At 72.5% G+C, this 54,662-nt stretch carries 58 protein-coding genes (1 of these 58 running past the window's edge); 41 read left to right on the forward strand and 17 right to left on the reverse strand.

All coding sequences use genetic code 11. The features are described 5' to 3' along the window. Nucleotides 1-583 precede the first annotated feature (583 nt). On the forward strand, nt 584-3,304 hold the full coding sequence (locus ACZ6R9_RS30050; protein ID WP_465541829.1) for an alpha/beta fold hydrolase: 2,721 nt from the start codon (nt 584-586) through the stop codon (nt 3,302-3,304). Then, the gene (locus tag ACZ6R9_RS30055; protein WP_465541640.1) at nt 3,301-4,173 is read left to right on the forward strand and encodes an ABC transporter permease; all 873 of its coding nucleotides are present in this window, start codon (nt 3,301-3,303) and stop codon (nt 4,171-4,173) included. Before ACZ6R9_RS30050 ends, ACZ6R9_RS30055 begins: the two co-directional genes overlap by 4 nt. Before the next feature lie 7 nt (nt 4,174-4,180). Here the strand turns inward: ACZ6R9_RS30055 and ACZ6R9_RS30060 are convergent, their stop codons facing one another. From ACZ6R9_RS30060 to ACZ6R9_RS30070, 3 genes are all read right to left on the reverse strand, one after another. Next, entirely contained in the window at nt 4,181-4,576 is a 396-nt protein-coding gene (locus ACZ6R9_RS30060) for a DUF6924 domain-containing protein (RefSeq protein ID WP_465541642.1), read from the reverse strand. Then, nucleotides 4,573-5,127: a hypothetical protein gene (locus ACZ6R9_RS30065; protein ID WP_380486443.1), complete on the reverse strand. Its 555-nt coding sequence runs from the start codon at nt 5,125-5,127 to the stop codon at nt 4,573-4,575. The genes ACZ6R9_RS30060 and ACZ6R9_RS30065 overlap by 4 nt, the downstream gene beginning before the upstream one ends. A 67-nt stretch (nt 5,128-5,194) precedes the next feature. Then, nucleotides 5,195-6,988, reverse strand: a complete 1,794-nt coding sequence (locus ACZ6R9_RS30070) for a serine/threonine-protein kinase (protein WP_465541645.1) — start codon at nt 6,986-6,988, stop codon at nt 5,195-5,197. 201 nt (nt 6,989-7,189) lie between these two features. Between ACZ6R9_RS30070 and ACZ6R9_RS30075 the strand changes: the two genes are divergently transcribed. Continuing rightward, on the forward strand, nt 7,190-8,071 hold the full coding sequence (locus tag ACZ6R9_RS30075) for an MBL fold metallo-hydrolase (RefSeq protein ID WP_465541647.1): 882 nt from the start codon (nt 7,190-7,192) through the stop codon (nt 8,069-8,071). 12 nt (nt 8,072-8,083) lie between these two features. Here the strand turns inward: ACZ6R9_RS30075 and ACZ6R9_RS30080 are convergent, their stop codons facing one another. Then, nucleotides 8,084-9,046 carry a serine protein kinase RIO gene (locus ACZ6R9_RS30080; RefSeq protein ID WP_465541649.1) on the reverse strand — a complete coding sequence of 321 codons (963 nt, stop codon included), beginning with the start codon at nt 9,044-9,046 and terminating at the stop codon, nt 8,084-8,086. Nucleotides 9,047-9,383: 337 nt separating this feature from the next. Here ACZ6R9_RS30080 and ACZ6R9_RS30085 point away from each other — a divergent pair, with 337 nt between their 5' ends. Both ACZ6R9_RS30085 and ACZ6R9_RS30090 read left to right on the forward strand, forming a co-directional pair. Then, on the forward strand, nt 9,384-9,746 hold the full coding sequence (locus ACZ6R9_RS30085; RefSeq protein WP_465541651.1) for a PadR family transcriptional regulator: 363 nt from the start codon (nt 9,384-9,386) through the stop codon (nt 9,744-9,746). Beyond that, on the forward strand, nt 9,743-10,693 hold the full coding sequence (locus tag ACZ6R9_RS30090) for a hypothetical protein (protein WP_465541653.1): 951 nt from the start codon (nt 9,743-9,745) through the stop codon (nt 10,691-10,693). The genes ACZ6R9_RS30085 and ACZ6R9_RS30090 overlap by 4 nt, the downstream gene beginning before the upstream one ends. Here the strand turns inward: ACZ6R9_RS30090 and ACZ6R9_RS30095 are convergent. After that, complete coding sequence (locus tag ACZ6R9_RS30095; protein WP_465541655.1) at nt 10,623-10,991, reverse strand: DUF397 domain-containing protein; 369 nt, start codon at nt 10,989-10,991, stop codon at nt 10,623-10,625. The genes ACZ6R9_RS30090 and ACZ6R9_RS30095 overlap by 71 nt on opposite strands. Nucleotides 10,992-11,472: 481 nt before the next feature. Here ACZ6R9_RS30095 and ACZ6R9_RS30100 point away from each other — a divergent pair, with 481 nt between their 5' ends. The 4 genes from ACZ6R9_RS30100 to ACZ6R9_RS30115 all read left to right on the forward strand — a co-directional run bounded on the left by ACZ6R9_RS30100 (nt 11,473) and on the right by ACZ6R9_RS30115 (nt 15,384). Further along, nucleotides 11,473-11,892, forward strand: coding sequence for a helix-turn-helix domain-containing protein (locus ACZ6R9_RS30100; RefSeq protein ID WP_465541657.1), 420 nt, complete (start codon nt 11,473-11,475; stop codon nt 11,890-11,892). Between the two features lie 32 nt (nt 11,893-11,924). Further along, nucleotides 11,925-12,251 carry a DUF4180 domain-containing protein gene (locus ACZ6R9_RS30105; RefSeq protein WP_465541831.1) on the forward strand — a complete coding sequence of 109 codons (327 nt, stop codon included), beginning with the start codon at nt 11,925-11,927 and terminating at the stop codon, nt 12,249-12,251. A gap of 245 nt (nt 12,252-12,496) precedes the next feature. Then, entirely contained in the window at nt 12,497-14,689 is a 2,193-nt protein-coding gene (locus ACZ6R9_RS30110; RefSeq protein ID WP_465541833.1) for a M9 family metallopeptidase, read from the forward strand. Continuing rightward, a complete protein-coding gene (locus ACZ6R9_RS30115) occupies nt 14,686-15,384 on the forward strand; it encodes a dienelactone hydrolase family protein (protein ID WP_465541835.1) in 699 nt (232 codons plus the stop codon). Before ACZ6R9_RS30110 ends, ACZ6R9_RS30115 begins: the two co-directional genes overlap by 4 nt. Nucleotides 15,385-15,530: 146 nt before the next feature. Here ACZ6R9_RS30115 and ACZ6R9_RS30120 read toward each other — a convergent pair whose 3' ends face one another. Continuing rightward, the gene (locus ACZ6R9_RS30120; protein ID WP_465541659.1) at nt 15,531-16,244 is read right to left on the reverse strand and encodes a hypothetical protein; all 714 of its coding nucleotides are present in this window, start codon (nt 16,242-16,244) and stop codon (nt 15,531-15,533) included. Between the two features lie 163 nt (nt 16,245-16,407). Here ACZ6R9_RS30120 and dnaE point away from each other — a divergent pair, with 163 nt between their 5' ends. Continuing rightward, nucleotides 16,408-19,941, forward strand: coding sequence for a DNA polymerase III subunit alpha (gene dnaE / locus ACZ6R9_RS30125; protein WP_380486457.1), 3,534 nt, complete (start codon nt 16,408-16,410; stop codon nt 19,939-19,941). 66 nt (nt 19,942-20,007) lie between these two features. Here dnaE and ACZ6R9_RS30130 read toward each other — a convergent pair whose 3' ends face one another. The 3 genes from ACZ6R9_RS30130 to ACZ6R9_RS30140 form a co-directional block, all read right to left on the reverse strand. Beyond that, on the reverse strand, nt 20,008-20,670 hold the full coding sequence (locus ACZ6R9_RS30130; RefSeq protein ID WP_465541660.1) for an RDD family protein: 663 nt from the start codon (nt 20,668-20,670) through the stop codon (nt 20,008-20,010). Nucleotides 20,671-20,760: 90 nt separating this feature from the next. Then, nucleotides 20,761-21,210, reverse strand: coding sequence for a type II toxin-antitoxin system PemK/MazF family toxin (locus ACZ6R9_RS30135; protein WP_380486460.1), 450 nt, complete (start codon nt 21,208-21,210; stop codon nt 20,761-20,763). Nucleotides 21,211-21,219: 9 nt separating this feature from the next. Beyond that, a complete protein-coding gene (locus ACZ6R9_RS30140) occupies nt 21,220-21,675 on the reverse strand; it encodes a MarR family winged helix-turn-helix transcriptional regulator (protein WP_465541663.1) in 456 nt (151 codons plus the stop codon). Nucleotides 21,676-21,735: 60 nt separating this feature from the next. Here ACZ6R9_RS30140 and ACZ6R9_RS30145 point away from each other — a divergent pair, with 60 nt between their 5' ends. Then, nucleotides 21,736-22,587 (forward strand): alpha/beta fold hydrolase, encoded by an 852-nt coding sequence (locus ACZ6R9_RS30145; RefSeq protein WP_465541665.1) that lies wholly within the window; start codon nt 21,736-21,738, stop codon nt 22,585-22,587. Between the two features lie 7 nt (nt 22,588-22,594). On the opposite strand, the gene ACZ6R9_RS30150 is transcribed toward ACZ6R9_RS30145, so the two are convergent. Continuing rightward, nucleotides 22,595-23,479 (reverse strand): LysR family transcriptional regulator, encoded by an 885-nt coding sequence (locus ACZ6R9_RS30150; protein ID WP_380486466.1) that lies wholly within the window; start codon nt 23,477-23,479, stop codon nt 22,595-22,597. 29 nt (nt 23,480-23,508) lie between these two features. Here ACZ6R9_RS30150 and ACZ6R9_RS30155 point away from each other — a divergent pair, with 29 nt between their 5' ends. Both ACZ6R9_RS30155 and ACZ6R9_RS30160 read left to right on the forward strand, forming a co-directional pair. Next, nucleotides 23,509-24,378 carry a dihydrodipicolinate synthase family protein gene (locus ACZ6R9_RS30155; protein WP_465541667.1) on the forward strand — a complete coding sequence of 290 codons (870 nt, stop codon included), beginning with the start codon at nt 23,509-23,511 and terminating at the stop codon, nt 24,376-24,378. Between the two features lie 146 nt (nt 24,379-24,524). Next, on the forward strand, nt 24,525-25,553 hold the full coding sequence (locus ACZ6R9_RS30160; RefSeq protein WP_465541669.1) for an aspartate-semialdehyde dehydrogenase: 1,029 nt from the start codon (nt 24,525-24,527) through the stop codon (nt 25,551-25,553). Between the two features lie 75 nt (nt 25,554-25,628). Here the strand turns inward: ACZ6R9_RS30160 and ACZ6R9_RS30165 are convergent, their stop codons facing one another. After that, nucleotides 25,629-26,420 (reverse strand): hypothetical protein, encoded by a 792-nt coding sequence (locus tag ACZ6R9_RS30165; protein WP_465541671.1) that lies wholly within the window; start codon nt 26,418-26,420, stop codon nt 25,629-25,631. A 144-nt stretch (nt 26,421-26,564) separates the two neighbouring features. Here ACZ6R9_RS30165 and ACZ6R9_RS30170 point away from each other — a divergent pair, with 144 nt between their 5' ends. The 4 genes from ACZ6R9_RS30170 (at nt 26,565) to ACZ6R9_RS30185 (ending at nt 30,303) form a co-directional block, all read left to right on the forward strand. After that, on the forward strand, nt 26,565-27,740 hold the full coding sequence (locus ACZ6R9_RS30170; RefSeq protein ID WP_380486473.1) for an NYN domain-containing protein: 1,176 nt from the start codon (nt 26,565-26,567) through the stop codon (nt 27,738-27,740). A 63-nt stretch (nt 27,741-27,803) separates the two neighbouring features. Next, on the forward strand, nt 27,804-28,769 hold the full coding sequence (locus tag ACZ6R9_RS30175; RefSeq protein WP_465541674.1) for an ABC transporter ATP-binding protein: 966 nt from the start codon (nt 27,804-27,806) through the stop codon (nt 28,767-28,769). Next, complete coding sequence (locus ACZ6R9_RS30180) at nt 28,766-29,566, forward strand: ABC transporter permease (RefSeq protein ID WP_380486477.1); 801 nt, start codon at nt 28,766-28,768, stop codon at nt 29,564-29,566. Before ACZ6R9_RS30175 ends, ACZ6R9_RS30180 begins: the two co-directional genes overlap by 4 nt. 116 nt (nt 29,567-29,682) lie before the next feature. Then, a complete protein-coding gene (locus ACZ6R9_RS30185) occupies nt 29,683-30,303 on the forward strand; it encodes a hypothetical protein (RefSeq protein WP_380486479.1) in 621 nt (206 codons plus the stop codon). Between the two features lie 165 nt (nt 30,304-30,468). Here ACZ6R9_RS30185 and ybaK read toward each other — a convergent pair whose 3' ends face one another. Genes ybaK through ACZ6R9_RS30200 form a run of 3 tightly spaced genes read right to left on the reverse strand, consistent with a single transcriptional unit; the run spans nt 30,469 to nt 33,408 of the window. Further along, nucleotides 30,469-30,960: a Cys-tRNA(Pro) deacylase gene (gene ybaK, locus ACZ6R9_RS30190; protein WP_380486481.1), complete on the reverse strand. Its 492-nt coding sequence runs from the start codon at nt 30,958-30,960 to the stop codon at nt 30,469-30,471. A gap of 14 nt (nt 30,961-30,974) precedes the next feature. Then, the gene (locus ACZ6R9_RS30195) at nt 30,975-31,703 is read right to left on the reverse strand and encodes an LON peptidase substrate-binding domain-containing protein (protein ID WP_465541677.1); all 729 of its coding nucleotides are present in this window, start codon (nt 31,701-31,703) and stop codon (nt 30,975-30,977) included. A 49-nt stretch (nt 31,704-31,752) separates the two neighbouring features. Then, on the reverse strand, nt 31,753-33,408 hold the full coding sequence (locus tag ACZ6R9_RS30200) for an oxidoreductase (protein WP_465541679.1): 1,656 nt from the start codon (nt 33,406-33,408) through the stop codon (nt 31,753-31,755). 94 nt (nt 33,409-33,502) lie between these two features. Between ACZ6R9_RS30200 and hisD the strand changes: the two genes are divergently transcribed. The 8 genes from hisD to hisF are packed head-to-tail and all read left to right on the forward strand — an operon-like array spanning nt 33,503 to nt 39,334. Further along, a complete protein-coding gene (hisD, locus tag ACZ6R9_RS30205; protein ID WP_380486485.1) occupies nt 33,503-34,837 on the forward strand; it encodes a histidinol dehydrogenase in 1,335 nt (444 codons plus the stop codon). After that, nucleotides 34,834-35,985 (forward strand): histidinol-phosphate transaminase, encoded by a 1,152-nt coding sequence (locus ACZ6R9_RS30210; RefSeq protein WP_465541681.1) that lies wholly within the window; start codon nt 34,834-34,836, stop codon nt 35,983-35,985. The genes hisD and ACZ6R9_RS30210 overlap by 4 nt, the downstream gene beginning before the upstream one ends. Before the next feature lie 7 nt (nt 35,986-35,992). Beyond that, entirely contained in the window at nt 35,993-36,586 is a 594-nt protein-coding gene (hisB, locus tag ACZ6R9_RS30215) for an imidazoleglycerol-phosphate dehydratase HisB (protein WP_380486489.1), read from the forward strand. Further along, nucleotides 36,586-36,729, forward strand: coding sequence for a hypothetical protein (locus ACZ6R9_RS30220; protein ID WP_380486491.1), 144 nt, complete (start codon nt 36,586-36,588; stop codon nt 36,727-36,729). The genes hisB and ACZ6R9_RS30220 overlap by 1 nt, the downstream gene beginning before the upstream one ends. A 13-nt stretch (nt 36,730-36,742) precedes the next feature. Continuing rightward, nucleotides 36,743-37,378, forward strand: coding sequence for an imidazole glycerol phosphate synthase subunit HisH (hisH, locus tag ACZ6R9_RS30225; protein WP_380486493.1), 636 nt, complete (start codon nt 36,743-36,745; stop codon nt 37,376-37,378). Between the two features lie 29 nt (nt 37,379-37,407). Beyond that, on the forward strand, nt 37,408-38,136 hold the full coding sequence (gene priA / locus ACZ6R9_RS30230) for a bifunctional 1-(5-phosphoribosyl)-5-((5-phosphoribosylamino)methylideneamino)imidazole-4-carboxamide isomerase/phosphoribosylanthranilate isomerase PriA (protein ID WP_035861549.1): 729 nt from the start codon (nt 37,408-37,410) through the stop codon (nt 38,134-38,136). Beyond that, entirely contained in the window at nt 38,133-38,567 is a 435-nt protein-coding gene (locus ACZ6R9_RS30235) for a RidA family protein (protein WP_380486495.1), read from the forward strand. Before priA ends, ACZ6R9_RS30235 begins: the two co-directional genes overlap by 4 nt. Continuing rightward, nucleotides 38,564-39,334, forward strand: a complete 771-nt coding sequence (hisF, locus tag ACZ6R9_RS30240; protein WP_465541685.1) for an imidazole glycerol phosphate synthase subunit HisF — start codon at nt 38,564-38,566, stop codon at nt 39,332-39,334. The genes ACZ6R9_RS30235 and hisF overlap by 4 nt, the downstream gene beginning before the upstream one ends. Before the next feature lie 50 nt (nt 39,335-39,384). On the opposite strand, the gene ACZ6R9_RS30245 is transcribed toward hisF, so the two are convergent. Beyond that, nucleotides 39,385-40,023 (reverse strand): TIGR03085 family metal-binding protein, encoded by a 639-nt coding sequence (locus ACZ6R9_RS30245; RefSeq protein ID WP_465541687.1) that lies wholly within the window; start codon nt 40,021-40,023, stop codon nt 39,385-39,387. 29 nt (nt 40,024-40,052) lie between these two features. Beyond that, nucleotides 40,053-40,523, reverse strand: coding sequence for a septum formation family protein (locus ACZ6R9_RS30250; protein WP_380486500.1), 471 nt, complete (start codon nt 40,521-40,523; stop codon nt 40,053-40,055). 143 nt (nt 40,524-40,666) lie between these two features. Here ACZ6R9_RS30250 and ACZ6R9_RS30255 point away from each other — a divergent pair, with 143 nt between their 5' ends. Together ACZ6R9_RS30255 and ACZ6R9_RS30260 are read left to right on the forward strand one after the other, a co-directional pair. Further along, nucleotides 40,667-40,981, forward strand: a complete 315-nt coding sequence (locus ACZ6R9_RS30255) for a hypothetical protein (RefSeq protein WP_380486502.1) — start codon at nt 40,667-40,669, stop codon at nt 40,979-40,981. A 110-nt stretch (nt 40,982-41,091) separates the two neighbouring features. Then, the gene (locus ACZ6R9_RS30260; RefSeq protein ID WP_465541690.1) at nt 41,092-42,666 is read left to right on the forward strand and encodes a WXG100 family type VII secretion target; all 1,575 of its coding nucleotides are present in this window, start codon (nt 41,092-41,094) and stop codon (nt 42,664-42,666) included. A 51-nt stretch (nt 42,667-42,717) separates the two neighbouring features. Here the strand turns inward: ACZ6R9_RS30260 and ACZ6R9_RS30265 are convergent, their stop codons facing one another. After that, the gene (locus tag ACZ6R9_RS30265) at nt 42,718-43,416 is read right to left on the reverse strand and encodes a hypothetical protein (RefSeq protein WP_380486506.1); all 699 of its coding nucleotides are present in this window, start codon (nt 43,414-43,416) and stop codon (nt 42,718-42,720) included. Between the two features lie 123 nt (nt 43,417-43,539). Here ACZ6R9_RS30265 and hisI point away from each other — a divergent pair, with 123 nt between their 5' ends. From hisI to ACZ6R9_RS30335, 14 genes are all read left to right on the forward strand, one after another. Beyond that, complete coding sequence (gene hisI / locus ACZ6R9_RS30270) at nt 43,540-43,914, forward strand: phosphoribosyl-AMP cyclohydrolase (RefSeq protein WP_465541692.1); 375 nt, start codon at nt 43,540-43,542, stop codon at nt 43,912-43,914. Nucleotides 43,915-43,956: 42 nt separating this feature from the next. Beyond that, complete coding sequence (locus ACZ6R9_RS30275; protein WP_465541694.1) at nt 43,957-45,459, forward strand: anthranilate synthase component I; 1,503 nt, start codon at nt 43,957-43,959, stop codon at nt 45,457-45,459. Nucleotides 45,460-46,278: 819 nt separating this feature from the next. Beyond that, nucleotides 46,279-46,887 carry a TIGR02234 family membrane protein gene (locus ACZ6R9_RS30280; protein WP_465541696.1) on the forward strand — a complete coding sequence of 203 codons (609 nt, stop codon included), beginning with the start codon at nt 46,279-46,281 and terminating at the stop codon, nt 46,885-46,887. Between the two features lie 131 nt (nt 46,888-47,018). Continuing rightward, nucleotides 47,019-47,267 (forward strand): HGxxPAAW family protein, encoded by a 249-nt coding sequence (locus ACZ6R9_RS30285; RefSeq protein ID WP_380486514.1) that lies wholly within the window; start codon nt 47,019-47,021, stop codon nt 47,265-47,267. Nucleotides 47,268-47,359: 92 nt separating this feature from the next. After that, the gene (locus ACZ6R9_RS30290) at nt 47,360-47,794 is read left to right on the forward strand and encodes a DUF2752 domain-containing protein (RefSeq protein ID WP_465541698.1); all 435 of its coding nucleotides are present in this window, start codon (nt 47,360-47,362) and stop codon (nt 47,792-47,794) included. A 140-nt stretch (nt 47,795-47,934) separates the two neighbouring features. Next, the gene (gene trpC, locus ACZ6R9_RS30295) at nt 47,935-48,747 is read left to right on the forward strand and encodes an indole-3-glycerol phosphate synthase TrpC (RefSeq protein ID WP_465541700.1); all 813 of its coding nucleotides are present in this window, start codon (nt 47,935-47,937) and stop codon (nt 48,745-48,747) included. 9 nt (nt 48,748-48,756) lie between these two features. Further along, nucleotides 48,757-48,906 carry a tryptophan biosynthesis modulator TrpM gene (gene trpM / locus ACZ6R9_RS30300; RefSeq protein WP_167349402.1) on the forward strand — a complete coding sequence of 50 codons (150 nt, stop codon included), beginning with the start codon at nt 48,757-48,759 and terminating at the stop codon, nt 48,904-48,906. A gap of 55 nt (nt 48,907-48,961) precedes the next feature. After that, the gene (gene trpB / locus ACZ6R9_RS30305) at nt 48,962-50,194 is read left to right on the forward strand and encodes a tryptophan synthase subunit beta (protein ID WP_380486520.1); all 1,233 of its coding nucleotides are present in this window, start codon (nt 48,962-48,964) and stop codon (nt 50,192-50,194) included. Between the two features lie 2 nt (nt 50,195-50,196). Then, the gene (trpA, locus tag ACZ6R9_RS30310) at nt 50,197-51,006 is read left to right on the forward strand and encodes a tryptophan synthase subunit alpha (protein ID WP_465541703.1); all 810 of its coding nucleotides are present in this window, start codon (nt 50,197-50,199) and stop codon (nt 51,004-51,006) included. Nucleotides 51,007-51,183: 177 nt separating this feature from the next. Further along, the gene (locus tag ACZ6R9_RS30315; protein ID WP_380486524.1) at nt 51,184-51,345 is read left to right on the forward strand and encodes a hypothetical protein; all 162 of its coding nucleotides are present in this window, start codon (nt 51,184-51,186) and stop codon (nt 51,343-51,345) included. Between the two features lie 129 nt (nt 51,346-51,474). Next, complete coding sequence (locus ACZ6R9_RS30320; RefSeq protein WP_380486526.1) at nt 51,475-51,987, forward strand: MauE/DoxX family redox-associated membrane protein; 513 nt, start codon at nt 51,475-51,477, stop codon at nt 51,985-51,987. A 48-nt stretch (nt 51,988-52,035) separates the two neighbouring features. Further along, entirely contained in the window at nt 52,036-52,908 is an 873-nt protein-coding gene (locus ACZ6R9_RS30325) for a DsbA family protein (protein ID WP_465541706.1), read from the forward strand. A gap of 90 nt (nt 52,909-52,998) precedes the next feature. Continuing rightward, nucleotides 52,999-54,039: a prolipoprotein diacylglyceryl transferase gene (gene lgt, locus ACZ6R9_RS30330; RefSeq protein ID WP_465541708.1), complete on the forward strand. Its 1,041-nt coding sequence runs from the start codon at nt 52,999-53,001 to the stop codon at nt 54,037-54,039. Between the two features lie 185 nt (nt 54,040-54,224). Then, nucleotides 54,225-54,662, forward strand: the 5' portion of a protein-coding gene (locus ACZ6R9_RS30335; protein WP_380486531.1) for a VIT1/CCC1 transporter family protein. 303 nt of this gene lie beyond the right edge of the window; the window shows 438 of its 741 coding nt (coding positions 1-438); its start codon is at nt 54,225-54,227; the stop codon falls past the right edge of the window.

The following is a 54,662-nucleotide window of genomic DNA, read 5'->3' on the forward strand; positions in this document are numbered from 1 at the left end:
GGGGGGGGGGGGGGGGGGGGGGTGGGGGGGGGGGGGGGGGGGGGGGGGGGGGGGGTGGGGGTCTTTTGCCCGCCCACCCACCCGTGGCCCACCTGCAGGGAATGTGAGGAGGGGGGGGCGGGGGCCGAAGGGGAGGGAGGGCTGTGAGGAGGGCTGGGGGAAGGGGAGACGGGGAGGCAGGTGGGGGGAGGGGGCGGCGGGGGAGGCGAGGGGTCAGGTGGGGGAGGGGACGGCGGGGGCCGCGAGGAGGCAGGTGGGGGGAAGGGGACGGCGGGGGCAGACGGGGGGAGGGGAGACGAGGAGGCAGGTAAGGGGAGGGGACGGCAGGGGCCGCGAGGAGGCAGGTGGGGGGACGGGGCGGCGGGGGAGGCGAGGGGGCAGGCGGGGGAAGGGGAGGGTGGGGCCGCGAGGAGGGGAGGAGGAGGGAGGGGGCGAGGGGGAGGTGAGGAGGCAGGTGGGGGAAGGGGAGGGCAGGTGCGAGGAGGGCAGGTGGGGGGAGGGGCGGCGGGGGAGGCGAGGTGGGGGTGTGTGGGGGTGTGGGTTGACGTGGGGCCTACTGGGGGCGTGGTTAGGATCTGCGGTTATGGGGTTCGCTGAGGCGTGGCGTGGGTGGGTGGTGCGTCGGCGGGTGGTGGTGGCCGGGGGCGCGGTGGTGGGGTTGTTGGTGGGGGGTGGGGCGGTGGTCGCGGCGGTGGGGGAGCCGGGTGCGGTGCATCGGGAGGATCGGTTTTTGGAGGGGGCGGACGGGGTTCGGATTGATACCTCGTTCTTTTCGGCGGGTGGGGCGGGGCGGCGGCCGGCCGTTCTGTTGGCGCATGGGTTCGGGGGGTCGAAGGAGGGGGAGCGGCAGCGGGCCGAGGAGTTGGCTCGGGCCGGGTATGCGGTGCTGACGTGGTCGGCGCGCGGGTTTGGGCAGTCGTCCGGGCAGATCGGGCTGAATGAGCCGGAGCGTGAGGTCGCGGATGTGTCGCGGCTGGTGGACTGGTTGGCGCAGCGGCCCGAGGTGCAGTTGGACGGGGAGGGCGATCCGCGGGTCGGGGTGACGGGGGCGTCGTACGGTGGGGCGGTGTCGCTGTTGGCGGCCGGGTACGACAAGCGGATTGATGCGATTGCGCCGCAGATCACCTGGTGGAATCTGGCGGATGCGTTGTTTCCGCAGGCGGCGCAGGGGAGTTCGGCCGCCGACGGGGTGTTCAAGAAGTTGTGGGCGGGGATCTTCTTCACCACGGGTTCGGCGTCCGGGCTGGGTGAGGGCGGGCCGAAGCAGCAGGTGCAGGGGCCGGTGGGGTGTGGGCGGTTCCGGGACGAGCTGTGTGCGATGTACAACCGGGTGGCGGCGGCCGGGCGGCCGGATGCGGACGCGGTGCGGGTGTTGGAGCGGTCGAGCCCGTCGTCGGTGGCAGAGCGGATCAAGGTGCCGACGCTGGTGATCCAGGGCCAGCAGGACTCGTTGTTCCCGCTGGACCAGGGGGACCGGATCGCGAAGGCGGTGGCCGCGAACGGTGCGCCGGTGGCGGTGGACTGGTTCGGTGCGGGCCATGACGGCGGGCAGGAGAGCAGTACCCGCTCGGACGCCCGGGTGACGGCCTGGTTCGATCATTATCTGAAGGGTGCCGGCGGTTCCACCGGGCCCGCGTTCCGGGTGACGCGTACCGGTGGCGTCGATTCGACGGGTTTCCAGGCGGTGCTGCGCGGCGCGGATGCCGATGTCTACCCCGGGTTGGGTGGGACGGCGCAGCGCAGTGTGGAGTTGACGGGCCGTGAGCAGCGGGTGGCGAACCCGCCCGGTGGTGCGCCGCCGAATATTTCGACGCTGCCGGGGATCGGGGCGCTGTCCCAGTTGTCCTCGGTGGGGGCAGGCCTGTCGATCGACTTCCCCGGCCAGTTCGCGTCGTTCGATTCCGCGCCGCTGGGCAGTGCGCTGCACCTGACGGGTGCGCCGACGGTGGCGGTGCGGGTGGCGGCGGATGTGCCGGAGGCGGTGCTGTTCGCGAAGGTGTACGACGTCGCGCCGGACGGGAAGCAGGTGCTGCCGCAGCAGTTGGCCGCGCCGTTGCGGGTGACCGGGGCGGACGCGGCGGGCGGGCGGACGGTGCAGGTGGCGCTGCCGGCCGTGGACCACGAGTTCCCGGCCGGGCATCGGCTGCGGCTGGTGCTGGCGTCCACCGACCTGGCGTACGCCTCACCGGCGCAGGCCGCGACGTACACGCTGTCCGTGGCCGGGCCGCTGAGTGTGCCGACGGTGGAGCAGTTGCGCACCGAGGCCGCGCCGGTGCCGAACCGGACCTGGGTGCTGCCACTGGTGGCGCTGGCGATCGGTGCGCTGCTGGTGTTCGCGCGGCGGCGGCGGGTGGCGACTCCTGCGCCGGATCCGGAGCTGGCCGGGGTGCCGTTGCAGATCACCGGGCTGTCGAAGAAGTACAAGGGGTCGGTGGACCGTTACGCGGTACGGGAGTTGTCGTTCCGGGTGGAGGCCGGGCAGGTGCTCGGTCTGCTCGGTCCCAACGGCGCGGGCAAGACCACCACGCTGCGGATGCTGATGGGTCTGATCCGCCCCGACGAGGGCGAGATCCGGGTGTTCGGGCACGCGATCCGGCCGGGTGCGCCGGTGCTGTCCCGGGTCGGGGCGTTCGTCGAGGGCGCGGGCTTCCTGCCGCACCTGAGCGGGCGGGCCAACCTGGAGTCGTACTGGGCGGCCACCGGGCGGCCGGTCGAGGACGCGCACTTCGCGGAGGCGTTGGAGATCGCCGGTCTCGGCGAGGCGCTGGAGCGTGCGGTGCGGACGTACTCGCAGGGCATGCGACAGCGGCTGGCGATCGCGCAGGCCATGCTGGGCCTGCCCGATCTGCTGATCCTGGACGAGCCGACCAACGGGCTCGACCCGCCGCAGATCCGTGAGATGCGGGAGGTGATGGTCCGTTATGCCGCCGCCGGGCGGACCGTCATCGTCTCCAGCCACCTGCTCGCCGAGGTCGAGCAGTCCTGCACCCACCTGGTGGTGATGGAGCGCGGCCGGCTGGTGGTGGCCGGGCCGACTGTGGAGATCACCGGTGCGGGTGAGCAGTTGCTGGTGAGTGTCGAGGAGGGGTACGGGGAGGCGGCGGCGGTCGCGGAGAAGCTGGCCGCGTTGGGCGGGGTGGAGTCGGTGCAGGCGGTGGACGGCGGGTTGTTGGTTCGGCTGGACGGGCTGCCGGTGAGTCGGTTGACCGCCGAACTGGTGCGTCTGGGCGTACCGGTGGCGGGCATCGGCCCGCAGCGACGGCTGGAGGACGCCTTCCTGTCCCTGATCGGAGGAGCGGCATGAGCGCGGTGAGCGCGGTGAGCGCGGTGGCGGACACGGCGGCTCCCGGGTACCGGCCCGGGCGGACCTTGCCGCTGCGGGTCGAGGCGATGCGGCAGTTGCGGCGGCGTCGGACCCTGGTGGTCGGTGGGGTGCTGGCGGTGCTGCCGTTGATCGTTCTGGCGGCTTTTCAGATCGGTGGGACGCCCGGGCGGGAGAATCGCACCACGTTCATCGAGCTGGCCACCGCGTCCGGGGTGAACTTCGCGACCACGCTGCTGTTCATGGGCACCGGGTTCCTGCTGGTGATTCCGGTGGCACTGTTCTGCGGTGACACCGTTGCGTCCGAGGCGAGTTGGTCCTCGCTGCGGTACCTGCTGGCGGCCCCGGTGCCGCGGGCCCGGTTGCTGGCGCGGAAGTTCACTGTGGCGATGGGGTTCTCGGCCGCGGCGGTCGTGCTGCTGCCCGCCGTCGGGCTGGTGGTCGGTACGGCCGCGTACGGGTGGGGCGACCTGAAGCTTCCCACCGGGGCGACGCTCTCCGCGACCGAGGCGCTGCCGCGCCTGGCGCTCGCCGTGCTGTACGTCTTCCTCGCCGAGATCGTGGTCGGCGCGCTGGCGTTCTGGCTCTCCACCGCGACGGACGCTCCGCTGGGGGCGGTGGGCGGCGCGGTGTTCGCGTCGATCATCACGGGTGTGCTGGACGCCGTCACCGCGCTCGGTTCGCTGCGCGAGTGGTTCCCCGCGCACTGGCAGTACGCGTGGGCGGACGCGTTGCAGCCACAGCTGGAGTGGGGCGGGATGGTGCAGGGGGTGGTGCTGTCGCTGTCGTACTCGGTGGTGCTGTTGGCGCTGGCGTTCCGTGGGTTCGCGACGAAGGACGTGGTGTCGTGAGGGTCGGTCAGAAGCCGCGGTGGACGCCGTCGGGGTCGGTGGAGCGGAGGTAGTCGGCGAAGTCCAGGTTGGCGATGGAGAGGTTGTTCTCGACGCTCCACAGTCTGGTGGCCACCACCCGGACGGTCGGGGTCGCCGGGTCGCGCAAGTGGGCGACCAGGAGGGGGAGTTCGGGGTCCGTGAGGGCTCGGCGGTCGGCGAGGACGAGCAGCGGGTGGTGGTAGCCCGACGGCAGGTGGGCCGTCAGGCCGGCGAGGTGGAGGCCGGCGAAGGCGGGGTCGTCGACCGGGACGACGACGGGGAGGAAGCCCTCCTCGGTAGGGGTGGCCAACACCTCGCACAGGCGCTGCCAGGCCGCTGGGTCGGCGAAGTCGGTGCGCACCACCAGGGCGCCGGCGGTCATCGGGCACCGTCACGGAGCAGCAGGAGGTCGAGGGACTGGGCGTGGGCGTGCGAGGCCCAGGTGGGGAGGTGTTCGGTGAGGAACCAGGCGGCGTCTTCGAGGTCGTCGTCCTCCAGGTTGGCGGTGGGGTGGTCGGGGAGGGCCTTGGGGTCAAGGGCGGCGAGGTCGGTCAGGACGGCGGGGAGGGCGGCGTGCGGGGTGAGGGTGGGGTAGGGCCAGGGCCGGTCGTCGGTGGCGCCGTCCGGCCAGGGCCAGCGTCGGGACCAGAGGCCGGTGAGGGCGGGCAGGCGCAGGGCGCGGAAGACGTCGGCGAGTTCGTCCCAGTGGCGGCCCGCGAGGACGGCCTCGCCCAGGGGGGTGCCGAGGGTGCCCGCGAGAGTCGGCAGCAGGGCGGTGTAGCGGGAGTCCGCGTCGGCGCGCAGGCGGCCGGAGAGCAGCTCGGTGAGGGCCGCGCAGCGCGGGACGCCCGGCAGCCCCGGCCCGCCCGAGCCGGGCAGGCGCAGCAGCAGCGCGGCGTCCACCGCGAAGGCGGTGACGTACTGTTCGGCCATGTCCGGCACTCTTCCCCAGGGGTGTGACAACTCCGGTGCGGTGTACGGGAGTCGGGTCGGGATCGGCTCAGGAGAAGCGGAAGAGCTGGGACTTGTCGTTGGACAAGCAGGTGGTGATGGTCAGGGTGCTGTCGGTGCCGCTGTCGGTGAGGCAGCTCTGGATGCCAAAGCCGAACTTGAGTTGGAAGCTGTTGGAACCGGCCACGACGAGGGACCAGTTGGTCATCGGGGAGGAACCGCCGCTGATCAGTTTGGCGTTGTTCGGGCTGTCCGTGTAGACGCCGCCGAGGCTGACGCCGCTGCCGCTCTTGCAGGCGGTGAAGGTGGTCTGGCCGGAGCCGTCGGTGCTCTTGATCCAGCCGTAGGAGGTGTTCTTGCCCGACACCACGGGGATGCCCGCGGTCAGCGCGTCCGAGCCGAGGCCGGCGGCCTGGCCGGTGCCGACGTTGACCAGTCGGCCCCAGCCGCTGCCGCCGCAGCCGGAGGCCGGGCCGCCGCCGGTGGTGGGGGGTTTGGAGGTGTTCGGGGCGGGCTGGGCCGGGGTGGAACCGCCGCCGTTGTTCGAGCCGCCGCCCGAGCCGCCGCCCGAGCCACCGGTGTTCGAGCCGCCGTTGTTGGTGCCTCCGGAGCCGCCCGTGCTGCCGCCGGTGTTGTTCGAGGAACCGCCGTTGGTGGAGCCGCCGTTGCCCTGGTCGGGTGCGCCGCCGGGCTGCGGGGGGTTGCCGTTCGGGTCGGTGGACGGTGGGGCGGAGGACTGGGGCTGCTGCGGTTCCGGGCTGTTCCGGGCGGGGTCGGAGGGTGATCCGATGGGGCTGGAAGTTCCTTGGTTGCCGGGTGAGTTGGCGCCGTTGGTGGACTCCGGGCGGTGCTGCCAGGGCAGCAGTTCGAGCTGCTGGGCCGTCACCCCGCCGCCGGTGACCAGTACCAGCGGCAGGAACAGGGTGACGAGCCGCCGGCGACCGGGGCGTTCTGCCCGCTTGCGGGCGGTGGCGGCGGGCGGGGGTTCGAGGGCCACGACGGCGCCCAGTCCGGCCTGGGTGGACATTGCCTGCCGGGCGGCGAGGGCCATTGCCGCGGCGTCCGGGTAACGTTCGCCGGGTTCTTTGGCGAGGGCCTTCGCGACCACCGCGCGCACCGGCGCGGGCACCGTCCCGGGCAGTTCCGGTGCCGGTTCGCGGACGTGCTTGAGCACCACCTCCAGCGGGGTCTCGCCGGTGAACGGCGGCTTCCCGGCCAGGAGTTCGTACAGGACCACGCCGACCGAGTACAGGTCGGAGGCGGCCGAGGCGTCCTTGCCCTCGGCGCGTTCCGGGGCCATGTACAGGGCGGTGCCGACTACCGCGTGGGCGGTGGTGATCCGGGTGTCGGCCAGGGTGCGGGCGATGCCGAAGTCGGTGACGGTGATCCGGCCGTCCTGGTCGATCATCAGGTTGGACGGCTTGATGTCGCGGTGCACGATGCCCTGTTGATGCGCGGCGTGCAGGGCGTCCAGCATCTGTGCGGCGATGTCGAGCGCCCGGTCCGGCGGGAAGCTGCCGCGTCCCTTGGCCTTGTCCAGCGGCCGGCCGGACAGCAGTTCCATCACGATGTACGCGATCTTCGCGGACGGGTCGGAGGCGTCCTCGCCGTAGTCATGGATGTGCACCACGCCGCGGTGGCTCATCGCCGCCAGCACGGTCGCTTCGCGGCGGAACCGGGCCGCGAAGACCTCGTCCTCCATCAGCGCCGGAAGCACGATCTTCACCGCGACCTGACGGCCCAGCACGTGGTCGTCCGCCCGCCAGACCTCGCCCATGGCGCCGCTGCCGAGCCGCTCGGTGAGGGCGTAGCGGCCCCCGAGTACCGTCCCCCGACCCCACATGTCCCGTTTCCCCCGAGCATGGTGTACGACCTGTCAACAAGAGAGTCTGGCCTGCCGGGCCACCCGATGGGAAGTCGGCCGGGCCCCCTCTTCGCGCGGCGACTCTACACGCCGCCCGGGCACGTCCGTTCGAGTGGAACGTTGGTACTGACGTACGGTCAAGTGACGGGCCGTGCAGGACAGATCCGAAGGAGCGCCACCGTGACCGGCAACTCGATCGACTTCACCACCGGGCGACCCGGGACGCGGCCGCTGGACGTCAGCTGGAACCACGGCTCGCCGTCGGCCAAGCACAACACCGACCCCGACCTGCAGGTGTACGCGTACGACGAGCACACCGTGATCCTGCGGCAGAACATGGCCGTCAACTACGAGGCGCCGTTCCTGTACCTGCTGTTCGGCAACGAGCGGGCCGTGCTGATCGACACCGGGGCCACCGCCGAAGCCGAGTACCTGCCGCTGCGGCGGACGGTGGACGAGCTGATCGACGGCTGGCTGGCGCGCAACCCCCGGGAGGACTACCGGCTGCTGGTGGTGCACACCCATGCGCACGGCGACCACGTCGCCGGGGACGGGCAGTTCGCGGACCGGCCCGGGACGGAGCTGGTGCCGGCCGGAAAGGACAGCGCCTGGCCGTGGTTCGGCTTCGACGCCGACCCGGAGGCCGTCGCCCGGATCGACCTCGGCGGGCGGGTGCTGGAGTGCCTGGCCACCCCCGGGCACCACGCCGCCTCGGTCACCTACTACGACCCGTGGAGCGGCTTCCTGCTCACCGGCGACACCGTCTACCCCGGCCGCCTCTACATCGAGGACTGGGCCGCGTTCACCCACAGCATCGATCGGATGATCGACCTGGCTGAACGGCGGCCCGTCACCCACGTGCTCGGCTGCCACATCGAGATGTCGATCCGGCCCGGCGTCGACTACCCCATCCGGTACACCCACCAGCCGTACGAGGCGCCGCTGGAACTCACCGTGGCGCACCTGTACGAGATCCGCGGGGCACTCGGCGCGACGGCCGCGCACGGCGGAGAACCGCGGCGCATCGCACTGCCGCGGTTCATCCTCTGGCCGAGTGAGTAGCCGGCCGGGCGGTCAGCGACGCAGGCGGGCGTCCTCGGCGAGGGACTGCACCAGGGCCTCCACCCGCTCGGGTGGCAGGCCCCGGGAGACGAACCAGGCGCCGACATTGCGGACGTCCCGCTCCAGGAAGGACAGGCCGCGCGGGTTCGCCACCACGTCCACGATCTGCGGGACGTCGATGATCACCAGGCGGCCCTGGTGCACCAGGATGTTGTACGCCGAGAGGTCGCCGTGCGCGTAGCCGTCGTACGCCAGCAGTGAGAGGCTGCGGCCCAGCTGCTCCCAGAGGTCGTCGATGTCGGCCTCCTCGGCGCGCAGTTGGGCCAGCCGCGGGGCGGCCGTGCCCGCCTCGTCGCCGACGAACTCCATCAGGATCTCGGTGCCGGTGATCTGCACCGGGTACGGCACGGCGACCCCCGCCGACCACAGGCGGCACAGCGCCGAGAACTCGGCCGCCGCCCACTGGCCGGCGATCGCCTCCTTGCCGAACGCGGTGCGCTTGGCCATCGCCCGGCTGACCCGGGACTCCTTGTGCTGGCGGCCCTCCAGGTAGCCCGAATCCCGGTGGAACATGCGGTGCTGGGCATCGCGGTAGCGCTTGGCCGCCATCAGGGTGCGGCGCTCGGCGCCGGGGACGGCGCGCTCCAGCAGGAAGACGTCGGCCTCCTTGCCGGTCTTCACGATTCCCAACTCGGTGTCTACGGCCGCGAGTTCGGTGATCACCCAGTCGGGGCGCGGCTGCGGGCCCTTCTCGGTCGGGGTGGACTGGTCCCAGGTGGACCAGCGGTCGCCGACGGCGGGGCCGTCAGGGGTGGTCGGGGCCTCGTGGTCCTCCTCGAAGTCGAACTCCTCGGAGGGGAAGTACAGGTACTCGGGCTCGGCGTCGTCGAAGCGGTCGGCCTTGCGGCCACGACGGGAAGCGCCCTTGGGGCGGATACGGGAGAAGGAATCGCTGTCGGCAAAGCGCTCGCGCACTGCGGTGGCTCCTGAGGAGTGGCCCACCGGGGCGCGGTATGACGCGCAGTCAGCCGGTGGGGAGAAGACGGGGGGAAGAGGCGTATGGCGCGCAGGCGAAAGCGCGCCGCGTCACGGCGGCAACCATCCTGGCCACACCTCCTCACTCGTCTCGCCACCCGCGCATGGGTGCTTGCGGGCGGACTTGGACCACCTTAGCCAGCGGGCCGGTGGATGCAAACGGTTTTTTCGCGGAGTGGGGAGGGTGAGGTTCGGGGCGGTGGCGGGCGGGGGTGGCCTTGGTGGCTGTGACAGCTAAATGATCGACATATCTCAATGGTTGACCTATCGTCTTCGCATGACCGATCGTCAACTGCCCGAGCCCACACGGCTCGTGCTCACCGCGCTCGCCGACGCGCCCCGGCACGGATACGCGATCCTCCAGGAAGTCCTGGCGATCACCGACGGGCGGACCAGGATGCTCACCGGCACCCTCTACACGGCGCTGGACCGGCTGCTGCAGCAAGGGCTCATCCAGGTCGAGGCCGAGGAGGTCGTGAACGGGCGGCTGCGGCGCAGCTTCGCCCTGACCGACCAGGGCCGGCACACCCTGACCGAGGAGACACGGCGGCTGCGCGCCGGGGCCGACGAGGCCGAACGTCGGCTTGCCCTCGGCGGATTGCGGCTGAGCGGGTTGCGGCTGAGCGGGGGGACGGCATGACCCGTCCGTTCATCGGGTTGCTGCGCCGTCTGTACCCCACCGGATACCGGGCCGTGCACGGCGAGGAGATCGTCGCCGTCTTCGCCGAATCCGTTCGGCATGCCGACCGCCGTACCGCCGTGCGCGAGTGGGCCGTCCTGGCCGCGCACGCGCTGCGGCTGCGCGCCCGGCTCAGCTCCCGCGACCCGGCGGGCCGGGTGCTCGCCGGTGCCGCGCCGTTCCTGGTGGCCGGTGGGGCCGCACTGGGCGCGGTCCAGCTGCTGACCATGCTGCTCACGCGCGGCACGTACGACATGCCGGCGGCGCTGGACGTCGCTCACGCCGCACCCTGGGTCCTCGCCCTGCTGTGTGCCCTGCTCGGGCGTTGGGCCCCGGCCCGGGTCCTCGTCCTGCTCGCCGTCGCCGCCGCGCAGCTCGGTGCGGACGCGGAGTCCATCGGGGCCACCAGCCTGCTCGGAGTCTGGGCCTTCGTGGGCGCGTTGGTGCTCCTCGCCCCGCCCGACGCGGTCGAGCTCTCCCGGCGCGACCGCACCCGGCTCGTGGCCGCCGCGACGGCCGTCGCCCTGCCGATGATCGGTATCGCCGCCCTGTGGCTCGGCGTTTGGGCCGAGGACTACGCCGCTGTCCTGTTCCCGCCGATCGCGCAGACCCCGATCGACACGTCCCTCGCCTGGCCGGCGGTCGTCATGGCCGTCGCGTACCTGCTGCACCTCGCCGACCCCGGCACCGACCGACTGCGGGCCGTCGGCGTGGCGCTGGCCGCCCTGCCCTGGGCCGCGATGGTGGCCCCGCCGCTCTACCGCAACGCGCCCGCCGAGCCGCGCGACCTGCTGCGCGACGCTGTCGTCGTTCTCGGGTTCCTGGCCGCGGCCACAATCATCGGCCTGCGGCGCCGCAACCGCCTTGCCGGCGCGGGCCGAGGGGGAGCGGCCGGCCCGCGGCTCTGAACGGCAGTCGAGAGGCCCCGTCGATCCCTGGGCAGCAGGGGCGGCGGGGCCTCGCGTGCGTCGTGGGCGGGCACGCGTTGCGGAAGCGGCCTGCCGTCACGGCGTCGATGAAGGCGGCGAAGCTCGCCGGGCCGAACGGCAGGTGGGAGCCCTCGGGGTGCTTTGGGTCGCGGACGGGCACGATGCCTTCGGTGGCGGCCAGGTGCCGTGCAGCCGGGCGGGTGAGTGCCGATGACGTGGTGACGACGGCCGCCGCGATGCGGGACGGGCCCGCTGCCCGTGGGGTGCGCCGAGTCAAGGGCGGCCGAGTTGCCTGCGGCGATGGAGGGGCAACTGGCGTGGCATGCAGCGGGACTCCGAACGGTGAACACGGGGCGGCGAATCCGGGGAGCCGTTTCGGGTGGCGGTGCGGCAGGAGTGGGCCGAAGAGGCCGGCGGGTGGCCGGAGTTCGGGGTCGTGTCGGCTCTTGTCGCCCGTGACGCCGGACGGGGCCGCCGCTGTGGCGGCACGGTGTGCCCTTCGAGCAGGCCCGGCCCCGGGTGAGGTGCGGGTTGGGGGCGGTGGCAGGGCGTCCGGGCCGGCGCGTTTGTGCAGGCGGCGGCGGAGGCGCAGCGCGTGGTTGGTGCGTTCCCGGGGGCGCGATCGGCCCGGGCGATTTGAGTGTGCCCGAGGCCGGCGGGGGCAAGTGGCGGGCCCGGTGAGGTGGGGCGATAGAGAGATAGTGCCGTATCCTTCCCTACTGCTTGGGTGATAGGGAATGATGGGGAAGGATGCGGCAGTGCAGGAGTTCTACTCCGTCGAGGATGTGGCCGAGCTGCTGGGGCTGCATGTGAAGACCGTCCGGGGTTATGTGCGGGACGGGAAGTTGAAGGCGGTGCGGATCGGGAAGCAGTACCGGATCGCGCGGGCGGAGGTGGAGGCGTTCACGGGGGGTGCCGAGGCGGCGGGGCCGCCCTCGCGGGTGGAGGTTTCGGCGGTGGTGCAGGTGGAGGGGGTGGGGTGGGGGGAGGCGGATCGGTTGGTGACGGCGGTGCTTGCGGCGGCGTCGGCCTGGTCGTCGGGGGAGGAACGGCCGTTGTGGGTGCAGGCGGTGCGGGACGAGGCGCGGAGCGGGTTGCGGTTCGTGGTGCTGGGGCCGCCGCGGCGGGTGGGGGATGTGCTCGGGTTGATCGAGGAGTTGACGGGAGAAGTGCGGTGACGGTGGTTCAGGAGCTGGGCGGGGTCCAGGTGATGGTGTGCGCGGCGGAGGGGGAGGCGGTCGCGGGGGAGCAGGACGCGGTGGACCTGCTGGGGAACGCGTACTACCAGGGGGCGTCCTGGGTGGCGGTGCCGGTGGAGCGGTTCGGGGAGGAGTTCTTCCGGCTGCGCAGTGGGGTCGCGGGCGGGGTGGTGCAGAAGTTCGCCCAGTACCGGATGGGTCTCGCGGTGGTGGGGGATGTCGCGCCGCATGTGGCGCGGTCGGACGCGCTGCGGGATTTCGTGCGGGAGAGCAATCGCGGGTTGCAGCTGTGGTTCGTCGCGGACTTGGCGGAGCTGGCGGGCCGGTTGGCCGGCTAGGCGTCAACTCCGGGGTTATGCGGGCCAGTTGATCCGGGACTGAGGGGTTCCCGCGTGAGGTGACATGTGCAATTGTACATGTCACCCCCTGCTGTTGAGCCGGTCTCGACGGCGTTTTCCCCCCATCCGCCGCGCCCCAACACGCGGCGTCATATCGGCCCGGAGGCCCCCACGTGCGAACCTTCCGGATACCGTTCGCGTCCCCCGCGCGAACGTGGAGTCTGCTGCTGTCCTTCTGCCTGACCCTGGGCTTCCTTGCCGCCTTCGTGCCGGGCGCCAGGGCGGCCACCCCCACCGCTCCCACCGGTGAGCGGCCCGCGAAGGCGTCGAAGTCGGCGCCGCGCAGCACCGAGGCGGCCGAGCGCCGCAAGGACTCCGACCGTGACGTGCGGTCGGACGCCAGCAAGCGGCCGCCGCTCGCCGTCAACGGCGAGCCGGAGCAGGCCAAGTCGCTCGCGGCGGCGGCCAGTTGCAACGTCTCCGACTTCACCGGGAAGACCGGCGGCGCGCTGGTCGCCCAGATCAAGTCCGCCACCGTGGACTGCGTCAACTCGCTGTTCCTGCTCAAGGGCAACGACGCGAAGCTGGCGTTCAACGAGGCGCAGATGGTGAGCGCGGCCAACGCGCTGCGCGAGGTCTCCGCCAACTACCCGGGTGACGACTCCACTTCGGCCACCCAGATCGTGCTGTACCTGCGGGCCGGGTACTACGTGCAGTGGTACAACCCGGACGTGGTCGGCCCGTACGGCGCCAACCTGAAGTCCGCGATCGAGGGCGGCCTGGACGCCTTCTTCGCCGCCCCGCACTCGCAGGACGTGACCGACGCCAACGGCACCACGCTGCGCGAGGCCGTCACCCTGATCGACAGCGCGGCCGAGAACGCCCGCTACCTGTCGGTGGTGAAGCGGCTGCTGAACGGCTACAACAGCAGCTACGACTCGTCCTGGTACATGGTCGACGCCGTCAACAACGTGTACACGGTGCTCTGGCGCGGCCACCAGAACAGCGACTTCCTGCCCGCCGTCCAGGCCGACCCGAGCGTGCTGGACACCCTCCAGTCGTTCGCCACCCGCAACAACGCCCTGCTCGGCGGGACCAACGACTTCCTGGTCTCCAACGCGGGCCGCGAACTCGGCCGGTTCCTCCAGTACCCGGCGATGCAGGCGAAGGTCCGGCCGCTGGTGAAGAGCCTGCTGGACCAGAGCGCGATCACCGGGCGGACCGCCTCGCTGTGGGTGGGCCTGGCCGAGATGACCGACAGCTACGACAAGGCGAACTGCGCCTACTACGGCACCTGTGACCTGCCGAACCGGGTGAAGGCGGCCGTGCTGACGGTCAACTACACGTGCAGCCCCAGCATCCGGATCGTCGCCCAGGCGCTGACGGCCGACCAGCTGAACACCGCCTGCACCAGCCTGAAGGGCCAGGACGCGTACTTCCACGGCGTGGTCCGGGACAACGGCGCGGTGGCAAACGACAACAACTCCACCATCGAGGTGGTGGTGTTCCACTCCAGCAGCGACTACCGGATGTACGCCGGCATCATCTTCGACATCTCCACCGACAACGGCGGCATGTACCTGGAGGGCGACCCGGCCGTGGCCGGCAACCAGCCGCGCTTCATCGCCCACGAGGCCGAGTGGGTCCGCCCCGCCTTCCAGATCTGGAACCTCAACCACGAGTACACCCACTACCTCGACGGCCGGTTCGACATGTACGGCGACTACAAGGCCGGCCAGACCACGCCGACCGTGTGGTGGGTCGAGGGCCTCGCCGAGTACATCTCCTACGCCTACCGGGGCGTCGAGTACACCGGCGCGATCACCCAGGCCGGGCAGCACACCTACGCGCTGTCCACCCTGTTCGACACCACCTACGACAACGCCGACCAGACCAGGGTCTACAACTGGGGCTACCTGGCGGTCCGTTACATGCTCCAGTCGCACCGCAGCGACATGGACGCGGTGCTCGCCAAGTACCGCGCCGGCGACTGGAACGGCGCCCGGACGATCCTGAAGTCCACCATCGGCACCCGGTACGACGCCGACTTCAACAGCTGGCTGACGGCCTGCAACGCCGGGAACTGCGGCCCCACCGTGCCGACCACCCCCGAGTGCACCGGCTCCGACACCCGGCAGCTCGACAAGAACTGCCGCCGCTCGAACGTCGCCGCCACCGTCAACAACTACGCGTACTTCTACCTGTGGGTGCCGGCCGGCACCACCAGCCTGACCGTCACCGTCTCCGGCGGCACCGGCAACGCCGACCTGTACTACAACGGCAGCAACTGGGCCACCACCGGCTCGTACAACGCCAAGTCCACCGGCAGCGGCAACAGCGAGACGCTGACCATCGCCAACCCGCCCGCCGGGTACAACTACGTCAGCCTGTACGCCCAGCAGGGCTTCAGCGGGGCGTCCGTCAGCACCTCGTACTGACCCGCCCGCCCGAGCGGCCCGGCCCACCCACTGGTGGGCCGGGCCCCGGTGCGTTCCCGGATGGGAGATCATGGAGGGTCCAGCACCCCGCACCGAGGAGCCCACCCGTGGCCGAGATCGTCCTGTTCCACTCCGCGTACGGCCTGCGCCCCGCCGTGCACCGGGCCGCCGACCGGCTGCGCGAGGCCGGGCACACCGTGCACACCCCCGACCTGTACCAGGGCCGCACCTTCGACGAGGTGGAGGAGGCCATGGCGTACCGCGACGAGGTCGGCAACGACGAGCTGCTGCGCCGCGCCGTGACCGCCGTCGCCCCGCTGCTGCCCGCGAAGCACGGCCTGGTGTACGCCGGCTTCTCGCTCGGCGGGTCGCTGGCGCAGAACCTGGCCCTGGCCGACGAGCAGGCCCGCGGGCTGCTGCTCCTGCACGGCACCTCCGACCTGCGGGAGGACGCCGCCACCGGCATCGCCGTGCAGCTGCACGTGGCCGAGCCGGACGCGTACGAGTCCGAGGACTGGCTGAACACCTGGTACCTGCAGATGACCCGGGCCGGCGCCGACGTCGAGGTGCACCGCTACCGGGGCGCCGGGCACCTGTACACCGACGCCGACCTGCCGGACTACGACGCCGAGGCGGACGAGCGGACCTGGGCGGCCGCGCTGGCGTTCCTGGCGGAGCTGGACGAGCAGGAGTAGGAGCGGGGCGTCAGGACGCGAACGCCACCGTCCGGCAGCGCCCGCGGGCAGTCCAGCAGATCAGGTGCGGACCCGGCCGCCGGAGAGCCCCGCCGCCCACGCAGCTCGGGCCGACGGCGGGCACTCCGACAACGCGCCCGGACCGCTCAGGCGGGCGGCTGCGCGGGCGGAGCGGGCGGCTGGGTCGGCGGCTGGGCGGGCGGCGGCGGGGGAAAGGCGTACGCGGCGCCGGGGGCGCCCGGGGGCGGCTGCGGGGGCCGGTACCCCGTGGGAGCGGCGGGCGGCGGGGGAGCACCCCAGGTGCCCGGGGCCGGGTCGGTGGCAGCGGGCGCCGGGACGGGCGGGGCCGGGTACGGCGGGGTCGGGTAAGGGGGCAGGGCCGGAGCCGACTGCTCACGGCCGGCGGCCGCGATCAGCACGACGGCCAGGGCGAGCAGGACGTCCGCCACATAGGTGGCGGTGAGCAGCATCGGGACGGCGTCCTGGTGCAGGACGCCCTCGCCGTTGTTGACGAACGCCGCGATCAGCGTGGTCGCCGAGCCGTAGGCGTTGACCGCGAGGACGGCGACCGCGCCCGCCCGGGCCCACGGGCGGCGGTTGAACGCGCCGAAGGCCAGCACCAGTGAGGTGAGCACCAGCGCCGTGTCGTAGCCGGTGAAGGCGGCCGGGGCGGGCACGTAGTAGCGGGGGTCGACCGGCACCCCGAGGGCGATCGGCAGATAGTTCAGGCCGCTGTGACTGAGGTCGTAGCCGAGGATCGCGAGCTCCACGGCGATCTGCACCAGCAGCAGGACGCCGACTCCGGGCAGTCCCCGGCCCCCCGGCCGGGGTGTCGGCAGCGGTGGTTGGACGAAGGCCATGGCGGGTCCCCTCCCGTAACCGTGTGGTGGTCGGAGGTTAGCGCTTCCACGTCCGGAGGGGGACTAGACTCGGGGACGCGATCCCGGAAGCCGTGGTCCGAGCCCAGGTGGTGGCTCGGGCCTTACGTGTTTCAGCCCCCCTCAGGACCCCGGAGGCCCCGCCTTGAGCGACCAGCCGTACGCGCACCTGCACGTCCACACCGAGTACTCGATGCTGGACGGCGCCGCCCGGCTGAAGCAGCTCTTCAAGGAGGTCGAGCGGCTGGGCCAGACCCACGTCGCGATGACCGACCACGGAAACATGTACGGCGCCGCCGAGTTCCACAAGCAGGCCACCGCCGCCGGCATCACCCCGGTGATCGGCATCGAGGCGTACGTCGCGCCGGAGTCCCGCTCCAACACCAAGCGCATCCTGTGGGGCCAGCCGCACCAGAAGAAGGACGACGTCTCGGCGTCCGGTGCCTACACCCACAAGACCATCTGGGCCCGCAACAAGGAGGGCCTGCACAACCTCTTCAAGCTGACCTCCCGCTCCTACGCGGAGGGCTGGCTGGTCAAGTGGCCCCGGATGGACCAGGAGATCATCGCCGAGCACGCGGCCGGCCTGATGGCCACCACCGGCTGCCCGTCCGGCGTGGTGCAGACCCGGCTGCGGCTCGGCCAGTTCGACGAGGCGCTCAAGTCGGCCGCCGAGTACCAGGAAATCTTCGGCAAGGAGAACTACTTCCTGGAGCTGATGGACCACGGCCTCGACATCGAGAAGCGGGTCCGCGACGGCCTCCTGGAGATCTCCAGGAAGCTGAACATCCCGCCGGTGGTCACCAACGACTCGCACTACACCACCGAGGCCGACGCGGGCGCCCACGACCTGCTGCTGTGCGTGCAGACCGGCAAGAACCTCTCCGACCCGGACCGCTTCCGCTTCGACGGCACCGGCTACTACATCAAGTCCGCCGCCGAGATGTACGCCCTCGACTCCTCCGACATCTGGCAGGAGGGCTGCCGCAACAGCCAGCTGCTGGTGGCCTCCCGGGTCGACACCGAGGGCATGTTCAAGTTCAAGAACCTGATGCCGCGGTTCCCGATCCCGGAGGGCTTCGAGTCCGAGGCGGACTTCTTCAAGTCCAAGGTCTGGGAGGGCATGGACTGGCGCTTCCCGGGCGGCTACGACGAGGAGCACAAGAAGCTCGCCGAGTACGAGATGGACACCATCATCCAGATGGGGTTCCCGGCGTACTTCCTCGTGGTCGCCGACTTCATCATGTGGGCCAAGAGCCAGGGCATCGCGGTGGGTCCGGGCCGTGGTTCGGCGGCGGGTTCGCTGGTCGCCTACGCGATGGGCATCACCGACCTCGACCCGATCCCGCACGGCCTGATCTTCGAGCGCTTCCTCAACCCCGAGCGCATCTCCATGCCCGACGTGGACATCGACTTCGACGAGCGCCGGCGTGGCGACGTGATCCGCTACGTGACGGAGAAGTGGGGCTCCGACAAGGTCGCCATGATCGTCACGTACGGCACCATCAAGGCGAAGGCCGCCATCAAGGACTCCTCGCGCGTCCTCGGCTACCCGTACGCGATGGGCGACCGGATCACCAAGGCGATGCCGCCGGACGTCATGGGCAAGGGCATCCCGCTCTCCGGCATCACCGACAGCTCGCACCCCCGCTACGGCGAGGCCGGCGAGATCCGCGGCCTGTACGAGAGCGACCCGGACGTCAAGAAGGTCATCGACACCGCGCGCGGCATCGAGGGCCTGATCCGCCAGCCCGGCGTGCACGCCGCCGGCGTCATCATGTCCGCCGAGCCGCTGACCGACCACATCCCGGTCTGGACCCGGCACACCGACGGCGTCACCATCACGCAGTTCGACTACCCCACCTGCGAGGGCCTCGGCCTTCTCAAGATGGACTTCCTCGGCCTGCGCAACCTGACGATCATGGACGACGCCGTCAAGGCGATCGAGAAGAACAAGGGCATCAAGATCGAGCTGCTCGACCTGCCGCTCGACGACAAGCCCACCTACGAACTGCTCGCCCGCGGCGACACCCTCGGCGTCTTCCAGCTCGACGGCGGCCCGATGCGCTCGCTGCTGCGCCTGATGAAGCCCGACAACTTCGAAGACATCTCCGCCGTCCTTGCGCTGTACCGCCCGGGTCCGATGGGCGTCAACTCGCACACCAACTACGCGCTGCGCAAGAACGGCCAGCAGGAGATCACCCCGATCCACCCGGAGCTGGAGAAGCCCCTGGAGGAGATCCTCAAGCCGACCTACGGCCTGATCGTCTACCAGGAGCAGGTGCAGAAGGCCGCGCAGATCCTGGCCGGCTACTCGCTCGGCCAGGCCGACCTGCTGCGCCGCGCGATGGGCAAGAAGAAGAAGGAGATCCTGGAGGCCGAGTTCGTGCCCTTCCAGAAGGGCTGCCGCGAACACGGCTACTCGGACGCCGCGATCCAGGCCGTGTGGGACGTCCTGGTCCCGTTCTCCGGCTACGCCTTCAACAAAGCCCACACCGCCGGCTACGGACTGGTCTCCTACTGGACCGCCTACCTCAAGGCCAACTACCCGGCCGAGTACATGTCCGGCCTGCTCACCTCGGTCAAGGACGACAAGGACAAGTCCGCGGTCTACCTCAACGAGTGCCGCAAGATGGGCATCCAGGTGCTCCCGCCGGACGTCAACGAGTCCGACGCCGACTTCACCCCGCACGGCAGCGACACCGTCCGGTTCGGCCTGACCGCCATCCGCAACGTCGGCGGCCCGGTGGTGGAGTCGATGATCCGCACCCGGAAGGCCAAGGGGAAGTACACCTCCTTCCCGGACTTCCTGGACAAGGTCGAGGCGGTGGTCTGCAACAAGCGCACCGTGGAATCGCTGATCAAGGCCGGCTCCTTCGACTCGCTCGGGCACACCCGCAAGGGCCTGACCGCCCAGTTCGAGCCGATGATCGACAACGTGGTCTCGATCAAGCGCAAGGAGGCCGAGGGCCAGTTCGACCTGTTCGGCGGCGACAGCGTCTCCGACGAGCCGAGCTTCGGCCTGGACGTGGTGTTCTCCGAGGAGGAGTGGGAGAAGTCCTTCCTGCTCACCCAGGAGCGCGAGATGCTCGGCCTGTACGTCTCCTCGCACCCGCTGCACGGCATCGAGCACGTGCTCGCCGACAAGGCCGACTGCGCGGTCGCCGACCTCGCCGAACGACCCGACGGCACCATCGTCACCATCGGCGGCATCATCTCCGGCCTCCAGCGCAAGATGACCAAGCAGGGCAACGCCTGGGCGATCGCCACCGTCGAGGACCTGGCCGGCTCCATCGACTGCATGTTCTTCCCCGCCAGCTACCAGCTGGTCTCCTCCCAACTCGTCGAGGACGCCGTGGTGTTCGTCCGCGGCAAGCTCGACAAGCGGGAGGACGTGCCCAGGCTGATGGGCATGGAACTCTCCGTGCCCGACCTGTCCAACGTCGGCGCCCAGCTGCCGATCGTGATCACCGTGCCGGAGAACAAGCTCACCCCGCCGATCGTGGCCCGGCTCGGCGAGGTGCTGGGCAGCCACCGCGGCTCCACCGAGGTCCACGTCCACCTGCGCGGCCGGACCAGGACCGTGGTGCTGCGCCTCGACCGGCACCGGGTGAAGTCCGACCCGGCGCTGTTCGGCGACCTCAAGCAGCTGCTCGGGCCGAGCTGCCTGGCCAGCTGACGCGTCCCGTCACAACGGAAGGCCCCCCGCGTTCGTGCGGGGGGCCTTCCGGCGTGTGGCGGAGGATCAACCCTCCTTGACCACCACGGTCTTGGCGGCCTTGTCGTGGAAGGTCTGCTGGAACGGCTTGTCCCACAGCTGCGAGAGGCCGTTGACCAGGCCGAGCAGCCCGCCGATGAACGGGACGATGAACGGACCGCCCCAGACGCCGGCCCGGGTCCACAGCTCGTTGTCGGTCGGACGGCCGCCGTGGGCGAAGTTGACCACCCGGAGCTTCATGACCTTCTTGCCGACGGTCTGGCCGTGCTGGCTGAGCATCAACGCCGCGTCGTAGGCGGCGTAGGCCAGGGCGATCACCAAGGAGGCGAGGACGAAGGGCATGATCGAGACGACGATGTAGACCGGGATCAGCAGGATCGCCCAGTCGATCAGGCGGGCCACGAAACGGTCGGCGAACGTCGCCAGCGTCCGGACGCCCGGGGTCGGCGGCATGCCGGGCGGCGGGGTCTGGCCGAGCCAGGCCGGCCACTGGGCCTGCGGGGCGCCGTACCCCGGCTGCTGGCCGTAGCCGGGCTGGGCGCCGTACCCGGGCTGCTCGCCGTAGCCCGGCGGCGGGGGAGGCGGCGGCGGGGTGCCGTAGCCGCCGGTCGCCGGAGGCGGCTGCTGGCCGTACGGGTTCTGGCCGTACGGGTCCTGCGGCCCGTAGCCAGGAGGAGTGTTGCTGCTCATGCGTCCGACTCCAGGTCAACTGTTGGGAGTTGCTGGAGCCGTTGTACCCGGTTGAGGGCAAGCTGTGTATGACGATCGGACAATCGTTACTCAGTGCCAGCCGTAACGATGCCTCAACGAGTCGACCACCAGCTGGAAACGGGCCCGGTCAAGGGCGCAGGCCTCGCGCCGCATCCCCCCGTCGTGCACCCGGAACACCCGGTCCAGGGCCACCCAGGAGTCCCGGCCGCTGCGGTCCCACGGGCCGGCGCCGAGCGGCACCCAGTCCGGGTCCTGGTCGTGACCCTTGCTGGACAGCATCACCGTCAGCAGCGTGCCGGCCCGCTCCCGGGCCACCACCAGCACCGGCCGGTCCTTGCCGCGCCCGTCGTTCTCCTCGAACGGCACCCAGGTCCAGACGATCTCGCCCGGATCCGGGTCCCCGTCGGGGTCGGGCGCGTACGCGGTGTGCACCGACCCGATCCGCTCGGCCGCGATCTCCACCGTCGCCTCGGCCCCGAACCGGCCGGGCTGCTCCGTCTGCTCGTTCACCTCATGCATGGCGGAAGGCTATCGACCGCCCGGGGCGTCCGGCAGGTGGGCGTCGTAGAGGCGTTGCAGCAGCCGGTTCAGCCGGGCCCGGTCGGCGGCGGGCAGGGCGGCCAGGAAGCGGTCCTGCTCGGCGGCGGCCGCGGCGGCGAGGCCGTCCACCAGCGCGCGCCCCTCGGCGGTCAGCGCGACCACCCGGCGGCGGCCGTCGGTGTCGTGCGGCCGGCGCTCCAGGAGGCGGCGGTCGGTCAGGCCGTCGAGCACCGACACCAGGTTGCGGGCGTCCACCGCCACCAGCCCGGCCAGCCGGCCCTGGCCGACCGGGCCGTGCTGCCCGAGCGCGACCAGGACGCCGTACTGGGCCTGGGTCAGCCGGTGCTCGCCGAGAAAGGCCGTCCAGGAGCGGGTGGTGAGCGAGCCGAGCCGGGCCAGCAGGAAGCCGGTGCCGCGCTCGTAGCCCGGGCGGTCGTCGTTCATGCGGCCCAGCCTAGACGACCGGGGATCGACATGATCCATGTCTTTTGATAGACATGTTGCATGTCGATCGAACTGAGGCGCCGTCAGCTGCCCGTTGGTGAACTCTCCCTGCACGTCGTGGAATCCGGCGACCCCGAAGGGAAGCCCTTCCTGCTGCTGCACGGCTGGCCCGAGTCCTCCCGAACCTGGCAGGGCGTGATGGCCGCGGCCGGTGAGGAGGCCCGCCTGCTGGCCGTGGACCTGCCCGGCATCGGCCGCTCCACCGGCGGCGTCGGCGGCTCCAAGCGGCGGATCGCCGCCGCCGTGCACTCCCTGATCGGCCAACTCGGCCTCACCGGCACCACCTTGGTCGGCCACGACGCCGGCGGCATGGCCGCCTACGCCTACCTGCGGACCTTCGACGCCGTGGACCGGGTGGTGGTGATGAACACCGTGCTGCCCGGCGTCGCCCCCTGGGAGCAGGTGCTGCGCAACCCGCACATCTGGCACTTCGGCCTGCACGCCGTCCCCGGCCTGCCCGAGACGCTGGTGGACGGCCGGCAGGAGGCCTACTTCGCGTACTTCTACCGGGTGCTGTCCGCCGACCCCGAGCGGATCACTCCCGCGTCGCGCGCCGAACAGGCCGCCGCCTACTGCGAACCCGACCGGCTCACCGCCGGGTTCGACCTCTACCGGGCGCTCGCCCAGGACGCCCGCGACAACGCCGAGTCCGCCGCCGCCGGGCCGGTCGACACCCCGCTGCTCTACCTGCGCGGCACCCGCGAACCCGTGGACCTCGACGCCTACGCCGCAGGCCTGCGGGAGGCCGGGGTGCGGGCGCTCAGCACCGGACTGGTTGACGGCGGCGGGCACTTCATGCAGGAGGAGCGGCCCGCCGAGGTCTGGCGGCTGATCCGCGAGTTCGCGGGCTGAACGGCCGTCAGGCGGCCCGCAGTTCGGCCGGGACCGCCGCGTGCAGGGCCGCCGCGAAGGCGGCCACCGCGGGGTGGGCGGCGGCGCCCGCGCGGAAGGCGGTGCGGGTGCGGCGGTAGATCGGCAGGCGGGTCAGGGCGACGTTCACAGGGCAGTGGCCGGTGCCCAGGTGCGGGACCAGTGCCACGCCCTGGCCGGCCGCCACCAGCGCCAGCTGGGCCGCGAAGTCGTCCACCCGGTGCCGGACCCGGGGGCTGAACCCGGCGGCCTGGCAGGCGCGTTGGGTCAGTTCGTGGCAGCGGGTGCCGGGCGGGGCGGTGATCCACGGGCTGCCCTGGTGGTCGGCGAGGGTGCCCGCGCTGCGGGCTGCCAGGTACATCGGCTCGGCGAACACGGGGCCGGTCAGCGCGATGCCCTCCTCCGGCTCGTCCGGCACCAGGTCGTACTCGTGCACCAGCGCCAGGTCCAGCTCGCCCGCGCGCAGCGCCGCCGCCACCGCGGCCGGGTCCACCTCGCTCACCATGGCCTCCAACTCCGGGTGCCGGGAGGCCAGTTCGGCCAGCGCGGCCGGAACCAGGGCGCGCACGGCGGACGGGTAGGCGCCGATCCGCAGCGGGCCGGCCAGGCCGCGGCGGGCGTGGGCCAGCTCGGCGTCGGCCCGCTCCAGCAGCTCCAGCACCGCCTCGGTGTGCCGCACCAGGTTCCGCCCGGCCGGGGTCAGCGCCACCCGCCGACCGGTCCGCTCCAGCAGTGGCACCCCGGCCTCCCGCTCCAGCACCGACAGCTGCTGGGACACCGCCGAAGGACTGAACGCCAGGGCGTCCGCCACCGCCGCGATCGTCCCCAGGTGGGCCAGTTCGCGCAGCAGCCGCAGTCGTCGCACATCGAGCATCGGCTCAGCTTACGAGAAGCATCGGAAATGTGAACTGGACCCGCACGGTCGGCGCCCGGCACGCTTCCCCCATGGAACTCCACGGCATTCACGTCCCGCTGGTCACTCCGTTCACCGCCGACGGCGCCCTCGCCCTCGACGCGCTGGAGCAGCTGGCCCGCGACAGCCTGGACGCCGGCGCCGCCGGACTGGTCGCCCTCGGCACCACCGGCGAACCCGGCTCCCTCACCGACGCCGAACAGGACGCGGTGGTCGAGCTCTGCCGGCGCGTCACCACCGAGTACGGGGCCGTGCTGACGGTCGGCGCCGGGCACGGCGGCACCGCGCGGACGGCCGAGGCGCTGGGCCGCCTCGACGGGCGGGCGGACGCGGCACTGGTCGCCGTCCCGGCGTTCGTCCGGCCCGGCGAGGCCGGGGTGCTCGCGCACTTCCGGGAGCTGGCCGCCACCAGCCCGGTGCCGCTGGTGATCTACCACATCCCGTACCGCACCGGGCAGCCGCTGGGCGCCGCCACCTTGCTGGAGCTGCTGGCCCTGCCGCAGGTCGCGGGCCTCAAGTACGCCCCCGGCGGGATCGACGAGCAGGCCGTGGCGCTGCTGGCCGCCGACCCGCGCGGGGTGCTGGTGGGCGACGACCTGTTCCTGTCCCCGCTGCTGGCACTCGGCGCCGACGGCGGCATCCTGGCCTCCGCGCACCTGGAGACCGCCCGCTTCGTCGCCCTGCACCGGGCCTGGGCCGACGGCGACGTGCCGCTGGCCCGCCGGCTCGGCGCGGAACTGGCCGGGGTGTCCAGGGCCGCGTTCGCCGGGCCCAACCCGACCGCGCTCAAGGCCCTGCTGCACCGCGCCGGGCGGATCCCCACCCCGGCGGTGCGGCTGCCGCTGCTCGCGCACGGCTGATTTCCGCGCAGGATTTCCGGCCCGCGGGCGCCCCGACGAAAGGGATTGCCGCGCCGGACGGCAGGCGTTCACGCCTTGGGACGCCCCCGCGCACACCAGCTCTGACAAGGCATGATGGCTTTGCACAATGTAGGAGGAGGAGACGGATGAAGGTCGGCATCGTAGGAGCCACCGGTCAGGTCGGCGGCGTGGTCCGCGAGATCCTGGCGGAGCGCAGCTTCCCGATCGAGCAGCTGCGGCTGTTCGCCTCGGCCCGCTCGGCGGGGCGCACCCTGCCCTGGAAGGACACCGAAGTCACCGTCGAGGACGCCGCCACGGCCGACTACCGCGGCCTCGACATCGTGATCTTCTCCGCCGGCGGCGCCACCTCCAAGGCCCTCGCCCCGAAGGTCGCCGAGGCCGGAGCCGTCGTCATCGACAACTCCTCCGCCTGGCGCCGCGACCCCGAGGTCCCGCTGGTCGTCGCCGAGGTCAACCCCGAGGCGATCGCCGAGCGCCCCAAGGGCATCATCGCCAACCCGAACTGCACCACCATGGCCGCGATGCCCGTGCTGCGGCCGCTGCACGGCGAGTCCGAGCTGGTCTCGCTGGTGGTCTCCACCTACCAGGCGGTCTCCGGCTCCGGCCTGGCCGGCGTCTCCGAGCTGCACGAGCAGGCCCGCAAGGTGGTCGAGGACGCGACCGCGCTGGTGCACGACGGCGCCGCCGTCGAGTTCCCCGCCCCGGGCGTCTACAAGCGGCCGATCGCGTTCAACGTGCTGCCGTTCGCCGGCGCGCTGGTGGACGACGGCAGCAACGAGACCGACGAGGAGCAGAAGCTCCGCCACGAGAGCCGCAAGATCCTCGGCATCCCCGGGCTGAAGGTCTCCGGCACCTGCGTGCGCGTCCCGGTCTTCACCGGCCACTCGCTCCAGGTCAACGCCCGCTTCGCCCGCCCGCTCAGCCCCGAGCGCGCCACCGAACTGCTGGCCGACGCCCCCGGCGTCGTCCTCACCGACATCCCCACCCCGCTGCAGGCTGCCGGCCAGGACCCGAGCTACGTCGGCCGGATCCGGGTGGACGAGACCGTCGACAACGGCCTGTCGCTGTTCCTGTCCAACGACAACCTGCGCAAGGGCGCCGCGCTCAACGCGGTGCAGATTGCCGAACTGGTCGCCGCCGAACTGCGCGGCTGACGCAGACCTGCCGTCAGGGGCGCCGGGGAACCTCCCCGGCGCCCCTGACGCGTTCACCGGCCGGGGCCGACGCGTTCACTGGCCGGGGTTGGCCGGCTCCGGGTCGACGGTGATCGCCAGCTCCGCCGAGGTCGCCGAGCCCGTCCACTTGTCGCCCGGGGTGAACCACTGGTACGTGCCCGACCGGAGGGCCGGGGCCTGGACGGACACCTGGCCCTCGGCGTTCGTGTTGGCCGCCGTCAGCGTGCTCCAGGTGTCCGAGCCGGTCGGGCGGAACTGCAGGTACACCGTCGTCCCGCTCTGCGGGATGTAGCCGTTCTCGTCCCACATGGTGCGCTGGAGCCGCGCCTGCACCTGGATGCTCTGGCCGAAGGCCGCCGTGGCCGGGGCGGACGCCTGGTCGATCCGTGCCGTCCGCTTCAGCGAGAAGCCGCCCGCCGACTTCGACACGTAGCGGTCGCCGTCGTTGGCCTGGATCCGCAGGTCCACGAACCAGGTGCCGGCCTGGTCGTCGAACAGCACCCGGGAGGTCGCCGAGGCCGTCACCTCGCCCGTGCAGCGGCTCACCGTGCCGGTGGCGTCCAGCGGTACGCAGCTCATCGGGCCGACCTTGAGGGTCGCGTAGTTCGGGCCCCACACGCCGATCGGATCGACCGCGCGGATACCGGAACGGTCCGTCGCCGTCACCTCCACCGGGAAGGTCCGGGTCTCGGTCGGGCCCAGTTCGATCGTGCGGCCGCCGTTGACCACCACCGAGACCAGCGCGGTGTCCCCCTGGGAGGTCTCCGGAACGGTCGAGGGCACCAGAACAATGGCGACCGCGCCGATCGCCGCCACTGCGCACATTGCCACCGCACTCTTCCGCACGGTGTCCCAGTATCCAGGCTCGCGAGCCGAACCGTTCGACGCGGTTCACGGAGCGAACGAGGGGTAAAGGTGTGCGCAACGGTGGGCCGGACCGCCGGGCGGCCTCCCCACCGCCGCGGCGCCGGGCCGAGGAGGAGGTGCCGGATGGACCGCTGCGTCGTCCTGGTGGACGCGGGCTACCTGCTGGGCGCCGCCGCCAGCCTGCTCGCCGGAGAACCCGGCCGGTCACGGATCGCCGTCGACCATCACGTGCTGATCGCCGCGCTGCGCGAACGTGCCGAGGAGGAGACCGGGCTGCCCCTGCTGCGGATCTACTGGTTCGACGCCGCCATCGACCGCAGACCCGTGCCCGAACACCGCCGCCTCAGAGTGCTGCCCCGGGTCACCGTCCGGCTCGGCGCGCTCACCCGGGCCGAGGGCCGCTGGGTGCAGAAGGGCGTGGACGCCGCGATGCACGCCGAACTCAGCGAACTCGCCCGCAACCACGCCTGCGCCGACGTGGTGCTGGTCACCGGGGACGGCGACCTGCTGCCCGGCGTCGCCTCCGCCAAGGAACACGGCGTGGCCGTCCACCTGTGGGCGCTGGAGGCCGCCGACGGCGACTTCAACCAGTCCGAGGAACTCGTCGGCGAGGCCGACGAACGCCGGGTGCTCGACCGTGCCTGGATCGAACGCTGGGCCCGCCCCCGGGAGAGCACCCCCGAACCCGTCACCCCCGTCGTCGCACCCGTCGCCGTGCTGCCCACCCCGCCCCGCCCCCGCGCCACCGCCCCCGCCGCAGCGGCCCCCAGCGGGCGGACAGCCCCGTTACGCGTCATCCCGACCCCCAAGGACCTGGCAGGCCGCACCCCCGTCCCCGTCCCCGCTGCCGTGCCGTCGGCCGCCGCGCTCGGCGGGCCGGTGCTGCGCTGGTCCTCCGACCGGGGCTGGCTGGAGCGCACCGACACCCCCAGCGCCGCCGACGCACTGCCCACCCTGGACCGCCTCACCACCGCCGCCCAGCGCTGGGCCGACCGCGAGGAGGACATCACCAGCGTCGGCGGCGACCCGCAGGAGGTCGGCCAGGTCTTCGCCCGCCGCTGGCTCGACCGCCTCGCCCCCACCGACCGCCCCGCCCTGCTGTGGACCGAGCACCCGCGCATCCCGCACCGCCTCGACGGCGAACTGCTGCGCTACGCCGCCCGGTTCGGCCTGCTCGCGCACAAGGAGGACCAGATCGACGAGCAGGACCGGTACGCCATCCGGGAGGGCTTCTGGAAGGAACTGGCCGCCCGCGTCCCCGACACCCGGCGCCCGGCGGAGGCCCTGGAGGACAACTGACCGCCGCCGGCGACCCGACCCGCGTGCCCGGAACGTCCCCCGCGGCGCGTAAAGTCTTCCGTCGTGAGCAAGGCACCTCAGGGCTGCTGCACCGTCAGCGGCCTGGTCAAGACCTATCGGGCGGGCGGCACCGAGGTCCGGGCCAACGACGGCATCGACCTCGCCGTCGGGCGCGGCGAGATCTTCGGGCTGCTCGGCCCCAACGGCGCCGGCAAGTCCACCCTGGTCCGCCAGCTCACCGGCCTGCTCCGCCCCGACGCCGGCACCATCGAGCTGCTCGGCCACGACATCGTCCGCCACCCCGAACGGGCCGCCCGGCTGCTCGGCTACCTCGGCCAGGAATCCACCGCCCTCGACGAGCTCACCGTCGCCCTCGCCGCCGAGACCACCGGCCGACTGCGCGGCCTGTCCCGCGCCGCCGCCCGCGCCGAGACCGCCGACGTGATCACCGAACTCGGTCTCGAACCGCTCGCCCACCGTCCGCTCGCCAAACTCTCCGGCGGCCAGCGCCGCCTCGCCTGCTTCGCCGCCACCCTGGTCGGCGAACGCCCGCTGCTGGTCCTGGACGAGCCCACCACCGGCATGGACCCGGTCGCCCGCCGCGCCGTGTGGAGCGCCGTCGATCGCCGCCGCGCCGAGCGCGGCACCACCGTGCTGCTGGTCACCCACAACGTCATCGAGGCCGAGACCGTGCTCGACCGGGTCGCCGTGATCGACGGCGGCAAGGTCATCGCCTGCGACACCCCCGGCGGCCTCAAGGCCCTGGTGAACGGCAACGTCCGGCTCGACCTGGTGTGGCGGCACGACGCCCCGATGGGCGTCCCCGCCGTTGCCGCGCTCGCCGAACGCGCCGAGCGCACCGGCCGCCGCTGGACCCTGCGCACCACCCCCGACGAGGCCCGCGAACTGGTCGCCGCCGTCACCACCGGCCCCGCCTTCGCCGCGCTCGACGACTTCACCCTCGCCACCCCCACCCTGGAGGACGCCTACCTCCGACTCGGCGGCCGGCACGAAGGACTCACCCGATGACCCTGCTCGACGCGCCCGCCGCCACCGGCACCGGGCAGGCCGCCCCGCTGGCCCCCGCCGCCCGGCTGCTGCCCGCCCTGGCCGCCGTCTACCGTGCCCAGCTGGCCCGCGCCAAGGTCGCCCGGATCCCGCTGCTGTTCGTCGCCACCTTCCAGTCCATCGGCATCCTGGTGATGATGCGCGGCGTGGTGGACCCCGGCGACAACCCCTCCGCGCACGCCGTGGTGGCCGGCTCCGCCGTCCTGGTCGTCGCCTTCGTGGCGCTCAACCTGCTCGCCCAGTACTTCGGGAAGCTCCGCCACACCGGCGGCCTCGACCACTACGCCACCCTGCCCGTCCCGCCCGCCTCCGTGGTGCTCGGCACCGCCGCCGCGTACGCCTCCTTCACCGTGCCCGGCGTGTTCGTCACCGCCGCGGCCGGCAGCTGGATGTTCGACCTGCCGATGGGCCGGCTGTGGATCCTGCTCGCCGTCGTCCCGCTGGCCGGCGCCGCGCTCGCCGGACTCGGTGCGGCGCTGGGGCTGCTCGCCCCGCGCCAGGAACTCGCCACCCTCGCCGGACAGCTCGGCATGTCCGCCGCCCTGCTGCTGGGCGTCCTGCCGGCCTCCCGGCTGCCCGTCCCCGTGCAGTGGCTGCGCGACCTGCTGCCCTCCAGCTACGGCGTGGACGCGCTCGCCCTCACCTTCGCCCCGCAACCGGACTGGGCCCGCGTCCTGCTCGACCTCGGCGTCTGCGGCGCCGTCGGCCTCGGCTCGCTGACGCTCGCCACCTGGGCGTACCGGCGGGCCGCCCGCTGAGACCGCTCCCGTGGGGAACGTGCACCCGGTCGTGCGGGAACGTGCACCGGGTCGTGCGGGAACTTGCACCGACCGGAGATCGACAGTGGCGGGGGCGGCCATGAAACGATGGGGCCGTGACCGTACCGAACACACCTGCGGGTAACACGCCGCCCGGGGCGGACCCGTTCGCCCCGCCCCACCCGCACCAGTCGCCCGCCCCCGTCGAGCGGCCGCCGGTCGGCCCCGAACTGCGGATCGGAGCGATCATCGCTGTCGCCGGAGCGGTCCTCGGCGTCGTCCTCGGCCTGCTCTGGCTCTGGCTCGCCCCCCGGGTCGGCTTCGAGGTCCAGGACAACCGCATCCTCTACCGCGACCCCGAAGGCGAAGCCCAGATCGCCGCCGTCGGCGTCTTCTCCCTGCTCGGCCTCGCCCTCGGCGTCGCCACCGCCCTCGGCGCCTTCCTGTGGACCCGCGCCCGCGGCGGCGGCATCGCCGTCGCCGTCGGCCTCACCGCCGGCGGCCTCCTCGGCTCCGTCATCGGCTGGCAGCTCGGCAGCCGCCTCGGCCCCACCACCGATCTGCGCGCGCACGCCCTCGCGGTCGGCAACGGCGGCACGTTCGACGGGCCGCTGGAGCTCACGGCGCACGGCGCGCTGCTGGTGTGGCCGATGACGGCAACGATTGTGCTGCTCGCACTGTCGGCGACGTTCGGCAAGCGGGAGCCGGACCGGCCGCCTTATTGGGCGCAGCAGTAGGAATCGAACGCAGGCGGGCGCGAACCCGGGGGCGCGGGGAACTGCGCGACAAGCGCACACCGGTCCGTAAGGTCGCGATCAATGGCAAGTCATTGCCCGCGTCGCGATCTTGCGGTTGGGGTCTTCCGCTTCGCGCAGTTCCCCGCGCCCCTGGTTGTGCTCTCCTCACCCCTTCCCGATCGCCCACGTCTTCGCGTTCGTGAGCCGGATCAGGTCCGCCGGGGCGAGTTCGATTTCCATGCCGCGTTTGCCGGCGGAGACGTAGATCGTGGGGTGGCTCAGGGCGGTGGTGTCGATGACGGTGCGGAGCTTCTTGCGTTGGCCGAGGGGGGAGATGCCGCCGAGGACGTAGCCGGTGGAGCGTTCGGCGGCGGTGGGGTCGGCCATGGTGGCGCGTTTGGTGCCGAGCGCGGTGGCGAGGGCCTTGAGGTCGAGTTGGCCGGAGACGGGGACGACGGCGACGGCCAGGGTGCCATCGGTCTCGGCGAGGAGGGTTTTGAAGACCCGCCCGGGCGGGACGCCCATCGCCTCGGCCGCCTCCGCTCCGAAGGAGCTTGCGGCGGGGTCGTGGGCGTATTCGTGAACGGTGAACGGGACCGCGGCGGTGTCGAGGGCGACGGTCGCGGGGGTGCCGCCGGCGGTCTTCTTCTTGGACATGGGCGGGGGAGTCCTCAGTTCGGGCTGAACGCCTGGCGGGTGAGGTCGGTGGCGGGCAGGGACGGGAGTTTGGCGATCACCGCGCTCTCCTGGCGGAGCAGTTCGAGCTCGCGGGTGAGGCGCTGCGCGGTGTCGGGGCAGGCGAGGAGTTCCTGCTTGACGGCCACCGGCAGGGTGGTCGCGGCGGCGACCAGGTAGGAGAGCACCTGCGGGTCGTCGGGCAGTTCGGGTTCGCCGTTGAGGGTGGCTTCGCGGGCGCCGGCCAGCCGCTTCTGGTAGGTGCGGAAGGCGCGTTCGACGCCGGCGGCGAGTGCGCCGGAGCCCTCGCCGGGCTGTTCGGGCAGTACGGAGACGTCGCCGACCAGGTAGGGGCCGGTGGCGTCGATGGCGCGCAGCCGGAACCGGGTGGTGCCGGTGACGAGGAGTTCGTAGCGGCCCTCGGGCTGGTCCCGGACGGAGGCGACGTCGGCGACGCAGCCGACCGGGTGGAGGGCGTCCAGCGGGTTCTCGCCGGGGGCGCCGATGCCGTCCAACGGGCCTGCGGGCTCGTCGAGTTCGCGGACCGGCGCGATCTCCCGGCCGTCCCTGATGGCGATCACGCCGAAGCGGCGCGGTTCGTCCTCGGGCAGCTTCTGCAGGTCGGCGACCAGGTGTCGGTAGCGCTCCTCGAAGACGTGCAGGGGCAGCACCAGGCCCGGGTAGAGGACCGTGTTGAGGGGGAAGAGCGGGAGCCGATCAGTCACGGCGGACAGCGTAGTTCCCGTGGGGCCGCCGCCGCGCCGCACTTACCGGCTAGCCCCGCTGGAGGAGGCGGGTGACGCCGGCCACGGCGGTGGTGGCGAGGACCCAGCCGGTCAGGACCAGGGCGGTGGCGACCCACTGGCCGGGGTGGTCGGGGTTCCAGCCGGCCTGGCCGAGGTCGATCAGCGGGAGGACCTTGCCGGCCGCGTACAGGGCCGGGTTCCACACCACATGTTCGTCGGATTTGACCGGCGCGGGCGGGTGCTCCTGGAAGTAGATGGTGCCGAGGGCCCAGGCGAGGACCAGCCAGGTGGCGGCCCGGCCGGGGCGGTAGCCGTAGCCGACGGCGGCGTCCTGGAGGTGGCCCCAGAGCCGGCCGGGCAGCGGCAGGGTGCCCCGGCGGCGGCGCTGCTTGGCGAGCAGGACGGTGCGGGCGTCCTCGTCGGCGCCGTCGCGGCGCAGTGCCGCGGCGAGCTGCTCGTAGGCTTCGGGGCGGAACTCGGCGCCGGACTCCAGCCATTCGACGCGGCGCTCCAGCGGGAAGGGCTCGGCGGGGCGGAGCGATTCGTAGCTGAAGCCGGTGAGCGAGATGTGCCGGTCGGTGGGCCAGGCGCCGGGGGAGTCGACCAGGTTGCCGATCCGGGCGCGGTTGAGACTGACGGTGCCGGTGGGCGGGGTCTCGCAGGTGAAGCGCAGCTCGGGGGTCTGGATCCGGTTGAGGGAGAGTTCCTGGCCGGGGCCGAGGTGGAACTCGGCGGCGGTGATCAGGCAGGCGTTGTCGAAGCGGGCGTCGGAGAGCCGGACCCGGCCCCAGGAGCGGAACGGGGTGTGGCGGGTGGCGCGGTATTCGAGGGCGTCGCCGGACTCGCCGTAGCCGGAGCCGTAGACGGTGCGGGAGCCGGTCCAGGTGGTGTCGTCGGAGCCGGACAGGTACAGGGTGTGGCCGATGCTGATCCGCGGGGCGTTGAGCGCGTTCGGGTTGTTGGGGGCGGAGCGCAGGGCGGCGCCGCGCAGCGAGAGCCGGCCGCCGATCCGGGCCGAGCGCAGGCTGAGTTCGCCGAGCAGGCCGAGGCGTTCGGCCTCGCAGTCCTGGCTGACGGTGATGCCGTCGGCGGAGATCGCGCGGCCGAACGAGTCGGGGCCGACGGCGGACTGGTTGAGCAGCAGGTCGGTGCCGATCCGGGCGTCGGTGAGGCGGATGCCGCCGGGTATGCCGCAGCGGGCGAGGTGCATGTCGCCCTCGGTGGCGAGCCGGGAGGCCTCCAGCCGGGGGAGGACGCAGGAGACCAGCCGCAGGGTGCCGGCGGTGGCCTCGGAGAGCAACAGTTTGCGGTCGAAGCGGCAGAGCTGGAACTCGACGTAGCAGCCGATGGTGCCGCCGGCCAGGGTGAGGTCGCCAGTGATCCGGGCGCCGGTGAGTTTCAGCGCGGCGACCCGGCCGGGGACGGGTTCGGGCCCGTGCAGCAGCAGCCGGGCGAGCACCTCGGCGCGGACGGTGCGCCCGGGGCCCCACTCCTCGGCGGTGAACGGGTCGTCCGGGCCGAGGCTCTCCTCGTCGGGGCGGACGGCCGCACCGGCGGGGGCGGGCAGCAGGAGATCGGTGGCCCCGCCGACACGCCCGGCGCGCAGGTCGTACACCTCGCCGTGGCGGAAGGCGTCCCACAGGCCGCGTTCGGTGTCCGTCCAGTCGTCCGGTGCCTGTTCCACCGCGCCCCCCGATGATCTTGTAGATGTCTCACCTTTCGTATCACGGACTGAAATGCCCGGCTGCCGGTTTTCGCCACTCCTTACACTTGGCCGTGTGATTTCTCGAATCGACCTCCGCGGCTCCGACCAGGACCCGCGTGACGTGCTGCCCCGTGCCGAGTTCGACGTGGAAGCCGCCCTTGAGAAGGTGCGGCCGATCGCCGAGGACGTACGCCATCGCGGCGTAGCGGCGCTGATCGAGATCACCGAACGCTTCGACGGGGTGCGGCTGACGTCCACCCGCGTCCCGGCCGGGCAGATCGCCGAGGCCCTGGAGCAGCTCGATCCGAAGGTGCGCGCCGCGCTGGAGGAGTCGATCCGCCGGGCCCGCGCCGTGCACGGCGACCAGCGGCGCACCGGCCACACCACGCAGGTGGTGCCGGGCGGCACCGTCACCCAGCGGTGGGTGCCGGTGGACCGGGTCGGCCTGTACGTGCCGGGCGGTCTGGCGGTCTACCCGTCCTCCGTTGTGATGAATGTGGTGCCCGCGCAGGAGGCCGGGGTGCGCGGCATCGCCGTCACCTCGCCGCCGCAGAAGGCGTTCGGCGGTCGGGTGCACCCGACCATCCTGGCGGCGTGCGCGCTGCTCGGCGTGGACGAGGTGTACGCCGTGGGCGGCGCCCAGGCGGTGGCGATGTTCGCGCTCGGCACCGAGGAGTGCGCGCCCGTCAACCTGGTCACCGGCCCCGGCAACATCTACGTGGCGGCCGCCAAGCGGCTGTTCGCCGGCCGGATCGGCATCGATTCGGAGGCCGGCCCGACCGAGATCATGGTGCTCGCGGACGACACGGCGGACGCCGCCGAGGTCGCCGCCGACCTGATCAGCCAGGCCGAGCACGGCCCGACCTCCGGTTCGGTGCTGGTCACCGCCTCGGCGGAGCTCGCCGACGCGGTGGAGGCCGAGCTGAAGACCCAGGTCGCCCGCACCCGGCACTCCGCGCGGGTGGCCGAGGCGCTGGGCGGCCCGCAGTCCGGCATCATCCTGGTCGACGACCTGGACCAGGGCCTGGCCGTGGTCAACGCGTACGCCGCCGAGCACCTGGAGATCCAGACCGCCGACCCGCACGCCGTCTCCGAGCGGGTCCGCAACGCCGGCGCGATCTTCCTCGGCCGCTTCACCCCGGTCTCGCTGGGCGACTACGCGGCCGGCTCCAACCACGTACTGCCGACCGGCGGCTGCGCCTGCCACTCCTCGGGCCTGTCCGTGCAGACCTTCCTGCGCGGCGTCCAGGTCGTCGAGTACGACCGCGCGGCGCTGGCCGGGATCGCCGCGCACGTGGTCAACCTGTCCGAGGCCGAGGACCTGCCGGGCCACGGAGACGCCGTGAAGGCACGTTTTGTCGGAGACGAACAGAACTGGCACAGCGACTGGAGTGTCCCCACCCCGTGACGAAGATCGACGACCTGCCCGTCCGGGACGAGCTGCGCGGCCAGTCCCCTTACGGCGCACCGCAGTTGGACGTGCCCGTCCAGCTGAACACCAACGAGAACCCGTACCCGCTGCCCGAGCCGCTGGTGGCCCGGATCGCCGAGCGGGTCGCCGACGCCGCCCGGCAGCTCAACCGCTACCCGGACCGGGACGCGGTCGAGCTGCGCACCGGCCTGGCCGCCTACCTGACCGACACCACCGGCCACGCCGTGACGAAGGACCAGGTGTGGGCCGCCAACGGCTCCAACGAGGTGCTCCAGCAGCTGCTGCAGACCTTCGGCGGGCCCGGCCGCACCGCGATCGGCTTCGAGCCCTCGTACTCGATGCACGCCCTGATCGCCCGCGGCACCGGCACCGCCTGGGTCTCCGGCCCGCGCAACGAGGACTTCACCATCGACCTGGACGCGGCCCGCGCGGCGATCGCCGAGCTGCGCCCTGACGTGGTGTTCATCTGCTCGCCGAACAACCCGACCGGTACCGCCGTCGAGGCCGACACCGTGCTCGCGCTGTACGAGGCCGCGCAGGCCGCCAGGCCGAGCATGGTGGTGGTGGACGAGGCGTACGTCGAGTTCTCGCACCGCGCCTCGCTGCTGCCGCTGCTGGCGGGCCGCCCCAACCTGGTGGTCTCGCGCACCATGTCGAAGGCGTTCGGCGCGGCCGGGCTGCGGCTCGGCTACCTGGCCGCCGACCCGGCCGTGGTGGACGCGGTGCAGCTGGTCCGGCTGCCGTACCACCTCTCGGCGGTCACCCAGGCCACCGCGCTGGCCTGCCTGGAGCACACCGACACGCTGCTCGGCTACGTCGAGCAGCTGAAGTCCGAGCGTGACCGGGTGGTGGTCGCGCTGTGCGAGCTGGGCCTCGAAGTGACCGACTCCGACGCCAACTTCATCCAGTTCGGCCGCTTCGCCGACACCCACGCGGTGTGGCAGGCGATCCTCGACCAGGGCGTGCTGGTCCGCGACAACGGCGTGCCCGGGTGGCTGCGCGTCACCGCCGGCACCCCCGCCGAGAACGACGCCTTCCTCGGCGCCGTCGCCAACGCCCTCCCGTCGCCCACCCCCACCCTTGATCGTGCGCGCTCCGCGCGCGCTGCCAGTCAGGAGCTGTAAACCCGCAATGTCCCGTATCGGCCGCGTCGAACGCACCACCAAGGAGACCTCCGTCCTGGTCGAGATCGACCTCGACGGAACCGGCAGGACGGACGTCTCCACGGGCGTCGGGTTCTACGACCACATGCTCGACCAGCTCGGCCGCCACGGCCTCTTCGACCTCACCGTGAAGACCGACGGCGACCTGCACATCGACACCCACCACACCATCGAGGACACCGCGCTCGCCCTCGGCGCCGCCTTCAAGCAGGCGCTCGGCGACAAGGTCGGCATCTACCGGTTCGGCAACTGCACCGTCCCGCTGGACGAGTCGCTGGCGCAGGTCACGGTCGACCTGTCCGGCCGCCCGTACCTGGTGCACAGCGAGCCGGAGGGCATGGCCCCGATGATCGGCTCGTACGACACCACGATGACCCGGCACATCCTGGAGTCCTTCGTCGCGCAGGCCCAGATCGCCCTGCACGTGCACGTGCCGTACGGCCGCAACGCGCACCACATCGTGGAGTGCCAGTTCAAGGCGCTCGCCCGGGCGCTGCGCTACGCCTCCGAGCGCGACCCGCGCGCCGAGGGCATCCTCCCGTCCACGAAGGGCGCCCTCTGATGGCCTCTGTACTGATCTTCCTCGGCATCTTCTTCGCCGCCGGCGTCTACTCGTTCTGGAAGCAGGACAAGCCGAAGAGCGTGATCCTCGTCCTCGGCTTCGCCTCGGCCATGTGCCTGGCCGCCGGCATCCTGCGCTACTAGGAGATTCCGCGACATGAGCAAGAACGTGGTGGTGCTGGACTACGGCTCCGGCAACCTGCGCTCCGCCCAGCGCGCCGTCGAACGGACCGGCGCGACCGTCACCGTCACCTCCAACTTCCAGCAGGCGCTGGACGCGGACGGCCTGCTGGTGCCCGGCGTCGGCGCCTTCGAGGCGTGCATGCGCGGCCTGAAGGCGGTGCGCGGCGAGCAGATCATCGGCCGCCGGCTGGCCGGCGGCCGCCCGGTGCTGGGGATCTGCGTCGGCATGCAGATCCTGTTCGAGAAGGGCGTCGAGCACGGCGTCGAGACCGCCGGCTGCGACGAGTGGCCCGGCGTGGTCGAGCCGCTGGACGCGCCGGTCGTCCCGCACATGGGCTGGAACACCGTCGACGCCCCCGAGGACAGCCGGATGTTCGCCGGGATGGACGCCGACACCCGGTTCTACTTCGTCCACTCCTACGGCGTGCGGCACTGGCTGCTGGAGACCCACTCCGAGAAGATCCGCGCCCCCAAGGTGACCTGGGCCACCCACGGGCAGCCGTTCGTCGCCGCGGTGGAGAACGGACCGCTGTGGGCCACCCAGTTCCACCCCGAGAAGTCCGGTGACGCCGGCGCCGCCCTGCTGACCAACTGGGTCGACACCCTCTGACGCCCTCCGACTTGGGAGACCAACGGATCATGACCAACCGCCTCGAACTGCTGCCCGCCGTCGATGTCCGCGACGGGCAGGCCGTCCGCCTGGTCAAGGGCGCCTCCGGCACCGAGACCTCCTTCGGCGAGCCGCTGGCCGCCGCCCTGGCCTGGCAGAACGCCGGCGCCGAGTGGCTGCACCTGGTCGACCTGGACGCCGCCTTCGGCACCGGCAGCAACCGCGACCTGCTCCGCGAGGTCACCGGCCGGCTCGACATCAAGGTCGAACTGTCCGGCGGCATCCGCGACGACGAGTCGCTGGCCGCCGCGCTCGCCACCGGCTGCACCCGGGTCAACCTCGGCACCGCCGCGCTGGAGAGCCCCGAGTGGGTCGCCAAGGTGATTGCCGAGCACGGCGACAAGATCGCCGTCGGCCTCGACGTGGTCGGCACCACCCTGCGCGGCCGCGGCTGGACCCGCGACGGCGGCCAGCTGTTCGACGTCCTCGCCCGCCTCGACTCCGAGGGCTGCGCCCGCTACGTGGTCACCGACGTCAACCGCGACGGCACCCTGACCGGCCCCAACCTCCAGCTGCTGCGCGACGTCTGCGCCGCCACCGACCGCCCGGTGGTCGCCTCCGGCGGCGTGTCGTCGCTGGACGACCTGCGCGCGATCGCCACCCTGGTGCCGGAGGGCGTCGAGGGCTCGATCGTCGGCAAGGCCCTCTACGAGCAGAAGTTCACCCTCGAAGAGGCCCTGGAGGCTGTGTCCCGATGACCGACGAAACCCCGGCCGCCGACGCCCGTTACTCCGCAAAGTCCCCCTGGGAGGACGCTTACGGATACTCCCGGGCAGTGGCGGCCGGGGACTTCGTCCTGGTCTCGGGCTGCACCGCCTTCGACGACGGGGTCGCCCTGGTCGAGGGCGACCCGTACGAGCAGACGATCGCCGCCTTCAAGGTGGCCTTCGACGCGCTCGCTCACTACGGACTCACCGCCGCCGACGTGGTCCGCACCCGGATGTACCTCACCCACGTCCGGGACTGCGACGAGGTCGGCCGCGCCCACAAGGAACTCTTCGACCAGGTCCGGCCGGTCACCACGATGGTGGTCGTCCAGGGCCTGACCGACTCCCGGATGATGGTCGAGGTCGAGCTGGAGGCCCACCGCCCCGGCCTGGCCCGCACTTTGGAAGGCAAGCAGCCGTGACCCTCGCAGTACGCGTGATCCCCTGTCTGGACGTGGACGCCGGACGCGTCGTCAAGGGCGTCAACTTCCAGAACCTGCGCGACGCCGGCGACCCGGTCGAGCTCGCCAAGCTCTACGACGCCCAGGGCGCCGACGAGTTGACCTTCCTCGACATCACCGCCTCCTCCGGTTCCCGGGAGACCACCTACGACGTGGTCCGCCGCACCGCCGAGCAGGTGTTCATCCCGCTCACCGTCGGCGGTGGCGTGCGCACCGTCGAGGACGTCGACAAGCTGCTGCGGGCCGGCGCCGACAAGGTCGGCGTCAACACCGCGGCGATCGCCCGCCCCGAACTGATCCGCGAGATCGCGCAGCGCTTCGGCCGCCAGGTGCTGGTCCTGTCGGTGGACGCCCGGCGCTGCCCCGAGGGCGCCCAGACCGCCTCCGGCTTCGAGGTCACCACCCACGGCGGCCGCCAGGGCACCGGCCTGGACGCCGTCGAGTGGGCGGTGCGGGCCGCCGAACTCGGCGCCGGCGAGATCCTGTTGAACTCGATGGACGCCGACGGCACCAAGGACGGCTACGACCTGGAGATGATCGGCGCCGTCCGCAAGGCCGTCTCGCTGCCCGTCATCGCCTCCGGCGGGGCCGGCAAGCTCGCCGACTTCGCGCCCGCCGTCGATGCCGGTGCCGACGCGGTGCTCGCCGCCAGCGTCTTCCACTTCGGCGACCTGACGATCGGCCAGGTCAAGGACGAACTCCGCACCACCGGCCACCTCGTCCGCTGAGCCACCGACGCCCCGCCGGGCCCTGGCACGGCGGGGCGTCGCACGGGCCCTCAGCTCTCCGGCAGCGGCAGCGCCTCGGCCAGTGCGGCGACCGCGGCCGGGTCGCCCTGCACCGTCACCGCCGTCCTCGCGCCGCGCCCGAGCAGGAACAGCACCAGCTCGCCGGGCTCCCCGGTCACCGTCACCAGCGGCCGGTCCCCGCGACGGATCGTCACCTCCCGGCCGTCCGGCCGCGTCAGGCGCAGCGACACCGACGGCCGCGACTCGCCCAGCCGGGCCGCCATCGGCACCCGCCGCCACAGCGCCTCCGCCAGCTCGGGCGACACCGGCTCCGGCTCGAAGGCGACCGCCCGGCGGACGTCCTCCGCGTGCACGAAGTACTCCAGCAGGTTCGCCGCCTCGTCCACACCCGGCAGGTTGAACGGCGAGAGGGCCGGTGGCCCCGAGCGGAAGGACTTCACCAACTGCTCGTACGGGCGCTTCGCCGTCCGGTCCTGCACCCGCTGCGTCCACTTGGCCAGCGCCCGCACCTTGATCCCGGCCGCCGCGTCCGGACGGCCCTCCCGCACCACCAGGTGTGCCACCAGATCCCTGGTCAGCCACCCCGCACACAAGGTCGGCCCGTCCGGGCCGGCCGCCGACAACAATCCGGTGAGACGGGCACGCTCGGCCCGCGCAAGGCTCGACATGCCGCACAGCCTACGCAGCGGTCGGGCCGTCAGGCCTTGAAGGTCAGTGCGCAGGTGACTCCGCGCCAGCCCTGCTGGTAGAACTCCAGCGGCAGGCCGATCGAGGTGGCGTGCCGCGGGCCGTCGCCGGTGCGCGCCAGGGCCTGCTTGCTCGGCTCCTTGCACAGCTCGGTCATGGTGCGGTAGATCGCCGGCAGATCGGCGAGGCCGTCCGGCAGGTCCGTGTTGGCGATCGCCTCGGCGTCGTGCGGCTGCTCGCAGGGGACGGCGGTGGGCTGCTGCACCTTGCTGAGCCGCGGCACCTGGAAACACGTGCCCGGCGTGAAGTACGGGTACGGAACTTCCTTGGTCGGACTCGGTGAAGGTGCCGGGGAGGAACTGGGGGGAGACGGTGGGGCGGCGGCCTGCCTGTGCGGCTCGGGCCACAGCAGGACGGCGGCCAGCGCAGCCAGTACGGCCGCCACCACCGCAGTCAGGACCGTCTTCTGTCGCCCGCTCATGCCAACCCCCTGGTTCCCTGCCCATTGTGATGGCCGACCGGTTGCCGCGTCAGTGCTTTTCGGACATCTGTTTGCGAAGCCTTTGCATGCGGATCAGTAGGATGACCGGCCAGTTGAAAGGTCGCCGAGGGAGGGCAACTGTCATGGGGGACGGCGGATTTCGGGTCGAACCGGGCGCACTCGATCGATATGCGTCACTGCTTCAGGAGCAGTCCGAACAGCTGAGCAGGATCGCGTCGGCCACCGCCGCGATCACCATCTCGTCCGACGCCTTCGGACACCTGCCGAACGCCCAGCACCTGGCCTCGGCGTACCAGGAGCACGCGAACGCCAACCGGGAGAACGTCGGCGCGCTCGGCAACGCCGTCAACGGCACCTCCGAGGGGCTGGCGGGCGTCTCGCAGAACTACGCGGACCACGAGGACCACGTGGTGCGCACGATGGGCGGTGGTCGGTAATGGCGGGGAAGGGCGGCAGCTCCGGAAGGGTCTCGACCCCCAGTCCGTCGCGCCGGACACCGCCGCCGCAGCCGGCGCCGCCGCGCCCGGCCACGCCGCCGTCGCGCCCGGTGTCGCAGCCGCCGAACGTGCGGCACCCGCAGCAGCCGCCGCAGCCGCAGGCCCCGCACGTGCCGCCGCAGCCGCAGGCGCCGCACCCGCAGCAGCCGCCACAGGCGCCGAACCACCCGACGGGCGCCGACGACGGCGGCGCCGACGGGGTCGGGCCGATCGATCCGCGGGAGAGCTGGTTCAGGGGCAAGCTGAGGGATGGCGCTTCGACCGCCATCGACGGCCTGGTTCAGCGCGGCACCGACTGGGCGGGCGACCGGATCTTCGGCCCGAAGGAGCCGGCCAACCCCGAGCCGGGCGGCGGCGCCGCGCCGTCGACCGGGCTGGACGGTGTCGGCGACGGCGGCGCGGAGGGCGAGCGGGGGGTGCCGCGCGGGCCCTGGGAGGAGAACCCCGGCTTCGCTCCGGGCGGCAGGCGGGACCCCGGCTACGACGTGGACCCCGGTTTCCACGTCGATCCGGGCGGCGGCGTCTGGAGCGGCCCCTACCCCGTCTCTCCGGGCAGCTTCCCGAATGGCCCGGGCAGGGAAATGACCGGTGTCAGCGACGCCTATGCCTGGGCGCACGCCCGGGTCGAGCAGGCGATGGCGAACCTCGACCCGGCCGAGCACCCCGACCGCAGCGGCCTGGGCGGAATGCTCGACGAGGCGGTCGAGTGGGCGCTGGAGCAGTCCGGTCTGATCGGGATGCTGGAGAAGGTCACCGGCAACCTCGCGGAGCTGAACGCGGCCGCCGAGGAGTGGCAGGCGCAGGCGCACGCCGTGCAGTCGGTCGCGACCGAGCTGCGGGGCGGCGCGGTGCCGCTCGCCGAGGCGTGGTCGGGCGGCGCCAGCGACGCGTTCGGCGGGCACATGGGCGAGGTCGCGGACGCGCTCGACCAGACCGCGCAGGGCATGCTGCAGACCGCGCAGATCATCAACTCGGCGGCGCAGGAGTGCGCGATGGCCGAGGGCATGGTGATCCAGATCATCAGCGAGGCGATCGAGGCACTGATCGTGTCGCTGGCCGCCGAGGCGGTGATCGCGGTGTTCACCATGGGCATCGGCCTGATCGCGGACGCGCTGATCACCGAGGCGGAGATCGCCGTCTTCGTGGCTCGGGTGGCCCGGGTCTCGACGCAGCTGGCGCAGAAGCTGGAGGCGCTGCTGAAGGCGCTGAAGGAGATGGGCGCGGCGGTCAAGGCCGTCCGCAACATGGAGGGCATCAGCAAGGCGCTGAGCCAGGTCAAGAACGTGAAGGCCGCGTTCCAGGGCATGCGGGAGCTGGAGCAGGGCGAGGGGATGATCGCCAAGGCCGCGCAGAAGCTCGACGGCGAGGCCGGCCAGTGGGTGAACGGCAAGTTCCGCGAGACGCTCGGGATCGACCAGGACGACCCGGTGCAGATGGGTGACGGAACGGTCAAGGGCACGCTGAAGGCCGCCGGGCAGTCCGCCTGGGCGGTCGGCAAGGCGGGCCTGACGAGCGACGTCAACAAGGAAGCGGTCAAGCAGGAACTCCTGCACGACGTGGGCCTGGCCAACGACCCGGCACCCTACCGGGTGGACGAGTCGCGGATCGCGACCGCGTTCGGCTGACCGGCCTGGGGGCCCCGCCGCCACTACGGCGGCGGGGCCCTCGTCGTACGGTCAGCGCCCGGCCGTTGCCGCGCGGAACGCCTCGCGCTCGTCCGAGTCCTCGAAGTCCAGGGCGATCCAGGAGCCGTCCCCGAACAGCAGGTCCTGGCGGGCGGCCCAGATGTCGTTCGGGGTGTCCGGGCGCAACCACCAGCTGCCGAGCGGGAGTTCGTACAGCGGGACGGCCCGGTAGTGCTCGTGGTGCTGCCCGTAGGTCCAGCGGCTGAGGATCAGCAGCCGGCGGTCCGTCAGCAGCACCGTGAAGTAGTCGTGGTCGGCCCGCAGCTTCTCGCCGGGCGTGGTCCGCACCGCCCGCCAGACCTGCCATGCCGTCGAGCCCTCGTCGCCGCTCAACGAGCCGCCGTGCAGCGGCCGGCGGATCGCCCGGTAGGCGCGCCGGGTCAGCGACAGGCCGTACGGGCGCCGCAGGTGCACGTCCGGCGTGAACCAGTAGACGAACCAGCGCGGCAGGAAGTACAGCAGGAAGCCGTACCAGAGCCGCACGAAGAAGTTGTGGATCCAGGCCAGCGGGGCGTGGCTCGCGGCGCGGACGGTGTCGCGGTCCCACCAGAGCGGTGCGAGGCGGTCCAGTTTCATCGCCCAGGTGCCGATCATCGGCTCGCCGGGGTGGAGGTGCTCGCCCGCCGTCCGCTGGAGCAGGTGGTGACCGAAGGCGACGGTCGGCAGTGGCTGCGACTGGTACTGACTCACCCGGCAAATCCCCCATCGTGCAGAGCAGTTCTGTTTTTGTCGGGGCTCAAACTACCGGGTCCGGGCCGGTCGCCCGGGCGGACCGGGCCAGCTCGCGAGACGCGGCCTGCGAGAATGGACCGCATGTCGACCAACCCCGCCACCCCCGGCAGCACCGCCCTGGACCCGGCCATCGCCGCCCGCCTCAAGCGCACCCCGGACGGCCTGGTGCCCGCCGTCGCCCAGCAGTACGACACCGGTGAGGTGCTGATGCTCGGCTGGATGGACGACGAGGCGCTGCACCGCACCCTGACCACCGGCCGCTGCACGTACTGGAGCCGCAGCCGGAGCGAGTACTGGGTGAAGGGCGACACCTCCGGCCACGTCCAGCACGTGAAGCACGTCGCGCTGGACTGCGACGGCGACACGGTGCTGGTCAAGGTCGACCAGGTCGGCGCGGCCTGCCACACCGGCGAGCGGACCTGCTTCGACGCCGACGTGCTGCCGCTGTCCCGCTAGCCTGTTCCCGACCACCCGCTGCTCCCATCTGATCGGTGCTCCATGGAACTTGAGGCTTTCCGCGCGCTCGCCGCGGACACCCGGGTCATTCCCGTCACCCGCCGGCTCCTCGCGGACGGCCTCACTCCGATCGGCGTGTACCGCAGCCTGGCGGCCGAGCGGCCCGGCACCTTCCTGCTGGAGTCCGCCGAGCAGGGCAGCTGGACCAGGTACTCGTTCGTCGGGGTGCGCTCCGGCGCCGTCCTGACGGTCGGTCAGGACGGCGGCGCGCGCTGGCTGGGCGAGCCGCCGGTCGGCATCCCGACCTCCGGCGACCCGCTGGAGGTGCTGCGCGCCGCGCTGGCCGCCCTGCACACCCCCCGGCACCCGGACGACGGCCTGCCGCCGCTCACCGGCGGCCTGGTCGGCTACCTCGGCTACGACGTGGTCCGCCGCCTGGAGAACCTGCCCGACCGCACCCCGGACGACCTGCGGCTGCCCGAGCTGACCCTGCTGCTGGCCACCGACCTGGCGGTGCTCGACCACGCCAGTGGCACCGTGCTGCTGATCGCCAACGCCGTCAACCACAACGACCTGGCCACCGGCGTGGACGAGGCCCACGCCGACGCGGTGGCCCGGCTGGACGCGATGGAGGCCGACCTGCGCCGCCCCGTCGACCCGGGCCTGGCGACCTGGACGCCGACCGAGGTGGAGGCGCACTCGCCGTTCGGCGGCGAGCCCTACCGCAAGGCGGTGGAGATGGTGAAGGAACGGATCCGGGCCGGCGAGGCCTTCCAGGTGGTGCCCTCGCAGCGCTTCGAGGCGCCCTGCGAGGCGTCCGCGCTGGACGTGTACCGGGTGCTGCGCACCACCAACCCCAGCCCGTACATGTACCTGTTCCGCTTCCCCGGCCCCGACGGCGGCGCGGAGGGCGGCTTCGACGTGGTCGGCTCCAGCCCGGAGGCGCTGGTCAAGGTCGCCGAGGGCGAGGCGATGGTGCACCCGATCGCCGGCACCCGGCACCGCGGCGCCACCGCGATGGAGGACGCCGAGCTGGCCGCCGAGCTGCTGGCCGACCCGAAGGAGCGGGCCGAGCACCTGATGCTGGTCGATCTGGGCCGCAACGACCTGGGCCGGGTCTGCGCGCCGGGGTCGGTCGAGGTGGTGGAGTTCATGGCGGTCGAGCGCTACAGCCACGTGATGCACATCGTCTCCACCGTCACCGGCAAGGTCGCCGAGGGCCGCAGCGCGCTCGACGTGCTCACCGCCTGCTTCCCGGCGGGCACGCTCTCCGGCGCGCCCAAGCCCCGCGCCATGCAGATCATCGAGGAACTGGAGCCCACCCGCCGCGGCCTGTACGGCGGCTGCGTCGGCTACCTGGACTTCGCGGGCGACTCGGACACCGCGATCGCGATCCGCACCGCGGTGATCCGCGGCGGCACCGCGTACGTGCAGGCCGGGGCGGGCGTGGTCGCCGACTCCGACCCGCACGCCGAGGACGCCGAGTGCCGCAACAAGGCCACCGCGGTGCTGCGGGCGGTCGCCGCCGCCAACACGCTGCGCTGAGCTCGGCGGTACCGGGGGCGGCGATTCTGCGGGTGGGCGGCGAGGGGCGCTGACGCTTGGTCGCTCAGGGGCCTGATGGGGTGTGGTGGTGGGCGGTGCGGGGGCCTGACGCGCGGTGGCCCGGGGGTGGTGGTGGCGCGGAGGCCTGACGCCTGGCGGCGCAGGGGCGGTGGCGGGCGGCGTGGGGCGACGGCGCGGGGGTCTGACGCCTGCGGCGCAGGGGCGGTGGCGGGCGGTGCTGACGCTTGGTCGCTCAGGGGCCTGATGGGGTGTGGTGGTGGGCGGTGCGGGGGCCTGACGCGCGGTGGCCCGGGGGTGGTGGTGGCGCGGGGGTCTGACGCCTGGCGGCGCAGGGGCGGTGGCGGGCGGCGTGGGGCGACGGCGCGGGGGCCTGACGCCTGCGGCGCTGGGGCGGTGGCGAGGGGCGCTGACGCTTGGTCGCTCAGGGGCCTGATGGGGTGTGGTGGTGGGTGGTGCGGGGGCATGACGCGCGGCGGCCCGGGGTGGTGGTGGCGCGGGGGCCTGACGCCTGCGGCGCTGGGGCGGTGGCGAGGGGCGCTGACGCTTGGTCGCTCAGGGGCCTGATGGGGTGTGGTGGTGGGCGGTGCGGGGGCATGACGCGCGGTGGCCCGGGGGTGGTGGTGGCGCGGAGGCCTGACGCCTGCGGCGCAGGGGCGGTGGCGACAGCGCGGGGGTCTGACGCCTGGCGGCCCCGGGGGCGGTGGGCGGTGCGGGGCTGATGTCCGGCTGCCGAGAGGCTTGGCTCGGGGGTGCAGGGGCGGTGGTGGGCGGTGGGGTGGGGTCGGGGACACTGGTCGGGTGAGTGAGACTCCCGCTGCCCCCAAGTCGTCCCGTGGCACCCTCGCGCTGATGCTGCTGCTGACCGCGCTCGGTGCCGCCCTGGTGCTGACCGCCGTCGGCCGCACCTGGGCGGAGGGGGTGGCGCCGGGCACGGCCGGTGGCCGGATCGCGATCTCCGCCTCGGGCAGCAAGCTGACCGGCCTGCCGACCGGCACGGCGCTGGTGGCGATGGCTGCCGCCGTCGCGGTGTTCGCGGTGCGCGGCCGGGCCCGGCTGCTGGTGGGCCTGCTGACGGTGCTGGCGGGCGCGGGCGCGGTCGCCGGGGCACTGATCGGCCGGGCCGACACCGCGGGCCTGCACACCCTGGCCGCGACGCAGCTGGGGCTGACCAGTGCGCACGCCGAGGAGATCACTCGCACCGCCTGGCCGTGGGTGGCGCTGGCGGGCGGCCTGCTGCTGGTCGCGGCCGGTGCGCTGACGGTGCGCTTCGGCCGGAACTGGCCCGCGATGGGCTCCCGTTACGAGGCCCCGACCCGCCGCCGTCCGGCCGGGAAGGCCGGGGCGACCGGTAACAGCCCCGCTGACCTGTGGAAGGCGCTGGACCGCGGCGAGGACCCCACCGGCTGAGTGTGCTCGGCACCACGGCGGCCCCCGCTTGGGGACGCCGTGTTCGGCCCGGCACAATGGAGGGGTCAACCCGTCGAGCGCCACCCCGGACCGCCCGACCGGGGCCCCGTAGAACAAGGAGCAGCATCAAGATGGCTTCAGCAGCGCACGGCCACACTCCCGCCGCGTGGACCGGCGTGGTCATTTCCTTCGTCGGTTTCTGCGTGGCCGGCGTGGCCATGATCATGCCGAACGTCGTGCTGACCATCGCTGGCCTCGCCGTGGTCCTGATCGGCGGCGTCGTCGGCAAGGCGATGTCGATGGCAGGCATGGGCAAGCAGCCCAGCAAGCACTACGCGCCGGCGCCCACCGAGGAGCGCCCCGCGGTCACCACGGCCTGAACCTCGGCGTCAGGTTTCGAACGGCGGGCCGCGCGCCCGCCGTTCGGCGTTTTCCGGGGAGTTTCCGGAGCGGCCCGGGCACAATCGTGCCCGTGAACGCTCCCCCCGTCCCCACCGCCGGCTCGGTGCCGCGCCGCCTGGTCCGCCCGCTGGCGGCGCTGGTCGCGGTGGCGATGCCCACCGCGTTCGTCGCCGCGGTCGACCCGAACACCCCCGGCCACTACCCGGTCTGCCCGGTGCTGCAGGCGACCGGCTGGTGGTGCCCCGGCTGCGGCGGGCTGCGTTGCGTGCACGCGCTGACCAGGGGCGAGCTGCTGACCGCTGCCCACGACAACCTGCTGGTGACGCTGCTGGCGCTGGCCGCGCTCGTGCTGTGGCTGCGCTGGACGGTGCGGGCGCTGCGCGGCCGCCCCGCGGGCTTCCGGCTGACCGGCCGGCAGACGGTGGTGGTGCTGCTGGCCCTGGCCCTGTTCACGGTGCTCCGCAACCTGCCGGTCGGCGCCGGCCTCGCGCCCCCTGCGGTCTGAGCGGGCGCCCGGCGGTCCGCCGATCGAGACGCACGCCGGTCGGATGCTGAGTGCGCCCCCCGGGCCCGATACCATCGAAAGGCCGGGGCTGTGCATCTGCGTCCCCGGCCTCACCAGCGATACACGATGGGGGCGCACGCGTGACTGTGCTCGACGAGATCATCGACGGGGTCCGGCAGGACCTTGCCGAGCGACAGGCCCGAACCTCCCTGGACGAACTCAAGGAGCTCGCGGCGAAGGCACCCGCGGCGAAGGACGGCGTGGCCGCCCTGCGCGGCGACGGTGTCCGGGTGATCTGCGAGGTCAAGCGCTCCAGCCCGTCCAAGGGCGCGCTGGCGGCGATCGCCGACCCGGCCGCGCTGGCGGTCGACTACGCGGCCGGCGGGGCCGCCGCGATCAGCGTGCTCACCGAGCAGCGCCGCTTCGGCGGCTCGCTGGCCGACCTGGACGCGGTGCGGGCCGCGGTCGAGACCCCGATCCTGCGCAAGGACTTCATCGTCACCGCCTACCAGCTGTGGGAAGCCCGCGCGCACGGCGCGGACCTGGCGCTGCTGATCGTCGCCGCGCTGGAGCAGCCGGCCCTGGTCTCGCTGATCGAGCGGGCCGAGTCGATCGGGCTGACCCCGCTGGTCGAGGTGCACGACGAGGAGGAGATCGCCCGCGCGGTGGACGCCGGCGCGAGGATCATCGGCGTCAACGCCCGCAACCTGAAGACCCTTGAGGTCGACCGGAACACCTTCGGCAACGTGGTGGACGCCATCCCGGCGCACATCGTCAAGGTCGCCGAGTCCGGGGTGCGCGGCCCGCACGACCTGATCACCTACGCCAACCAGGGCGCCGACGCGGTGCTGGTCGGCGAGTCCCTGGTGACCGGCCGCGACCCGCGCACCGCGGTCGCCGACCTGGTCGCCGCCGGGGCCCACCCGGCGCTGCGCAACAACGGACGGGGCTGACCCTCCGCCATGTCGATCGCCACCCGTCTCGCCCCCGGTTGCCGCCCGCGCGGCTGCCGCGCGCCCGCACGCCGGGTGCTGGGGCGGCGGGTGCGGTACGTGATCGGCTGCGAGCCCGGACAGGTCCCCGGACGCCGATGGCGCGGAACCCGCGGCTGAGTACTCCCCGCCCGTTCCACCTTCACGCCGTCAACTTCCAGACAGAGGACTGTCCATGTCCGAGCTCAACGTTCCGGGTACCCAAGTCCCGGACGCTCGTGGTTACTTCGGCGCCTACGGCGGCCGCTTCATCCCGGAGGCGCTGGTCGCCGCCGTCGAGCAGGTCGCCGAGGAGTACGAGAAGGCCAAGGCCGATCCGGCGTTCGCCGCCGAACTCGACGCCCTGCTGAAGGACTACACCGGCCGGCCCAGCCCGCTGACCGACGTCCACCGGTTCTCCGCCGAGGCGGGCGGGGCGCGGGTGCTGCTCAAGCGCGAGGACCTGAACCACACCGGCTCGCACAAGATCAACAACGTGCTGGGGCAGGCACTGCTGACCCGCCGGATGGGCAAGACGCGGATCATCGCCGAGACCGGCGCCGGCCAGCATGGCGTGGCCACCGCCACCGCCTGCGCGCTGTTCGGCTTCGACTGCACCATCTACATGGGTGAGGTCGACACCCAGCGGCAGGCCCTGAACGTCGCCCGGATGCGGATGCTGGGCGCCGAGGTCGTCCCGGTCAAGTCCGGCAGCCGCACCCTGAAGGACGCCATCAACGAGGCGTTCCGCGACTGGGTCGCCAACGTGGACACCACCCACTACCTGTTCGGCACCGTCGCGGGCCCGCACCCGTTCCCGATGATGGTGCGCGACTTCCACCGGGTGATCGGCATCGAGGCCCGCCAGCAGGTGCTGGACCGCACCGGGCGGCTGCCCGACGCGGTGGTCGCCTGCGTCGGCGGCGGCTCCAACGCGATGGGCATCTTCCACGAGTTCATCCCGGACGCGGGCGTGCGCCTGATCGGCTGCGAGGCGGCCGGCGACGGCGCCGACACCCCCAAGCACGCCGCCACCCTCACCAAGGGCGACCCGGGCGTGCTGCACGGCTCGCGCACCTACGTCCTGCAGGACGAGGACGGCCAGACCATCGAGTCGCACTCGATCTCGGCCGGCCTGGACTACCCCGGCGTCGGCCCCGAGCACGCCTGGCTGAAGGACACCGGCCGGGCCGAGTACCGCCCGGTCACCGACCGCGCCGCGATGGAGGCGCTGCGGCTGCTGTCCCGCACCGAGGGCATCATCCCGGCCATCGAGTCCGCGCACGCCCTGGCCGGCGCGCTCGAACTCGGCCGCGAGCTGGGCCCGGAGGCGACCATCCTGGTCTCGCTCTCCGGCCGCGGCGACAAGGACATGCACACCGCCGCCGAGTACTTCGGCCTCTACGACGACGCCGAGGGGACCAACTGACCATGGCCGACACCAAGCTCACCACCGCCCTCGCCGCCGCCAGGGCCGAGGGCCGGGCCGCCCTGATCGGCTACCTGCCGGCCGGCTTCCCGACCGTGGACGGCGGCATCGCCGCGATCAACGCGCTGATCGAGGGCGGCTGCGACGTCGTCGAGGTCGGCCTGCCGCACTCCGACCCGGTGCTGGACGGCGCGGTCATCCAGACCGCCGACGACATCGCGCTGCGCGGCGGCGTGAAGATCAAGGACGTGCTGCGCACCGTTGCCGAGGTCGCCGCCGCCCACCCGGCCGTGCCGGTGCTGGTGATGACCTACTGGAACCCGGTGGACCGCTACGGCGTCGCCCGGTTCGCCGCCGACCTGGCCGCGGCCGGGGGAGCGGGCTGCATCCTGCCCGACCTGCCGGTCGAGGAGTCGGTGGAGTGGCGGAAGGCCGCCGGGGAGCACGGCCTGGACACCGTGTTCGTGGTCGCCCCGTCCTCCAAGGACGCCCGGCTGGCCGAGGTCACCGCGGCCGGCTCCGGCTTCGTCTACGCCGCGGCCGTGATGGGTGTCACCGGCACCCGGGCCGCGGTCGGCAACCTGGCCGAGGACCTGGTGGCGCGTACCCGGGCCACCACCGCGCTGCCGGTCTGCGTCGGCCTGGGCGTCTCCAACGCCGACCAGGCCGCCGAGGTCGCCGCGTTCGCGGACGGCGTGATCGTCGGCTCCGCGTTCGTGCAACGCCTGCTGGACGCCGCCGAGCCGGCCGACGGCCTGGCCGCCGTCCGGGCGCTGGCCGCCGATCTGGCGTCGGGTGTGCGCCGCAAGTAGTTCGCGCGGTTCGGAGGGCCGCCCGGGGAGCAACAGCCGCTCCCCGGGCGGCTCTTCGGCTTTCTCGGGCCGCCACCTGATCGGGTGAACTGTCCCGGGCGTTCGGTGATCTTGTCGCGGCCCGGGCCGTTGAACCCGCTGACGGTCGGTCGGTGAAAGGGCGTGCGGATGGCTCGGGTGCACAAACCGGTCCTGCTGCGGGCACTGGCGGCGGGCCTGGCGCTGGCCGCCGCACTGGCCGGAACCGGCGGCGTGGAACGGGAGTTGGCGCGCCGCGGTGCGGAGCGGGCGGTGGTCTGCCAGCACTCGGAGGCGGAGTGCGGACCGCCGGGCCGATGACCAGAAGAATCGGATGTATGACCGTATAGCGTCACTCATCCGGCGTAACTGGCGAATATGGAGGAACCGCACCTCATCCCCTACGGTTCATCAGGCAGGAAACGGTGAAGCGCGCCCGAGGGGGAACTGATGGCCAGTCAACAGGCCCAACACGGCCGGGTGAGCGGGTTTCGCCGGGTCGTGGACGGTCCGGCGGCCGAGTGGTTCGGACTGGTGGTGCGGCTGGGCCTGGCCGTGGTGTGGGGCTGGGCCGGACTGGCGAAGGTCGCCGACCCGGCGGAGGCGGCACAGGCCGTGCGGGCCTACGCGATCCTGCCGGAGGCACTGGTGAAGCCGGTCGGCTGGGGGCTGCCGTTCCTGGAACTCGCACTGGCGGTACTGCTGGTGCTCGGCCTGGGCACCCGGGTGGTCGCGGTGATCTCCGCGACGCTGCTGGTGCTCTTCATCGCCGGCATCACCTCCGTCTGGGCGCGCGGCATCTCGATCGACTGCGGCTGCTTCGGCGGCGGCGGCCCGGTGAGCGAGTCGCAGACCAAGTACGTGCAGGAGATCCTCCGCGACACCGGCTTCCTGCTGCTGTCGGCGTGGCTGATCTTCCGCCCCCGCACCAAACTCTCGGCGGACGCCTGGCTGGCCGCCTGACCGCACCCCGTCCCGCAGCACCCAACGAAGAGAACCGATCCCTGGACCATGGCAGAGCACCTCATGAGCGAGAAGAACGAAGAAGGCAAGCGCAGCGCCCGTGAGCGGATGCTGGTGGAACGGGCGGAGCAGGAGGCCCGGGCGAAGCGGAAGAAGAAGCTGGTAGTCGGCGGCGCGGTGCTCGGCGTGATCGCCGCCGCCGTGGTGGTCGGCGTGGTGGTGCAGAACCAGCGCTCCAAGCCGGAGACACCGACCGCCGCCCCCGCGGGCGCCATCGGAGACAAGAACCTGATCATCCCCGTCGGGTCCGCCAACGCCCCGTCCACCCTCACCGTGTACGAGGACCCGCGCTGCCCGGCCTGCGGCGCCTTCGAGCGCGCCTTCTCGCCGACCATCGACCAGCTGGAAGACGCCGGCAAGATCTACCTCAACTACCACATCGTGTCGTTCATCGACCGCTCGCTCGGCGGCAACGGCTCCAAGTACGGTGCCAACGCGCTGGGTTGCGCGCAGAACGCCGGGCACTTCCGGGACTACCACGACGTGCTGTACCGCAACCAGCCCGGGGAGACCGAGGACACCTTCGGCAGCAAGCAGGCCCTGATCGACCTGGGCAAGCAGGTGCCGGGCCTGGACAACGCCGAGTTCCAGACCTGCGTCAACACCAACAAGTTCGCCGGCTGGGTCTCCGCGGTGCAGCAGAACTTCGACAAGTCCAGCTTCAAGTCGACGCCCACGGTGCTGCTCAACGGCGAGCCGATCTACCCGAAGAAGGGCGACGAGCAGATCAGCCCGGAGAACCTGGTCAAGTGGGTGGACGAGGCCAACCAGGGCAAGCAGCTGGGCACCCCCGGCTCGCACGGGCAGAGCCCGGCGCCCACCTCGACCGCCGCCGAGACCAACACCCCGCCCGCACCCTGACGGCCGGACGACCGGCCGGGAGGAGTGACGCTTCCGTGACCCGTTCCGGTGCCGGTGCGGCGGGCGGGACACGGTAGCGTCGAGGGTGTCATGGATCTCGCATACATTCCGAGCCCGTCGCGGGGAGTCCTCTACCTGGGACCCATCCCGCTTCGCGCCTACGCGTTCTGCATCATCATCGGTGTCGTCGTGGCCGTGTGGCTCGGCAGCAGGCGCTGGGTCGCCCGCGGCGGCGGCCGGCACACGGTCGGCGACATCGCCGTCTGGGCGGTGCCGTTCGGCTTGGTCGGCGGTCGGCTGTACCACGTCATCACCGACAACCAGCTGTACTTCCGCGAGGGCAAGAACCCGCTCGACGCGCTGAAGATCTGGGAGGGCGGCCTCGGCATCTGGGGCGCGATCGCCTTCGGCGCGGTCGGCGCCTGGATCGCCGCCCGCCGCCGCGGCGTCGCGTTCCCCGCGTACGCCGACGCCATCGCCCCCGGCATCGCCCTCGCCCAGGCCATCGGACGCTGGGGCAACTGGTTCAACCAGGAGCTGTACGGCAAGCCCACCACGCTGCCCTGGGGCCTGGAGATCGACAAGACCCTGCCGAACGGCGAGGTGGTCACCGGCACCTACCACCCGACCTTCCTGTACGAGTCGATCTGGTGCGTGCTGGTCGCGGTGGCGGTGATCTGGGCCGACAAGCGCTTCACCCTCGGCCACGGCCGGGCCTTCGCCCTGTACGTCGCGCTCTACACGCCCGGCCGGTTCTGGACCGAGTGGCTGCGCATCGACGAGGCACACCGCTTCTTCGGCCTGCGGCTGAACGACTGGGTGGCGATCGCCGTCTTCATCGGCGCAGTGGTCTACCTGGTGCTCTCCGCCCGGCTGCGCCCCGGCCGCGAGGACCCGGACGAGATCGACCCGCAGGCCACCCGCGAGCGCGCCGAGGCGGCGGCCCGGGAGAGCGGCGCGGAGGCGATCGCGGACGCGCCCGGCAAGGGCGGCCCGAAGGACGCTCCCAAGGACGGCCCGAAGGGCAGCCTCAAGGACGGCCCGGAGGACGGCCCGGAGGACGGCCCGAAGGACGGCGACGGAGCCGCCGAGCACAATGCGGACGTCAAGGATTCCGAAAAGTCTTCCTGAGTACGCGAATTGACCCCGTTGGGGCCGCTCCCGCCACGGTCGGCGGGGGCGGCCCCAACTGCCTTTGGGCAGGCTTACTTTGCTGGAAAGTCGCAGGTCAAACGGCTACGTTCGAGGGGTACGACCAGCCCTGGCCGGAATGCGCCCGGGGGGCCTTCGCCGTGCCCGGAAGGGGAGCCGCCAGCATGAGCACGATCATCGCCGACCCGTACACCAACGGTCCGCAGCCCCGGATTCCGGCCGACGGCCACCACCGGGACGTCAACGGCGGCTGGCTGCGGCCGGCCGTGTTCGGTGCGGTGGACGGCCTGGTGTCCAACTTCGCGCTGATGACCGGCGTGGTCGGCGGGGCCGCCGAGCCGAGCACCGTGGTGCTGACCGGACTGGCCGGACTGGCGGCCGGCGCGTTCTCCATGGCCGTCGGCGAGTACACCTCGGTGGCCTCCCAGCGCGAGCTGGTGGAGGCCGAGCTGGAGGCCGAACGGATCGAGCTGAAGCGCAACCCGCAGGGCGAGCTCGCCGAGCTGGCCCAGCTGTACGTGGCCAAGGGCGTGGACCCGGAGCTGGCCATGGAGGTGGCCCGCCAGCTGTCCGCCGACCCCGCCACCCTGCTCGCCGTGCAC

The sequence above is a fragment of the Kitasatospora sp. NPDC048662 genome, assembly GCF_055587065.1.

Excerpts from the sequence above, each read along its gene's own strand:
- ACZ6R9_RS30085 (WP_465541651.1), top strand. The coding sequence starts at position 9,384 with ATGACCGATCGTCAACTGCCCGAGCCCACACGGCTCGTGCTCACCGCG.
- trpA (WP_465541703.1), top strand. The coding sequence starts at position 50,197 with ATGGCCGACACCAAGCTCACCACCGCCCTCGCCGCCGCCAGGGCCGAG.
- ACZ6R9_RS30320 (WP_380486526.1), top strand. The coding sequence starts at position 51,475 with ATGGCCAGTCAACAGGCCCAACACGGCCGGGTGAGCGGGTTTCGCCGG.
- ACZ6R9_RS30180 (WP_380486477.1), top strand. The coding sequence starts at position 28,766 with ATGACCCTGCTCGACGCGCCCGCCGCCACCGGCACCGGGCAGGCCGCC.
- ACZ6R9_RS30255 (WP_380486502.1), top strand. The coding sequence starts at position 40,667 with ATGGGGGACGGCGGATTTCGGGTCGAACCGGGCGCACTCGATCGATAT.
- ACZ6R9_RS30145 (WP_465541665.1), top strand. The coding sequence starts at position 21,736 with ATGTCGATCGAACTGAGGCGCCGTCAGCTGCCCGTTGGTGAACTCTCC.
- ACZ6R9_RS30105 (WP_465541831.1), top strand. The coding sequence starts at position 11,925 with ATGGTGTGCGCGGCGGAGGGGGAGGCGGTCGCGGGGGAGCAGGACGCG.
- ACZ6R9_RS30245 (WP_465541687.1), bottom strand. The coding sequence starts at position 40,023 with ATGTCGAGCCTTGCGCGGGCCGAGCGTGCCCGTCTCACCGGATTGTTG.
- ACZ6R9_RS30050 (WP_465541829.1), top strand. The coding sequence starts at position 584 with ATGGGGTTCGCTGAGGCGTGGCGTGGGTGGGTGGTGCGTCGGCGGGTG.
- ACZ6R9_RS30325 (WP_465541706.1), top strand. The coding sequence starts at position 52,036 with ATGGCAGAGCACCTCATGAGCGAGAAGAACGAAGAAGGCAAGCGCAGC.
- ACZ6R9_RS30170 (WP_380486473.1), top strand. The coding sequence starts at position 26,565 with ATGGACCGCTGCGTCGTCCTGGTGGACGCGGGCTACCTGCTGGGCGCC.
- ACZ6R9_RS30090 (WP_465541653.1), top strand. The coding sequence starts at position 9,743 with ATGACCCGTCCGTTCATCGGGTTGCTGCGCCGTCTGTACCCCACCGGA.
- ACZ6R9_RS30065 (WP_380486443.1), bottom strand. The coding sequence starts at position 5,127 with ATGGCCGAACAGTACGTCACCGCCTTCGCGGTGGACGCCGCGCTGCTG.
- ACZ6R9_RS30235 (WP_380486495.1), top strand. The coding sequence starts at position 38,133 with ATGACCGACGAAACCCCGGCCGCCGACGCCCGTTACTCCGCAAAGTCC.
- ybaK (WP_380486481.1), bottom strand. The coding sequence starts at position 30,960 with ATGTCCAAGAAGAAGACCGCCGGCGGCACCCCCGCGACCGTCGCCCTC.
- trpB (WP_380486520.1), top strand. The coding sequence starts at position 48,962 with ATGTCCGAGCTCAACGTTCCGGGTACCCAAGTCCCGGACGCTCGTGGT.
- trpM (WP_167349402.1), top strand. The coding sequence starts at position 48,757 with ATGTCGATCGCCACCCGTCTCGCCCCCGGTTGCCGCCCGCGCGGCTGC.
- ACZ6R9_RS30160 (WP_465541669.1), top strand. The coding sequence starts at position 24,525 with ATGAAGGTCGGCATCGTAGGAGCCACCGGTCAGGTCGGCGGCGTGGTC.
- ACZ6R9_RS30140 (WP_465541663.1), bottom strand. The coding sequence starts at position 21,675 with ATGAACGACGACCGCCCGGGCTACGAGCGCGGCACCGGCTTCCTGCTG.
- hisH (WP_380486493.1), top strand. The coding sequence starts at position 36,743 with ATGAGCAAGAACGTGGTGGTGCTGGACTACGGCTCCGGCAACCTGCGC.
- ACZ6R9_RS30120 (WP_465541659.1), bottom strand. The coding sequence starts at position 16,244 with ATGGCCTTCGTCCAACCACCGCTGCCGACACCCCGGCCGGGGGGCCGG.
- ACZ6R9_RS30150 (WP_380486466.1), bottom strand. The coding sequence starts at position 23,479 with ATGCTCGATGTGCGACGACTGCGGCTGCTGCGCGAACTGGCCCACCTG.
- ACZ6R9_RS30275 (WP_465541694.1), top strand. The coding sequence starts at position 43,957 with ATGGAACTTGAGGCTTTCCGCGCGCTCGCCGCGGACACCCGGGTCATT.
- hisI (WP_465541692.1), top strand. The coding sequence starts at position 43,540 with ATGTCGACCAACCCCGCCACCCCCGGCAGCACCGCCCTGGACCCGGCC.
- ACZ6R9_RS30250 (WP_380486500.1), bottom strand. The coding sequence starts at position 40,523 with ATGAGCGGGCGACAGAAGACGGTCCTGACTGCGGTGGTGGCGGCCGTA.
- ACZ6R9_RS30220 (WP_380486491.1), top strand. The coding sequence starts at position 36,586 with ATGGCCTCTGTACTGATCTTCCTCGGCATCTTCTTCGCCGCCGGCGTC.
- lgt (WP_465541708.1), top strand. The coding sequence starts at position 52,999 with ATGGATCTCGCATACATTCCGAGCCCGTCGCGGGGAGTCCTCTACCTG.
- ACZ6R9_RS30130 (WP_465541660.1), bottom strand. The coding sequence starts at position 20,670 with ATGAGCAGCAACACTCCTCCTGGCTACGGGCCGCAGGACCCGTACGGC.
- ACZ6R9_RS30060 (WP_465541642.1), bottom strand. The coding sequence starts at position 4,576 with ATGACCGCCGGCGCCCTGGTGGTGCGCACCGACTTCGCCGACCCAGCG.
- priA (WP_035861549.1), top strand. The coding sequence starts at position 37,408 with ATGACCAACCGCCTCGAACTGCTGCCCGCCGTCGATGTCCGCGACGGG.
- ACZ6R9_RS30285 (WP_380486514.1), top strand. The coding sequence starts at position 47,019 with ATGGCTTCAGCAGCGCACGGCCACACTCCCGCCGCGTGGACCGGCGTG.
- ACZ6R9_RS30070 (WP_465541645.1), bottom strand. The coding sequence starts at position 6,988 with ATGTGGGGTCGGGGGACGGTACTCGGGGGCCGCTACGCCCTCACCGAG.
- hisB (WP_380486489.1), top strand. The coding sequence starts at position 35,993 with ATGTCCCGTATCGGCCGCGTCGAACGCACCACCAAGGAGACCTCCGTC.
- ACZ6R9_RS30135 (WP_380486460.1), bottom strand. The coding sequence starts at position 21,210 with ATGCATGAGGTGAACGAGCAGACGGAGCAGCCCGGCCGGTTCGGGGCC.
- ACZ6R9_RS30055 (WP_465541640.1), top strand. The coding sequence starts at position 3,301 with ATGAGCGCGGTGAGCGCGGTGAGCGCGGTGGCGGACACGGCGGCTCCC.